At 71.0% G+C, this 40703-nt stretch carries 40 protein-coding genes and 1 riboswitch; of the genes, 23 read left to right on the forward strand and 17 right to left on the reverse strand.

All coding sequences use genetic code 11. From position 1 onward, the window contains the following. Positions 1 to 22 precede the first annotated feature (22 nt). Positions 23 to 1819 carry an AMP-dependent synthetase/ligase gene (locus ACFU8Q_RS09945; protein WP_384450460.1) on the reverse strand — a complete coding sequence of 599 codons (1797 nt, stop codon included), beginning with the start codon at positions 1817 to 1819 and terminating at the stop codon, positions 23 to 25. A gap of 280 nt (positions 1820 to 2099) precedes the next feature. Between ACFU8Q_RS09945 and ACFU8Q_RS09950 the strand changes: the two genes are divergently transcribed. The 6 genes from ACFU8Q_RS09950 (at position 2100) to ACFU8Q_RS09975 (ending at position 7179) form a co-directional block, all read left to right on the forward strand. After that, positions 2100 to 2906, forward strand: a complete 807-nt coding sequence (locus ACFU8Q_RS09950) for a metallophosphoesterase (protein WP_384450463.1) — start codon at positions 2100 to 2102, stop codon at positions 2904 to 2906. Positions 2907 to 3013: 107 nt separating this feature from the next. Further along, positions 3014 to 3463, forward strand: coding sequence for an SRPBCC family protein (locus tag ACFU8Q_RS09955; protein WP_384450466.1), 450 nt, complete (start codon positions 3014 to 3016; stop codon positions 3461 to 3463). A 4-nt stretch (positions 3464 to 3467) separates the two neighbouring features. Then, positions 3468 to 4784, forward strand: coding sequence for an ArsA-related P-loop ATPase (locus tag ACFU8Q_RS09960; RefSeq protein ID WP_384450469.1), 1317 nt, complete (start codon positions 3468 to 3470; stop codon positions 4782 to 4784). Positions 4785 to 4867: 83 nt separating this feature from the next. Then, on the forward strand, positions 4868 to 5326 hold the full coding sequence (locus tag ACFU8Q_RS09965; protein ID WP_384450471.1) for a DUF5304 domain-containing protein: 459 nt from the start codon (positions 4868 to 4870) through the stop codon (positions 5324 to 5326). A 74-nt stretch (positions 5327 to 5400) separates the two neighbouring features. After that, entirely contained in the window at positions 5401 to 6342 is a 942-nt protein-coding gene (locus tag ACFU8Q_RS09970) for an ROK family glucokinase (RefSeq protein WP_384450474.1), read from the forward strand. A gap of 78 nt (positions 6343 to 6420) precedes the next feature. Next, positions 6421 to 7179, forward strand: coding sequence for an endonuclease/exonuclease/phosphatase family protein (locus tag ACFU8Q_RS09975; RefSeq protein ID WP_384450476.1), 759 nt, complete (start codon positions 6421 to 6423; stop codon positions 7177 to 7179). Between the two features lie 51 nt (positions 7180 to 7230). On the opposite strand, the gene ACFU8Q_RS09980 is transcribed toward ACFU8Q_RS09975, so the two are convergent. Together ACFU8Q_RS09980 and ACFU8Q_RS09985 are read right to left on the reverse strand one after the other, a co-directional pair. Next, positions 7231 to 7920: a hypothetical protein gene (locus ACFU8Q_RS09980; RefSeq protein ID WP_384450479.1), complete on the reverse strand. Its 690-nt coding sequence runs from the start codon at positions 7918 to 7920 to the stop codon at positions 7231 to 7233. After that, positions 7913 to 8692: an alpha/beta hydrolase gene (locus ACFU8Q_RS09985; protein WP_384450481.1), complete on the reverse strand. Its 780-nt coding sequence runs from the start codon at positions 8690 to 8692 to the stop codon at positions 7913 to 7915. The genes ACFU8Q_RS09980 and ACFU8Q_RS09985 overlap by 8 nt, the downstream gene beginning before the upstream one ends. A 341-nt stretch (positions 8693 to 9033) precedes the next feature. Here ACFU8Q_RS09985 and ACFU8Q_RS09990 point away from each other — a divergent pair, with 341 nt between their 5' ends. The 5 genes from ACFU8Q_RS09990 (at position 9034) to ACFU8Q_RS10010 (ending at position 14148) form a co-directional block, all read left to right on the forward strand. After that, positions 9034 to 9777: a lysophospholipid acyltransferase family protein gene (locus ACFU8Q_RS09990; protein ID WP_384450484.1), complete on the forward strand. Its 744-nt coding sequence runs from the start codon at positions 9034 to 9036 to the stop codon at positions 9775 to 9777. Between the two features lie 61 nt (positions 9778 to 9838). Further along, entirely contained in the window at positions 9839 to 11047 is a 1209-nt protein-coding gene (gene macS / locus ACFU8Q_RS09995) for a MacS family sensor histidine kinase (RefSeq protein ID WP_384450487.1), read from the forward strand. Positions 11048 to 11128: 81 nt separating this feature from the next. Then, positions 11129 to 11821, forward strand: coding sequence for a response regulator (locus ACFU8Q_RS10000; RefSeq protein ID WP_384450489.1), 693 nt, complete (start codon positions 11129 to 11131; stop codon positions 11819 to 11821). 145 nt (positions 11822 to 11966) lie between these two features. Next, the gene (locus ACFU8Q_RS10005) at positions 11967 to 12995 is read left to right on the forward strand and encodes a 6-phosphofructokinase (protein ID WP_384450492.1); all 1029 of its coding nucleotides are present in this window, start codon (positions 11967 to 11969) and stop codon (positions 12993 to 12995) included. Positions 12996 to 13143: 148 nt separating this feature from the next. Further along, entirely contained in the window at positions 13144 to 14148 is a 1005-nt protein-coding gene (locus ACFU8Q_RS10010) for a 2-hydroxyacid dehydrogenase (protein WP_384450495.1), read from the forward strand. Between the two features lie 34 nt (positions 14149 to 14182). On the opposite strand, the gene ACFU8Q_RS10015 is transcribed toward ACFU8Q_RS10010, so the two are convergent. Next, on the reverse strand, positions 14183 to 16120 hold the full coding sequence (locus ACFU8Q_RS10015) for an anthranilate synthase family protein (protein ID WP_384450497.1): 1938 nt from the start codon (positions 16118 to 16120) through the stop codon (positions 14183 to 14185). A 92-nt stretch (positions 16121 to 16212) separates the two neighbouring features. Continuing rightward, entirely contained in the window at positions 16213 to 16269 is a 57-nt protein-coding gene (locus ACFU8Q_RS10020) for a trp operon leader peptide (RefSeq protein WP_107408160.1), read from the reverse strand. Positions 16270 to 16484: 215 nt separating this feature from the next. Between ACFU8Q_RS10020 and ACFU8Q_RS10025 the strand changes: the two genes are divergently transcribed. Further along, the gene (locus ACFU8Q_RS10025; protein ID WP_384450500.1) at positions 16485 to 17840 is read left to right on the forward strand and encodes a class II 3-deoxy-7-phosphoheptulonate synthase; all 1356 of its coding nucleotides are present in this window, start codon (positions 16485 to 16487) and stop codon (positions 17838 to 17840) included. A gap of 169 nt (positions 17841 to 18009) precedes the next feature. Then, on the forward strand, positions 18010 to 18318 hold the full coding sequence (locus tag ACFU8Q_RS10030) for a bacterioferritin-associated ferredoxin (RefSeq protein WP_384450503.1): 309 nt from the start codon (positions 18010 to 18012) through the stop codon (positions 18316 to 18318). Positions 18319 to 18432: 114 nt separating this feature from the next. Here ACFU8Q_RS10030 and bfr read toward each other — a convergent pair whose 3' ends face one another. Continuing rightward, positions 18433 to 18912, reverse strand: coding sequence for a bacterioferritin (gene bfr / locus ACFU8Q_RS10035; protein WP_329920115.1), 480 nt, complete (start codon positions 18910 to 18912; stop codon positions 18433 to 18435). Positions 18913 to 19066: 154 nt separating this feature from the next. Here bfr and ACFU8Q_RS10040 point away from each other — a divergent pair, with 154 nt between their 5' ends. Beyond that, positions 19067 to 19699 (forward strand): sulfite oxidase-like oxidoreductase, encoded by a 633-nt coding sequence (locus ACFU8Q_RS10040; RefSeq protein WP_384450506.1) that lies wholly within the window; start codon positions 19067 to 19069, stop codon positions 19697 to 19699. Here the strand turns inward: ACFU8Q_RS10040 and ACFU8Q_RS10045 are convergent. The 5 genes from ACFU8Q_RS10045 to thiO form a co-directional block, all read right to left on the reverse strand. Continuing rightward, positions 19666 to 20562, reverse strand: a complete 897-nt coding sequence (locus tag ACFU8Q_RS10045) for a deoxyribonuclease IV (protein WP_384450509.1) — start codon at positions 20560 to 20562, stop codon at positions 19666 to 19668. The two genes, ACFU8Q_RS10040 and ACFU8Q_RS10045, sit on opposite strands and share 34 nt — an antisense overlap. 6 nt (positions 20563 to 20568) lie before the next feature. Beyond that, on the reverse strand, positions 20569 to 22485 hold the full coding sequence (gene pknB / locus ACFU8Q_RS10050; protein ID WP_384450511.1) for a Stk1 family PASTA domain-containing Ser/Thr kinase: 1917 nt from the start codon (positions 22483 to 22485) through the stop codon (positions 20569 to 20571). Between the two features lie 111 nt (positions 22486 to 22596). Beyond that, entirely contained in the window at positions 22597 to 23391 is a 795-nt protein-coding gene (locus ACFU8Q_RS10055) for a thiazole synthase (protein WP_384450514.1), read from the reverse strand. Between the two features lie 2 nt (positions 23392 to 23393). After that, entirely contained in the window at positions 23394 to 23666 is a 273-nt protein-coding gene (gene thiS / locus ACFU8Q_RS10060) for a sulfur carrier protein ThiS (protein WP_384450516.1), read from the reverse strand. Next, positions 23663 to 24847: a glycine oxidase ThiO gene (thiO, locus tag ACFU8Q_RS10065; RefSeq protein ID WP_384450519.1), complete on the reverse strand. Its 1185-nt coding sequence runs from the start codon at positions 24845 to 24847 to the stop codon at positions 23663 to 23665. Before thiO ends, thiS begins: the two co-directional genes overlap by 4 nt. After that, positions 24845 to 24958, reverse strand: a riboswitch (TPP riboswitch). (Overlaps the previous gene by 3 nt.) 51 nt (positions 24959 to 25009) lie before the next feature. On the opposite strand from thiO, the gene ACFU8Q_RS10070 reads away from it, so the two are divergent. From ACFU8Q_RS10070 to ACFU8Q_RS10095, 6 genes are all read left to right on the forward strand, one after another. After that, complete coding sequence (locus ACFU8Q_RS10070) at positions 25010 to 25354, forward strand: hypothetical protein (RefSeq protein WP_384450521.1); 345 nt, start codon at positions 25010 to 25012, stop codon at positions 25352 to 25354. Between the two features lie 28 nt (positions 25355 to 25382). Further along, positions 25383 to 26636, forward strand: a complete 1254-nt coding sequence (locus ACFU8Q_RS10075; RefSeq protein WP_384450524.1) for an NAD(P)/FAD-dependent oxidoreductase — start codon at positions 25383 to 25385, stop codon at positions 26634 to 26636. Between the two features lie 95 nt (positions 26637 to 26731). Next, positions 26732 to 27097 carry an Rv2175c family DNA-binding protein gene (locus ACFU8Q_RS10080; RefSeq protein WP_384450527.1) on the forward strand — a complete coding sequence of 122 codons (366 nt, stop codon included), beginning with the start codon at positions 26732 to 26734 and terminating at the stop codon, positions 27095 to 27097. A gap of 149 nt (positions 27098 to 27246) precedes the next feature. Next, positions 27247 to 27900 carry a thiamine phosphate synthase gene (thiE, locus tag ACFU8Q_RS10085; RefSeq protein ID WP_384450531.1) on the forward strand — a complete coding sequence of 218 codons (654 nt, stop codon included), beginning with the start codon at positions 27247 to 27249 and terminating at the stop codon, positions 27898 to 27900. 154 nt (positions 27901 to 28054) lie between these two features. Beyond that, complete coding sequence (gene metF / locus ACFU8Q_RS10090) at positions 28055 to 28972, forward strand: methylenetetrahydrofolate reductase [NAD(P)H] (RefSeq protein ID WP_384450534.1); 918 nt, start codon at positions 28055 to 28057, stop codon at positions 28970 to 28972. Positions 28973 to 29022: 50 nt separating this feature from the next. Next, entirely contained in the window at positions 29023 to 29997 is a 975-nt protein-coding gene (locus ACFU8Q_RS10095; RefSeq protein WP_384450537.1) for a hypothetical protein, read from the forward strand. Between the two features lie 28 nt (positions 29998 to 30025). On the opposite strand, the gene ACFU8Q_RS10100 is transcribed toward ACFU8Q_RS10095, so the two are convergent. The 5 genes from ACFU8Q_RS10100 to ACFU8Q_RS10120 all read right to left on the reverse strand — a co-directional run bounded on the left by ACFU8Q_RS10100 (position 30026) and on the right by ACFU8Q_RS10120 (position 36199). Further along, positions 30026 to 31543, reverse strand: coding sequence for a phytoene desaturase family protein (locus ACFU8Q_RS10100; RefSeq protein ID WP_384450540.1), 1518 nt, complete (start codon positions 31541 to 31543; stop codon positions 30026 to 30028). A gap of 30 nt (positions 31544 to 31573) precedes the next feature. Continuing rightward, positions 31574 to 32191 carry a DUF4126 domain-containing protein gene (locus ACFU8Q_RS10105; RefSeq protein ID WP_384450543.1) on the reverse strand — a complete coding sequence of 206 codons (618 nt, stop codon included), beginning with the start codon at positions 32189 to 32191 and terminating at the stop codon, positions 31574 to 31576. Between the two features lie 516 nt (positions 32192 to 32707). Next, positions 32708 to 33319, reverse strand: a complete 612-nt coding sequence (locus ACFU8Q_RS10110) for a TetR/AcrR family transcriptional regulator (RefSeq protein ID WP_384450546.1) — start codon at positions 33317 to 33319, stop codon at positions 32708 to 32710. 29 nt (positions 33320 to 33348) lie between these two features. Next, positions 33349 to 35436 (reverse strand): YhgE/Pip family protein, encoded by a 2088-nt coding sequence (locus tag ACFU8Q_RS10115; RefSeq protein ID WP_384450549.1) that lies wholly within the window; start codon positions 35434 to 35436, stop codon positions 33349 to 33351. Further along, positions 35408 to 36199 carry an ATP-binding cassette domain-containing protein gene (locus tag ACFU8Q_RS10120; protein ID WP_384450552.1) on the reverse strand — a complete coding sequence of 264 codons (792 nt, stop codon included), beginning with the start codon at positions 36197 to 36199 and terminating at the stop codon, positions 35408 to 35410. The genes ACFU8Q_RS10115 and ACFU8Q_RS10120 overlap by 29 nt, the downstream gene beginning before the upstream one ends. Positions 36200 to 36369: 170 nt before the next feature. Between ACFU8Q_RS10120 and ACFU8Q_RS10125 the strand changes: the two genes are divergently transcribed. The 3 genes from ACFU8Q_RS10125 (at position 36370) to ACFU8Q_RS10135 (ending at position 38462) form a co-directional block, all read left to right on the forward strand. Continuing rightward, positions 36370 to 36897, forward strand: coding sequence for an SAV_6107 family HEPN domain-containing protein (locus ACFU8Q_RS10125; protein WP_384450555.1), 528 nt, complete (start codon positions 36370 to 36372; stop codon positions 36895 to 36897). A 102-nt stretch (positions 36898 to 36999) separates the two neighbouring features. Further along, a complete protein-coding gene (locus tag ACFU8Q_RS10130; protein WP_384450558.1) occupies positions 37000 to 37758 on the forward strand; it encodes a class I SAM-dependent methyltransferase in 759 nt (252 codons plus the stop codon). Positions 37759 to 38069: 311 nt separating this feature from the next. Beyond that, complete coding sequence (locus tag ACFU8Q_RS10135; protein WP_384450561.1) at positions 38070 to 38462, forward strand: DUF3040 domain-containing protein; 393 nt, start codon at positions 38070 to 38072, stop codon at positions 38460 to 38462. Between the two features lie 466 nt (positions 38463 to 38928). On the opposite strand, the gene ACFU8Q_RS10140 is transcribed toward ACFU8Q_RS10135, so the two are convergent. Continuing rightward, a partial coding sequence (locus ACFU8Q_RS10140; RefSeq protein WP_384450564.1) for a transglutaminaseTgpA domain-containing protein occupies positions 38929 to 40703 on the reverse strand: 1775 nt, incomplete at its 5' end.

The following is a 40703-nucleotide window of genomic DNA, read 5'->3' on the forward strand; positions in this document are numbered from 1 at the left end:
GTCCGGCCCCGGCCGACGTGCGTCAGCCCCGGTAGATCGCCTCGATCTCGTCCGCGAAGTCCTTCGCCACCACATTCCGCTTCAGCTTCAGCGACGGCGTGATGTGGCCCGCCTCCTCGGTGAACTGGGAGGACAGGATGCGGAACTTGCGTACCGACTCGGCCTTGGACACCGCGGCGTTCCCGTCGTCCACCGCCCGCTGTACCTCGGCCACCAGCTCCGGGTCCTCGCGCAGCGACGCGGCCGTCGAGCCGGCCGGCCTGCCGTGCTCCTGCGCCCAGCGGCCCAGGAACTCCTCGTCCACGGTGATCAGCGCGCCCACGAACGGCCGCCCGTCGCCGACCACCATGCACTCGGCTACCAGGGCGTGCCCGCGGATACGGTCCTCGATCACCGCGGGAGCGACGTTCTTGCCGCCCGCCGTGACGATGATCTCCTTCTTACGACCGGTGATCGCGAGATAGCCGTCCTCGTCGAGCGTGCCGATGTCGCCCGTGTGGAACCAGCCGTGGGCCAGCGCCTCGGCCGACGCCGCCTCGTTGTTCCAGTACCCGGTGAACAGGTGCTCGCCGTGCAGCAGCACCTCGCCGTCGTCCGCGATCCGGACGACCGAGCCGGGCAGCGGCTGGCCGACCGTACCGATCTTCTGCCGGTCCCACGGATTGAAGGCCGTCGCCGCGCACGTCTCGGTGAGGCCGTAGCCCTCCAGGACGGTGAAGCCGATACCGCGGTAGAAGTGGCCGAGCCGCTCGCCCAGCGGTGCGCCGCCGGAGATCGCGTACTCGCCGCGGCCGCCGAGCACGGCCCGCAGCTTTCCGTAGACCAGCCGGTCGAAGATCTTGTGCTTGAACTTCAGGCCCATGGACGGACCCTGAGGGGTGCCCAGCGCGCGGCTGTACGCGATCGCCGTGTTCGCGGCCTTGTCGAAGATCCTGCCCTTGCCGTCGGCCTGCGCCTTGGCGCGCGCCGCGTTGTAGACCTTCTCGAAGACCCGCGGCACACCGAGGATCAACGTCGGCCGGAACGAGGCCAGTTCATCGGTGAGGTGCTTGATGTCCGGAACGCAGCCGAGCTTGATCGGCGCCATCACCGAGGCCACCTCGACCAACCGTCCGAAGACATGCGCGGCGGGCAGGAAGAGCAGCACCGAGCACTCACCGGTACGGAAGAGGGGCTTCAGTCGCTCCACCACATTGCCGCACTCCGCGAAGAAGCTGCGGTGCGTGAGCACACAGCCCTTGGGGCGGCCGGTGGTGCCCGAGGTGTAGACGATGGTGGCCGGGTCGTCGGCCTTGGCGGACGCCATCCGCAGGTCGAGGGTCTCGTCCGAGACGTCCTCGCCGATCGCCGTCAGCCGGTGGACCGCCCGGTCCTCGATCTGCCAGATGCCCTTCAGCCCCGGCAGTTCCGCCTGGACCGAGGCCACGGAGTCCTGATGCGCCTCGGACTCCACGATGCACAGCGTGGCGCCGGAGTCCCCGAGGATCCACTGGATCTGCTCGGGTGAACTCGTCTCGTACACCGGGACGGTGACCGCGCCCGCACTCCAGATCGCGAAGTCGAGCAGCACCCACTCGTAGCGGGTACGGGAGAGCAGCGCCACCCGGTCGCCGGCCTCGACGCCCGCGGCGATCAGGCCCTTGGCGACGCCTCTGACCTCGGCCAGGAACTGTGTGGCGTCGACATCGGTCCACACCCCCGCCACCTTGCGGCTCATCACCGCTACATCGGGATGCTGAGCGGCATTGCGGCGGATGAGATCCGTCAGGTTGCCGTCCGAGGGGACCTCGTACAGGGCCGGAAGGCTGAACTCGCGCAAGACTGCTGCTCCTCATCGGGCTCCGGTGCCACGGCTCTGTGCGACGCACCGGCTGCGGTCCAAGAATGGCTGATGCTCAGTGGCGTGAGCACGACTGGACTGCCCGGACGTTACCCACCAGTACTCGGTTCCCGATAGGGGGTTCCGGCCAGATGTCTTATGCGTCACACACAACCGTGATCCTTGGGCGCACAGTAGTCCACCACCATTACGGGCCGGAGGTAATCGCAGGTCCGGCGGCCTCTACCCAGGTGCTCGGAGGGGTTCTAGGGTGATCGTCATGCCAGCCGGACCGAACAGCGAAGGAACCCCGACCTCGCGGCGCACCCGCGTTCATGTGGTCAGTGACGTGCACGGCAACACCGAGGCCCTGGCCCGCGCCGGGGACGGTGCCGACGCCCTGATCTGCCTCGGTGACCTGGTGCTCTTCCTCGACTACGCCGACCACTCGCGCGGTATTTTCCCCGACCTCTTCGGCGTGGAGAACGCCGACCGGATCGTCGCGCTGCGCACCGCCCGCCGCTTCGACGAGGCCCGCGAGTTCGGCCGCGGCCTGTGGGCGGGCAAGGACCGCAACGCCGCGATCGTCTCGGCGGTGCGTAAGCAGTACGCCGAGCTCTTCGCCGCCTTCCCCACCCCGACGTACGCCACCTACGGCAACGTCGACATCCCCGACCTGTGGCCCGAATACGCACGCCCGGGCACCACGGTCCTGGACGGCGAGCGCGTCGAGATCGGCGGCCGGCTGATCGGCTTCGTCGGCGGCGGGCTGAAGACCCCGATGAACACCCCGTACGAGATAAGCGACGAGGAGTACGCCGCCAAGATCGAGGCGATCGGCCCGGTCGACGTCCTCTGCACCCACATCCCGCCCGACGTGCCGGAGTTGACGTACGACACCGTCGCCCGCCGCTTCGAACGCGGCAGCCGGGCCCTGCTCGACGCCATCCGCAGGACCCGTCCCCGGTACGCGCTGTTCGGCCATGTCCACCAACCCCTGGTGCGCCGGATGCGGATCGGTGCCACCGAGTGCGTGAACGTCGGCCACTTCGCGTCCACCGGCACGCCCTGGGCCCTGGAGTGGTGACCGCACCGGCGCCGGACCCTGGACCGGGGCGCCGCGCACACGCGATAGCCTTCTGACGGCAGGCATCTGCCGACGCACCGGTACACCGCACTGGAGGAGCCACGGCGATGGCTGAACACACCAGCTCGAGCATCACGATCGAGGCGGCGCCGGCCGACGTCATGGGAGTGATCGCCGACTTCGCCCGCTACCCGGAGTGGACCGGCGAGGTCAAGGAGGCCGAGGTCCTCTCCGTCGACGACCGGGGCCGCGCCGAGAAGGTCCGTCTCGTCCTCGACGCCGGAGCGATCAAGGACGACCACACCCTCGCGTACACCTGGATCGGCGACTACGAGGTCAGCTGGACCCTCGTCAAGTCCCAGATGCTGCGCGCCATCGACGGCTCCTACGCACTGGCCCCGCTCGGCGACGGCGACCGCACCGAGGTCACCTACCGGCTGACCGTCGACGTCAAGATCCCGATGCTCGGCATGATCAAGCGCAAGGCGGAGAAGGTCATCATCGACCGCGCCCTGGCCGGTCTGAAGAAGCGCGTCGAGTCCGTCCCGAAGGCCTGACCCGGTGCGTACGGTTCTCGTCACCGGCCCCGGCGGCGCGGGCCGTACCACCGTCGCGGCGGCGACCGCGCTGGCGGCGGCCCGCCGGGGCCGCCGCACCCTGCTGCTCTCCGCCGACGCGATACCCGGCTTCCCCACGGGCACGGAACCCGCCGAGGTCACCGACAACCTGTGGTCCGCCCGCATCGACTCCGGCGAGCACTTCCGCGGCGAACTCCTCACCCTCCAGGACCGGGCCTCCGGCGTGCTCGATCTGCTCGGCGGGAACCGGCTGGACTCCGAGGAACTCACCGAACTCCCCGGCAGCGCCCAGCTCGCCCTCCTGCACACCCTGCGCCGCGCCGCCGAGGGCGACTGGTCGCACGAGGGCCACGAACTCCTCGTCGTCGACCTGCCGCCGCTGCGCGAAGCGCTCGCCGCACTCGCCCTGCCCGAACAGCTGCGCCGCTATCTGCGCCGGCTGCTGCCCCAGGAACGCCAGGCCGCCCGTGCCCTGCGCCCGATGCTCGCCCAGCTCGCCGGCGTACCCATGCCCGCCCAGTGGCTGTACGAGGCCGCCGCCCGCAAGGATGCCGAGCTGGCCGCCGTCCAGGCACTGATCGAGGACCGCAACACCACGCTCCGGCTGGTCGCCGAGCCCGGCCCCGCCGCCGAGGACGCCCTGCGCACCGCCCGCACCGGACTCGCCCTGCACGGACTGCGCGTCGACACGCTGGTGGTGAACCGGGTGCTGCCCAGGCACTCCGGCGACCCCTGGTTCGCGGCCCTCGCCGCGCAGCAGGAGAAGACCATCGACCACTGGTACGAGGAATGGGTGCCCGCGGCGGCCCTGTGCGAAGTGCCCCACCTCGGCCGCGACCCGCGCGGCCCGGACGACCTCACCCTCCTCGACACCGGGGCGAGCAGCACCGTCTTCGAAGAGGCGGGCACCGGTGGCGGCCTCTTCGAGGGCGACGGACTCGCCGCGGAACTGGACGACCGCAGGCCCGGCCGTGCCGACGACCCCTGGTGGATCGAGGACCCGGACGCCCCGGACGGCCTGGACACGCTGCTGCCCGGCCCCCGGATCGTGACCGTCCCGCGGACCGGCGACGGCGACCCGGTGCTCGTCTGGTGCCTGCCTCTGCCCGGCGCCGTCAAGACGGACCTCCAGCTGGTGCGCCGCGGCAACGAACTGCTCCTCACCGTGGGCCCGTTCCACCGGATCGTCCCCCTGGAGTCCGGACTGCGCCGCTGCACCGTATCCGGCGCCGCCCTCACCGACGGGGTGCTCCGCGTCAGGTTCACGCCGGACCCCGGGCTGTGGCCCCGGACGAGCTGAACGGCGCGTCGCGGTTCCGGTAACGTCGGTAGTACGTACCCCCGGATGCGCACCGCAGGCACACCACGTCGCAGGAGTCCGCCATGAGCGAAGCCACCGATCGTCCCGCCGACGACGACGCGTGGGCGAAGGCCTGCGCCGAGGACCTCGAAGCGGAGAAGGCCCGCCGTCGCGCCCAGCACGGCCCGCCGCCCGGCGCCGCCGCCGACGAGCTGCGCAAGCTGGTCGACGCCGTGGCCGACAAGATCTCCTCCCTCCAGACGCCGCTCCTCGGCGCGGCGGCCCAGGGCACCGTGCGGCAGATCATCAAGCAGGCGAAGTCCGCCGTCGAGCCCGTCATCGAACGCAATCCGGACGTCTTCGACCACATCGCCGCAGCAGGCAGTGAACTGCTCGCCGCCTACCGCTCCGCGGTCGAGGGCCAGGAACGCCGCTGGACCCGGGGAGCCGGGGACCCCGCAGGCACCGAAAAGAAGGCCGACAAGCCCACCGACCCCCGCGACGAGGGCCCCGCCGCAGGCGAGCACATCGACCTGGACTGACCGGCACGGAGGGGCCGGGCCCCCGGCTCGGGTACCGTTGGCCACAGCGGGGCTCGACCGAAACTGAGGGATTCATGGGACTCACCATCGGCGTCGATATCGGCGGCACGAAGATCGCAGCTGGAGTGGTCGACGAAGAGGGCCGGATCCTCTCGACGTTCAAGGTGCCGACCCCGCCGACGGCCGACGGCATTGTGGACGCGATCGCGTCGGCGGTGTCCGGCGCGAGCGAGGGCCACCAGATCGAGGCCGTCGGCATCGGCGCTGCCGGATACGTCGACGACAAGCGCGCCACCGTGCTGTTCGCGCCCAACATCAACTGGCGGCACGAGCCGCTGAAGGACAAGGTCGAACAGCGCGTCGGCCTTCCGGTCGTCGTCGAGAACGACGCCAACGCCGCCGCCTGGGGCGAGTACCGCTTCGGCGCCGGGCAGGGGCACGACGACGTCATCTGCATCACGCTCGGCACCGGTCTCGGCGGCGGCATCATCATCGGCAACAAGCTGCGCCGCGGCCGCTTCGGTGTGGCCGCCGAGTTCGGCCACATCCGGGTCGTCCCGGACGGGCTGCTCTGCGGCTGCGGCAGCCAGGGCTGCTGGGAGCAGTACGCCTCCGGACGCGCACTCGTCCGGTACGCGAAGCAGCGCGCCAACGCCACTCCGGAGAACGCCACGATCCTGCTGTCCCTCGGCGACGGCACGGTGGACGGCATCGAGGGCAAGCACATCAGCGCGGCCGCCCGGCAGGGCGACCCGGTGGCGATCGACTCGTTCCGCGAGCTGGCCCGCTGGGCCGGCGCCGGACTCGCCGACCTCGCCTCGCTGTTCGACCCGTCCGCGTTCATCGTCGGCGGTGGCGTGTCGGACGAGGGCGAGCTCGTCCTCGGCCCGATCCGCAAGTCGTTCCGGCGCTGGCTGATCGGCGGCGAGTGGCGCCCGCACGCCCAGGTGCTCGCGGCCCAACTGGGCGGCAAGGCAGGGCTGGTGGGCGCGGCGGACCTGGCCCGCCAGGGCTGAGCCGCCGGAACCGGACAGAACCGGACGCCCGTCGCGCCCCTGTGGGGCGTGGCGGGCGTCCGTCGTATCGTGAGACGCATGGTCCTGACGCCACTGCCCGACTCCCGTACCGAGCCGGATGGTTCGGCCGTCATCAGAGTGCTCGGCTACAACATCCGCTCGATGCGCGACGACTGTGCGGCGCTGGCCCGCGTCATCAGCGCCTGTGCCCCCGACCTCGTCCTCATCCAGGAAGCCCCGCGCTTCTTCCGCTGGCGCAAGCGCGCCGCCTGGCTCGCGGCCCGCACCGACCTCGTCGTCCTCGGCGGCGGCGCCACGGCGGCCGGTCCGCTGCTGCTCTGCTCGCTGCGGGCCACGGTGGAGCGCACGGAGGACGTCCTGCTGCCGCTCACCCCCGGCCTGCACCGCCGGGGTTTCGCCACGTCGGTGGTACGGATCGCGGGCACCCGGATCGGTCTGCTGAGCTTCCACCTGAGCCTGCAGAGCGACGAACGCCTGGCCCAGGCCGAGATGTTGCTGGACCGGCTGGACGCGATGGGCGTCGAGCACGCCATCGTGGCGGGCGACCTCAACGACGTACCGACCGGGGCCGCTTTCCGGCGGCTGGCCGGGCGCCTCCAGGACTGCTGGGCCGTCCGGCCGTGTGGCGACGAGCACACCTTCACGCCGGACGAACCGCGGCGGCGTATCGACGCGGTCTTCGCGACAAGCGGGATCGAGGTGCTCGGCTGCGGTGTCCCGGCAGGGCTGCCCGGTGTCACCGACGCGGACCTGCGAGCGGCCACGGACCACCTGCCGGTGCTGGCAGCGCTACGGGTGCCCGCGACCAGGCCCTGAACCGCGCGGCAGCGGCTCAGGGCCTCGGGGCCACCCCCGCCCGGACCGGTCTCAGACCACCGCGCCCCGGCCCGGGTCGTCGCCGTCCTCGTCGTCGTCCTGCATCCGCGCCACCAGCGTGACGAAGCCGCCCAAGAAGCCGCCGACGCAGATCGTCGTGAGCCACCAGGTCATGTCCCACCGCAGCAGCACCGCGATCAGCATCAGCACCGGGCCGCCGACGACCGCGAGCCAGGCGAACTTCGCCGTGACATCGGCCTCCGGCAGCGGGGGCGGCTCCGGGGGGACGAAATGCCCCTCGTCGCTGTCGTCGAGGTCGTCGTCCTTCGGCTCCGCGACCTCGTAGTCGCGCGGGCCGGCGACGCCGGGCGCGAACACGATCGAGCTGCCGAGCGGCTTCTCCGGCGGCTTCGGGGACTTCTTCCCGACCCCCTTGTCCGGGTCCAGGACGCCCGACTGATCGTCCTCCAGCAACGCGAGATCCTCGATCGACCTGAACGGCCTGGCGCCCGGCGGGTCCGCCGGCTCCTCGCCGTACCCCGCGACGATCGCCTCCCACGCGGCTTTCTCGTCGATCGACCGGTCGGGTCCGTCGCCGTCGCCGCCCGGCGGCGCTGTCCGGGCAGCAGCAGCATCCTGCGGGCCCGTGCCCGTACCGTCCTCGGGAACGGCCGTTCCCTCCGTGGGAGGGGGCTCGCGCCCCTCCTCACTGCCCGCGCGCTCCGCGTCGTGCTCAGCCACCTGACGTGCTCCCCTTCTTTCCGACGCTCGGAGCGAGGCGGCCGATGAACCGGTAGCTCTCGTCGAAGATCCGCTCCGCATCGTGGTCCAACGTCGCCACGTGGTAGCTCTGTTCCAGCAGGATCTCCTCGACGTCGGTCGAGGACACCCGGCTGAGGATCCGGGCCGAGTCCGCGGGCGGCACCACATGGTCCTGCGGGCTGTGCAGCAGGACGATCGGCTGGGTGACCTGCGGCAGTTCGGCATCGACCAGGCGGAAGAAATTCCGCAGCGAATGCGCCGCGTGCAGCGGCACCCGGTCGTACCCCACCTCGGCGGAGCCCGGCAGGGCGATATCGCTTGCCAGCCCCTTTGTCGTCCGCACCAGATGGCGGGCCACCGGCAGCGCGTACGCCGACAGGCCGTGCACCTTGTTCGCCGGATTGACGAGCACCAGACCACTGATCGCGTCCCCGTGCTTCGCCGCCAGCCGCAGCGTCAGCGCGCCTCCCATGGAGAGACCGAAGACGAAGACCTGACGGCACCGCTCCAGCAGGGCGCGCAGCTCGCGGTCCACCTCCGCGTACCAGTCCTGCCAGCCCGTGAGCTGCATGTCCTCCCAGCGGGTGCCGTGCCCGGGCAGCAGCGGCAGTGACACGGTGAGCCCGCGCTCCGCCAGATGGTCGGCCCAGGGGCGCAGCGACTGCGGGGAACCGGTAAATCCGTGACAGAGAAGGACGCCGACCTCTCCGCCCTCGTGGCGGAACGGCTCGGCTCCAGGCAGGACCGGCACCGGGGTCTCCTGTTCGTGAGGCTCGCAGGGGAGCGAAAGGGGGAGCGCGGAAGGATTACTTCACCGTACGCGACCGGACTGACACCGACCAGGGTCGTCACTGACACCGACCAGGGTCGTCAACGACACCGGCCGGTGCGGTCACCGATACGGGCCGCGGTGGTCGGCACCGGCAGCCGCCATGGGCGCGGCCGTGTCCGCCCCTTCCGTTCCACGCCGGGCAGGAACGCGGCCAGCCGCCATGGGCGCGGCCGTGTCCCCCCTTCCGTTCCACGCCGGGCAGGAACACGGACGACCACACGGGTTAAGGTCGTTCCGACAGGACACAGGAGGCACCCGAGTTGATCTACGGCGCAATGAAGTTCTCCATCGGCGGGGGTCTGAAGCTCGCCTTCCGGCCGTGGGTGGAGGGCCTGGAGAACATTCCCGCGCAGGGACCGGCGATCCTCGCGAGCAACCATCTGTCGTTCTCCGACTCCTTCTTCCTGCCGGCCGTCCTGGACCGCAAGGTCACCTTCATCGCCAAGTCCGAGTACTTCACCGCACCCGGGGTGAAGGGCAGGCTGACCGCGGCCTTCTTCAAGGGCGTCGGCCAACTCCCGGTGGACCGCTCGGGCGCCCGCGGCGCCGGTGAGGCGGCCATCAAGGCGGGCATCGAGGTCGTCGAGAGCGGCGGACTCTTCGGCATCTACCCGGAGGGCACCCGCTCGCCCGACGGCCGTCTCTACCGCGGCAAGCCCGGCGGGCTCGCCCGGGTGGCGCTGGCCACCGGAGCGCCCGTCATCCCCGTCGCGATGATCGACACGGAGAAGATCCAGCCGCCCGGTCAGCTGATGCCCAAGCTGATGCGTCCCGGGATCAGGATCGGCAAACCGCTCGACTTCAGCCGTTACCACGGCATGGAGGGGGACCGCTTCATCCTGCGCTCGGTCACCGACGAGGTGATGTACGAGATCATGAAGCTCTCCGGCCAGGAGTATGTCGACATCTACGCGACCGCCGCCAAGCGGCAGATCGCGGACGAGGCGAAGCGCCGCGCCGAGGAGGAGAAGCGCGCGGCCAGAGGGCCCGGAACGCAGGAGTGACGCAGGAGTGACGGAACGGTTCGGCGCGTAACCGCGTCGTTTCCGTCCGGGGGGTGGGGACATGGCCAAGCGCGAGCGGGTCGTACGGATGTCGGTCGAGCAGCCGCTGTGGCGTGCGCTGACGGCGTACCGCATTCTGACGATGCTTTACGCGGTGCTGCTCGCCGTCTTCGGCCGGGACAGGTACGACCGGCCGTGGGTGGCCGTGGCCTTCCTGGTTTTGATGTCGGCCTGGACGCTCGCCACGCTCCCGAAGGTCGCGGGCGCCGTCGCCTGCACCAAGCGTTTCCTCGGCACCGACCTGGCCGTCGCCCTCGTCGGCATCCTCCTCACCCCGCTCGCCGACTTCGAGGCCCAGCAGGTCGACGGTCCGACGCTGCCGTCGATCTGGACCGCGGGTTCCGTGCTGGCCTTCGCGATCAAGGGCGGCTGGCGCTGGGCGGCCTTCGCCTCCACCTTCGTCGCCGTCGCCAACATCATCGAGCGCGGCGAGCCCAGCCGGGACACCTTTCACAACGTCCTGCTGGTCTGGGTGGCCTCCATCGCCATCGGTTACGTCGTCGAGGTGGCCAGGGCCAGTGAGCGCACCCTCGCCCGCGCGCTGGAGATCGAGGCCGCCACCCGCGAACGGGAACGGCTGGCCCGCGACATCCACGACAGCGTGCTCCAGGTCCTCGCGATGGTGCAGCGCCGGGGTACCGCGCTGGGCGGCGAGGCCGCCGAACTGGGCCGGATGGCCGGGGAGCAGGAAGTCGCCCTGCGCACCCTGGTCTCCAGCGGGCTCGTGCCCACCACCCGGGTCTCCGAGGACGCCGCGGAGGGCGCCGTGGTCCGCAGCGTCGAGGTGGACGACGAGGAGGACGGGTCGTCCGGACAGGCCGGCTGCGATCTGCGCTCCCTGCTCGCCCCGCACGCCGGCTCCCGGATCAGCTTCGCGGAGCCCGGTGCTCCGGTGCTGCTCGCTCCCGCGGCCGCGAAAGAACTGGCGGCCGCTGTCAGTGCCGCCCTGGACAATGTGAGGGTGCATGCGGGGGAGAACGCCCAGGCCTGGATCCTCGTCGAGGACTGGCCGGACGAGGTGATCGTGACGGTCCGGGACGACGGACCGGGCATCCCGGAAGGGCGGCTCGCCCAGGCGGAGGGGGAGGGGCGGATGGGGGTCGCCCTGTCGATCCGGGGGCGGCTGCGTGACCTGGGTGGCACAGCGGAGTTGATTTCGGTGCCCGGCCAGGGCACCGAGGTCGAGTTGAAGGTCCCGAAGGTGGCGTAGTCCCGTAAGTCCCGTAGGTTTCAAACGCTTCAAACGCTTTACAGGATTCGTAGGTTCGCGGGGGAAGGCAGGATCAGGCAGATGAGCACGGAGAGCAACCAGGGCGCCGAGGAGCGGGCCATCAGGGTGATGGTGGTCGACGACCACCCGATGTGGCGCGACGCGGTGGCGCGCGATCTTTCCGAGTCCGGTTTCGAGGTCGTGGCGACGGCGGGTGACGGACCGCAGGCCGTGCGCCGGGCCAAGGCCGCCACCCCCGACGTCCTCGTACTCGACCTCAATCTGCCCGGCATGCCCGGTGTACAGGTCTGCAAGGAGCTTGTCGGCTCCCACCCGGGGCTGCGGGTGCTGGTGCTCTCCGCGAGCGGCGAGCACGCCGACGTACTGGAGGCGGTCAAGTCAGGCGCCACCGGCTATCTGCTCAAGTCGGCCAGTACGCAGGAGCTGACCGAGGCCGTGCGGTCCACCGCCGTCGGCGATCCCGTCTTCACCCCGGGCCTGGCCGGACTGGTCCTCGGCGAATACCGCCGGCTCGCCTCGGACCCCACCCCCGTCGCGTCCGACGAACCCAAGGCCCCGCAGCTCACCGAGCGCGAGACCGAGGTGCTGCGGCTGGTCGCCAAGGGGCTCTCGTACAAGCAGATCGCCGAGCGCCTGGTCATCTCGCACCGCACCGTCCAGAACCACGTCCAGAACACCCTGGGCAAGCTCCAGTTGCACAACAGGGTGGAGCTCGTGCGGTACGCCATCGAGCGCGGCCTCGACGACGCCTGAACGCGCCGGAGCGTGCAGCCCCGCATTTTTGTGAGACCAACCGCCCCGTAACGCAATGGATTTGACCTTCCGCCCCATCCCTGAGTGACCTGGATCACGATTAACGTGGTGGTCGGGGGGCTCACTTCGGCGAAGGGATGCTTCCATGCGGGTCGGAGTACTGACCGGTGGCGGCGACTGCCCCGGGCTCAATGCGGTCATCCGCGCCATCGTCCGCAAGGGCGTGCAGGAGTACGGCTACGACTTCATCGGATTCCGGGACGGCTGGCGCGGCCCGCTGGAGGGCGAGACGGTGCCGCTCTCCATTCCGGCGGTGCGCGGCATCCTGCCGCGCGGCGGCACCATCCTCGGCTCCTCGCGCACCAATCCGCTCGGCGTGGAGCGCGGCGTCCGCCGGATCAGGGACAACCTCGCCAAGTGCGAGGTCGATTCGCTCATCACGATCGGCGGCGAGGACACCCTGGGCGTGGCGGCGACCCTGTCCGACGAACACGGCATCAAGTGCGTCGGCGTACCCAAGACCATCGACAACGACCTCTGTGCCACGGACTACACCTTCGGCTTCGATACGGCCGTCTCCATCGCGACCGAGGCGATCGACCGCCTGCACACCACGGCCGAATCCCATATGCGGGTCCTCGTCGTCGAGGTGATGGGCCGTCATGCGGGGTGGATCGCGCTCCACTCGGGGCTGGCCGGCGGTGCGAACGTCATCCTCATCCCGGAACAGCGCTTCGACATCGAGCAGGTCTGCTCCTGGGTGACCTCCCGTTTCAGCGCCAGCTACGCACCGATCGTGGTGGTCGCCGAAGGGGCCATGCCCACGAGGGGCGAGCTGATCCTCAAGGACGGCTCGCACGACTCCTTCGGCCATGTCCGGCTCTCCGGCGTCGGCGAATGGCTGGCCAAGCAGATCGAGAGCCGCACCGGCAAGGAAGCCAGAACGACCGTCCTCGGCCATGTCCAGCGCGGCGGCACCCCCAGCGCCTTCGACCGCTGGCTGGCCACCCGCTTCGGCCTGCACGCCATCGACGCCGTGCGGGACGGTGACTTCGGCATGATGGTCGCCCTGCGGGGCACTAACATCGTGCGGGTGCCGATCGCGGAGGCGACCGCCCGCCTCAAGACGGTCGATCCGGCCCTCTACGCGGAGGCCAGTGTCTTCTTCGGCTGAGCGGCGCGCCTTCTTCGGCCGAGCGGCGCACCGGGGGCGCGGGCCGTATATTCGCGAACATCCGGTACGTAACGCCGCTTTTCGCGCGCATCAAGAAACGCGTATCAACGCGCATCAAGAAACGCGTATCAAGAAGGCTGGAGACGTCGTGGAAATCCTGGCATTCGGTGTGCAGTCCGACGAGAAGCCGCTCATCGAGAAGGCCTTCGCCCCGGAGCACGAGGTCCGTTGCCTGGACGTCTTCCTCACCAAGGACACCGCCCCCATCGCCGCGGGATACGAGGTCATCTCCACCAGCGTCAACGCCGACCTGGGCAGCGGCGTCCTGCAGACCCTCGCGGCAGGCGGCACGCAGATGATCGCCCAGCGCTCCACCGGCTTCAACAACATCGACCTCGACGTCGCGGAACGGCTCGCCCTGCGCGTCGCCCGGGTCGCCGCCTACTCCCCGTACTCGGTCGCGGAATTCGCCTGGACCCTCGCGCTGGCGGTCAACCGCCGCATCATCCGGGCCGCGAGCCGCACCCGCGACTTCGACTTCCGGCTCGACGGCCTCCTCGGCCGGGACATGCACGGCCGCACGGCCGGTGTGATCGGTACGGGCAAGATCGGCGAGGCCTTCACCCGTATCGCCCACGGCTTCGGCATGAAGCTGCTCGGCTGGGACGTCGCCGAGAATCCCGCCTGCGTCGGCCTGGGCATGGAGTACGTCGACAAGGAGCGGCTCCTCGCCGAGTCCGACCTGGTCAGCCTGCACGTCCCGCTCCTGCCCGCGACCCACCACATCATCGGCGCGGACGCCCTGGCGAGGATGAAGGACGACGCGATCCTGATCAACTCCAGCCGCGGCGGACTCATCGACGCGACGGCACTGGTCGCCGAGCTCCGCGCGGGCCGTCTCCTGGGTGTCGGGCTCGATGTGTACGAGGCGGAGGCCGGGCTGTTCTTCCTCGACAAGTCCCTGGAGGGCATCGACGACGACACCCTCGCCCGGCTCGTCACCTTCCCGAACGTCATCGTGACCTCGCACCAGGCGTACTACACCCAGGACGCCGTGGCCCAGATCGTCGACGCCACCGTCCGGAACGTCGCCGACTACCTGGCCGGCCGCCGCAGCGACAACGTCCTCGTCCCCGCGCTCCCGGGGGGCTGAGACCCCGGAGCTCCTCCGGGGTCCCGCCGCCCCTTCAGCCGGCGACCGGCAGCCCCGCCAGCAGCTCGGTCACGATCGTCGCGCCGCGCAGGGTCAGTACCGACTCCGGGTGGAACTGCACCGAGGCGAAGCCCGGCCCGCGCAGCGCGTGCAGCTCCCCGGTCGCCGCGTCCAGGCTCGCCTCGACACCGTGCGCCGCCAGCTCGGTGACCGCACCGTCGTCGCAGCGCGCGGTGAAGCTGTTGTAGAAGCCGACCGTCTCGGGGCGCCCGAACAGCTCGATCCGGGTCTGCGCGCCCTGATGCGGCACGGCCTTGCGGACGATCTCCAGACCCAGCTCCGCCGCGATCAGCTCATGACCGAGACAGACCCCCAGCAGCCCGTGCCGGTGATCACGGACCAGCTCGGCGGCGAACTCGCGCAGCAGCCGCATCTTCGGATCGGCCGTGTCGCCCGGATCCCCGGGCCCGGGGCCCAGCACGACCGGGCCCGCGTGCGCCCGTACGCGCTCGCGCAGCCCCGGCTCGTCGTAGCGGTGCACCGACACCTCCAGACCCGATGAGCGCAGCAGATGCGCCAGCATCGCGGTGAAGGTGTCCTCCCCGTCGACCACCAGCGCATGGCCGGAGAGCTCGTGCGTACGCTCCTGCATCCGCAGCCAGAACGGCGCCAGACCGTCCCGCCGGGCGTCCAGCGCCCCCTGCACCCGCGGGTCGCCGGCCAGCTGCGGGCGCACCGCCGCGTCGCGCGGCCGGCCCGGCCGCACCCCCAGCGCGGCCAGCACCCCGGCCGCCTTCGCGTGGGTCTCGGCGACCTCGCTGTCCGGATCGGAGTGGCGTACCAGCGTCGCCCCGACCGGCACCCGCAACCGCCCGTCGGCCGCGATGTCGGCGGTACGGATCAGGATCGGCGAGTCCAGGGACTGCGCCCCGCCCGGCTCCTGCCGCAGCAGCGCCAGCGCGCCCGCGTAGTAGCCGCGCCCGCCGGGCTCGTACCGCTTGATGACCCGGCAGGCGTTCTGCACGGGGGAACCGGTGACCGTCGCCGCGAACATGGTCTCCCTCAGCACCTCCCGCACATCCAGCGAGGAGCGCCCGCGCAGCTCGTACTCCGTGTGCGCGAGATGGGCCATCTCCTTGAGTCGCGGTCCGACCACCACCCCGCCCATGTCACCGACGGTGCACATCATCTTGAGCTCCTCGTCGACCACCATGGAGAGCTCGTCCCGCTCCTTGCGGTCGGCGAGGAAGGCCAGCAGCCCCTCGACGTCCGGGCCCTCGACGGGGTAGCGGTACGTGCCACTGATCGGGTTCATCACGACCGTTCCGCCGGACATCCGCACATGTACCTCGGGACTCGCGCCGACGAGCGTCCTCCCACCCGTCGCCCGCCGCCGCCCCGAGAAGGAGGACCCTTCGGACCCGCCGTCCGCCGTGTGGACCACGAACGTCCAGTACGCGCCCCGCTCACCGGCCAGCAACCGCCGGAAGAGGGCGAGCGCGTCCGCCCGCCCGAAACCGGGGATCTCGCCCCGGAAGGTCCGCCGGACGACGAAGTTCGCGCCCTCGCCCCGCCCGATCTCGTCCTCGACGACCCGCCGCACGATCCCGGCGTACTCCTCGTCCGGAACGTCGAACCCGCCGCCCTCGACCCGCACGTCATGGACCGGCAAGCTGTCCAGCACCTCGGCGAGCGGCAGCTCGTAGGTCTCCTCGGCGACCAGCACGGACAGCGGCGTCCCGTCGTCGCGCACATCGAAACCGCGCTCGGCGATCTGCCGGAACGGCACCAGGGCCAGCGAGGGCAGCTCGCCGACCGGGAGATCGGCGAGCCGGTCCACTTCCCGTACCCGGCCGATCAGCACCTCGACGGTGTCCTGATCGCGGCCGGGAGTGCGCCTGCGCAGCAGCGCGAACGGCGGGCTGTCGTCACGGAGCAGCCGCTCGATGACGAGGTCGGTGGGGTGCGGCATGGGTGTTCCTTCCGGATGGAGGAACGGGCTCCCGAAACGCAGAGAAGGCCGCCCCTCGGGCGGCCTTCGCGTGGTCTGTCGCGCGCGATCGATCAGTGGGCCGCCGGATGAGCGGTCCACCACCAGTTCTGGTTTGTCTGCGCGAACATGCCGTGGATCGTATCGCATGGCAGGGTGACCGACGGGGCGCGAGACCGTCGGCAGGGCGTCTTCCCCGCCGCTGCGGCGCCGGGACCTTTCTTGCCGGCGCGGCAACTCCGTTCCCCGTCACCGCGGGGTCGTCCGCTGCGACAAGGCCGATGGGTCCGTCTCACCAGGCGGTCGAGTACCGGCAGGGGAGCGCCGACCCCGTATTCTTGCTGACGTGATCGTGAACGCTGAATCCCAGAGTGTCGCCGACAAGGCGACCTGGCGAGACCTTCCCGCGGCGCAGCAGCCCGAGTACCCCGATGCCGAGGCTCTGCGCGATGTACTCGCGGACCTCGCGTCGTATCCGCCGCTCGTCTTCGCGGGCGAGTGCGACCAGCTGCGTGCCCGCATGGGAGCCGTCGCCAAGGGCGAGGCGTTCCTGCTGCAGGGCGGTGACTGCGCCGAGGCGTTCGACGCCGTGTCCGCCGAGCACATCCGGGCCAAGCTGAAGACGCTGCTCCAGATGAGCGCCGTCCTGACCTACGCGGCCTCCGTGCCCGTCGTCAAGGTGGGCCGGATCGCCGGCCAGTACTCCAAGCCGCGCTCCAAGCCGACCGAGACCCGCGACGGCGTCACCCTGCCGACCTACCGCGGCGACTCCGTCAACGGCTTCGCCTTCACCGAGGAATCCCGCGTCCCTGACCCGGAGCGGCTGAAGCAGATGTACCATGCATCCGCTTCCACGCTGAACCTGGTCCGCGCCTTCACCACCGGCGGTTACGCCGACCTGCGCCAGGTGCACGCCTGGAACCAGGACTTCGTGAAGTCGTCGCCGTCCGGCCAGCGCTACGAGGCGCTCGCCCGCGAGATCGACAACGCGCTGAACTTCATGAAGGCGTGCGGTACGGACCCGGCCGAGTTCAAGGCGGTCGAGTTCTACTCCTCGCACGAGGGCCTGCTGCTGGACTACGAGTCGGCGCTGACCCGCACCGACTCGCGCACCGGCCAGTTGTACGACACCTCCGGCCACATGGTCTGGATCGGTGAGCGCACCCGCCAGATGGACGGCGCGCACATCGAGTTCGCCTCGAAGATCCGCAACCCGATCGGCATCAAGCTCGGTCCGACGACCACCGTCGACGAGGCGCTCGGCTACGTCGAACGCCTCGACCCCGAGCGCGAGCCCGGCCGGCTGACCTTCATCGTCCGCATGGGCGCCGACAAGGTCCGCGACAAGCTGCCCGATCTGGTCGAGAAGGTCACCGCCTCCGGCGCCACCGTGGCGTGGGTGACCGACCCGATGCACGGCAACACCTTCGAGGCCGCCTCCGGTCACAAGACCCGTCGCTTCGACGACGTCCTGGACGAGGTCAAGGGCTTCTTCGAGGTCCACAAGGGCCTCGGTACGCACCCGGGCGGCATCCACGTCGAACTCACCGGTGACGATGTCACCGAGTGCGTCGGCGGCGGGCACGAGATCTTCGTCGACGATCTGCACCAGCGCTACGAGACGGCCTGCGACCCGCGGCTCAACCGCAGCCAGTCCCTCGACCTGGCGTTCCTGGTCGCCGAGATGTACCGGGACCAGTAGGCATCACCGCAGGTGGTACGCGTATGACTGTGGGGCACGGATCGATGTGATCCGTGCCCCACAGGGCGTTCGGAGGCTTTCAACGGCTCACGGCGCCGGGTAAGGTTAGGTTAGCCTCACCGATCAACGGGGTGGCAGTAACGACCGATCCCGCCGGGAGGTGAACCGCGTGTACGTCTGCTCGTGCTTCGGCATCACGGAGAAGCAGGTGAAGGAACATGCGGACGCCGGGGCGTGCACACCCCGGCAGATAGCCTCCGCCTGCAAGGCGGGGACGGACTGCGGCGGCTGCGTCCGCGCCATCCAGGCCGTGCTCGGCCGGGGCGCCTGTCCGCGCCGCGAACTGCTCGACCGGAAGCGGACGCCCGGCGCCACGGGTGACGCCGGGACGAGCGCCGCTCCCGAGGTCGATCCGGGTATCGCTCCCGGCGCCGTCCCGGGCGTGACCCCGGGCATCCGGCTCTCCGAAGCGGCCTGATCCGGCCCAGGGCGACCTGGTCCGATCCGATCCGATCCGGCCTGGTCCGATCTGATCCGGGCCGGCCTGATTCAGTCCGGGCCGACCTGATCCGTCTGGTCCGAACGAGAGGCCCTAGCTGTCCGGCTGCTCGATCTGCTGGGCGATGTAGAGCGCCTCGCCGAGCTTCTCGACCAGTTCCAGCTGGGTGTCGAGGTAGTCGATGTGGTGCTCCTCGTCCTCCAGGATCGACTCGAAGATGTTTGCGGACGTGATGTCACCCTTGCCGCGCATCAGCTCGATCCCGCGCTTGAGGCGGTCGATCGCCTCCACCTCGACCTGACGGTCCGCCTGGAACATCTCGGTGACGGTCTGGCCCACCCGCACATGGAACAGTCGCTGGTAGTTGGGCAGTCCATCGAGGAAGAGAATGCGGTCCGTGAGGATCTCCGCGTGCTTCATCTCGTCGAACGACTCGGAGCGGGTGTACTTCGCGAGCTTCGTCCAGCCGAAGTTGTCCTGCATCTTTGCATGCAGGAAGTACTGGTTGATGGCAGTCAATTCGGCGGTCAGCTGCTCGTTCAGGAACTCAAGGACCTCGGGGTCGCCCTGCATCGCAGAGGCTCCTTCCAACCGGTGAACTGGTCAAGTTGGCCGCATCCTCGCACCGCACCCGGTGATCGTCCAGTAAGTACATGCTTAGTACGAGTTGCCTGAATTGCCCACACGCTGGTCGGAACCACCCCTGCCTGTCTGTCACCATGGAGTCATGGGTCAGCCGGAAAGCCGGGAAAACCGCGCGTCAGAGCAGTCCGAGCTTCCGCCGGGACAGCGACTCCAGCGTGGTTGGCCGGTTACCCACTACGGGCCCGTGCCCAAGTTCAAGCCCGACCGCTGGGAGTTCCGGGTCTTCGGTGCCACGGCGGACGGCGAGAAGCACTGCTGGAACCACGAGGAATTCTCGGTGCTGCCGTTCACCTCGGTGGTCGCCGACCTGCACTGCGTCACCAAATTCAGCATGCTCGGCGCCGAATGGGGCGGCGTGCTCGCCCGTACGATCCTGGAACTCGCACCGCCCGCGCCGAACGTCACCCATGTGATGGTCTGGGCCGAGTACGGGTTCAGCTCGAATCTGCGGCTCTCCGACTTCTCCTCGGACCGAACACTTTTCGCCACTCACAAGGGTGGTGAGCTGCTCACCGCCGAGCACGGCTTCCCGCTGCGGCTCATCGTGCCGCACCTCTACGCCTGGAAGGGGCCCAAGTGGGTCCGCGGCGTCGAGTACATGACGGCCGACCGCCGCGGCTTCTGGGAGGAGCGCGGCTATCACAACATCGGCGATCCGTGGCGCGAGCAGCGCTACTCGTATCAGGAGGAGCCGGGGGACGGCCCCGAGCTCTGACCCGGCAGCGAGGACCTGCGCAGCCCTTTCAGCCGCGCCACGTCCGCCGCGTGGCCGTCCTTGCCGCCCGGCGTCTCGATGATCAGGGGCACGCCGAGGGTGGCCGGGTGGGCGAACAGCTCCCGGAAGGGTTCCTCTCCGATGTGCCCGGCGCCGATGTTCTCGTGGCGGTCCTTGTGGGCGCCCACCACGTCCTTGGAGTCATTGGCATGGATCAGTTTCAGCCGCCCCTCGCCGACCGTGTCCACCAGGAGGTCCAGGGTCCGGCGCATGCCCGCGGGGCCGGTCAGATCGTGGCCCGCCGCGTAGATGTGGCAGGTGTCCAGGCAGATGCCGAGCTTGGGGTGGGCGTCGAGTGCCTCGAAGTACGGTCCGAAGTCCCAGGTCCGTGAGCAGAGCGAGGAGCCCTGTCCGGCGGTCGACTCCAGCAGCAGATACGGGTCGTCGTCGTGCGTCAGCTCGTCCAGGAGCGGCCGCATGTGCGTGCGTACCTGGGCGAGGGCCTGCTCGCGCGGGCGTCCGCCGGTCGCCGATCCGGTGTGCACCACGACGCCCAGGGCGCCGATCTCGCGGGCCCGGCGCAGTGAGTGGCGCAGCGAGTCCACGGACTTCTCGACGGTGGCTTCGGTGTGCGAGCCGAAGTTGATCAGGTACGGGGCGTGGACGTACGCCGGTATGGACTCGGCGGCGCACTCGGTGCGGAACTGTTCGTCCTGGGCCGGGCTGCCGACGGGCGTCGCCCAGCCGCGCGGGTTGGCGACGAAGACCTGGACGGCCTCCGCCGCCATCTCGCGGGCGTACGGGAGGCCGACCTTGGCGAGGCCTCCGGCCACCGGAACGTGGCCGCCGACCGGGTTGCGCATATGGATCTAGAGCCCCTTGGTCTTGATGGTGATGGTGCTGCCCTCGGGGGCCTGTTTTCCGCCGTCGACGGACTGGCTCGCGATGGTGTCGCTGAAGGAGAGGAACGGGCGGTCGACCTTGACCTCGAAGCCCGCGTCCTCCAGCACGCTCCTGGCCTCGTCGACGTCCTTGCCGGTGACGTCCGGGACGTCGATCATTCGCGGTCCCTTGGAGACCGTGAGCGTGATGGTGTCGCCCTCGGCGGCCTGGCTGTCCCGGGCCGGTGACTGATGGGCGATGTCGCCCGCGACCTCGGGGGAGTTGACCCGGTCGGGCAGCACCTCGGCCTTCAGGCCCTGCTCGTCCAGCGCGGCGGTGGCGTCCGCGACGGACAGCCCGGTGACATCGGGGACGTCGACCGGGGCGCCCTTGCTGACGATCAGGGCGACCGCGGAGTCCGGGTGGCGTCCGGTGCCGGCCGCGGGTTCGGTACGGATCACCTCGCCCCGCCCCGTCTGCTCGCTGAACTCCTTGGTGACCATGCCGGGCACCAGGCCGGCCTTCTTCAGCTCGCGCCGGGCGTCGGCGAGCGCACGGCCCTGGACGTCGGGCACCTTCACGATCTCGGGGCCGCGCGAGACGACCAGCGTCACCGCGTCGTTCCCCCGGATGCGGGCACCGGATGCGGGATCGCTGCTGATGACCTTGCCGCGGTCCACGGTGTCGCTGTAGGACCGCTTGACGCCCTTCAGGTCCAGACCTGCGTCCGAGAGCCGCTGCTGGGCGGTCTTCTCGGTCTGGCCGAGCAGTGAGGGCACCCGGGTGAACTGCCCGGAGTTGATGTACCAGACACCGGTGCCGATCCCGAGCACCAGCAGCACGGCGACGACCGCGCCCATGACGGAGCGCCTCGTACCGAAGCGCCAGGGACCGCGCGGCGCGGGCCCCGGCGGCATCGGCGCGGGCATCTCCAGCCGGCTGGTGTGATGGGCGACGCCCTGATCGGCCGGGACCAGCCGCGGGATCACGCTCGTAAGGTCCTCGGCGGCGTCGTGCGCCTCGGCGCGGGCCTGCGGCGGTATGGCGTCCAGCTGGGCGTCGGTGAGGCCGGAGCGGGCCTCACGGGCCTCGGCGAGTAGCGCCACCGCGTCGAACGGGCGGACCTCGGGGTTGCGGGCGGTGGCGCTCGCCACCAGGTCGTCGAGCGCGACCGGGAGGCCCGGGACGACGGCCGAGGGGGCCGGGACGTCCTCGTTGAGGTGCTGGTAGATGACCTGCGCGGGGGTGTCTCCGGCGCGCGGCTTGGCACCGGTCAGCATTTCGTACAGGACGACACCGCAGGCGTACACATCGGTACGGGTGTCCGCCGTGCCGTGCTCGATCTGCTCGGGGGCGAGATAGGAGACGGTGCCCAGCACCGACCCGGTGGTGTTGGTGACGGCGCCCACCGCCCGTACGAGACCGAAGTCGGCGACCTTGACCCGGCCGTCGTCCCCTATGAGGACGTTCTCCGGCTTCATGTCGCGGTGTACGAAGCCCGCCCGGTGTGCGGCGCCGAGGGCGGCGAGGACCGGCTCCAGGATGTCCAGCGCGGCTCTCGGTTGCAGGGCGCCGCGGTCGCGCAGCACGTCACGCAGGGTGCAGCCCGCGACGTACTCCATCGCGAGGTAGACGTACTGGCCCTGGGCGCCCTGGTCGAAGACCGCGACCACATTGGGGTGCGCGAGCCGGGCCACGGACTTGGCCTCGCGGATGAAGCGCTCGACGAACGAGGCGTCGGTGGCGAGCGCCGGGTGCATCACCTTGAGGGCGAGCACCCGGTCGAGCCGGGTGTCCACGGCCCGGTAGACCGTGGCCATGCCGCCCACGGCGATGCGGGCATCGACGCGGTAGCGGCCGTCGAGCAGCTGCCCGACGAGAGGGTCCTGGAGGGTCGTATCCACGCATGCGAGTCTACGAGCCGCCACGGACACCTCCCACAGATCGGAGCGGCCCCGGGGCCGTACTGCAGCCGAGCCGTGACAGGAACATGCGGTCCACGGCGTCCCGGTGGGTCAGAAGGCCGGGTGCTCCGGGTCCAGCACCGCACGCCCCTCCACCGGCGACGAGGCCTCGGCGAAGTGGCGGCGCGGGATCCGGCCCGCGCGGTACGCCAGCCGCCCGCCCTCCACCGCGTGCCGCATCGCCGTGGCCATCAGCTCCGGCTCCTGGGCCCGGGTCACCGCGGACGCCAGCATCACCGCCGCGCACCCCAGCTCCATCGCGAGCGCCGCGTCCGAGGCGGTCCCGGCGCCCGCGTCGAGAATCACCGGCACCCGGGCCTGCTCGACGATCAGCTGGAAGTTGTGCGGATTGCGGATGCCGAGGCCGGAGCCGATGGGGGAGCCGAGGGGCATGACCGCCGCGCACCCCACGTCCTGGAGCCTGCGGGCCAGCACCGGGTCGTCATTGGTGTACGGCAGCACGGTGAAGCCGTCGTCCACCAGGGTCTCCGCGGCGTCCAGCAGCTCGATCGGATCGGGCAGCAGGGTCCGCTCGTCGGCCACCACCTCCAGCTTGATCCAGTCGGTGCCGAGCGCCTCGCGGGCCAGCCGGGCGGTCAGCACGGCCTCGCCCGCGGTGAAACAGCCCGCCGTGTTCGGCAGGACGCGGATGGAGAGCCGCTGGAGGACGGAGAGCACCGAGCCCTGCACGGTCGGGTCGAGGCGGCGCATCGCGACGGTGGTCAGCTCGGTGCCGGAGGCGGTCAGGGAACGCTCCAGCACGTCGAGGCTGGGTGCCCCGCCCGTTCCCATGATCAGCCGGGAGCCGAAGGCGGTGTCGCCGAGGGAGAAGAGGTCGTCGGCCATCGTCAGCCTCCCTGGACCGCGGTCAGGACCTCGATGCGGTCGCCGTCGCCGAGCACGGTGGCGGACCACCGGCCGCGCGGGACGACGGTCTCGTTGACGGCGGCGGCGACGCCGGAGTGCGCCGTGGTCAGGGTGGCGGCAAGGGCGTCCAGGGTGGTGCCCGGGGCGAGGAGACGGACCTCGCCGTTCACGGACACGGAGACGTGTGCGGGATCGGTGGGCGATGCGGGCCGGGGGCGGGGCGCGGGCTCGGAGAGGGGCGCGGGCTCGGTCATGCGGGCTGTTCCTGACGTGCGGGGGCGGCGGCGGGCGGGAAGCGGTTCGGGGTGAAGGGGCGGGCCGGCTCGGGCAGCTCGCCGTCGGCCAGCAGCGCCGCCATGACGTCGCCGGTGACGGGGGTGAGGAGCACCCCGTTGCGGTGGTGGCCGGTGGCGAGGTGGAGGCCGGGCAGGGCGGTGGGGCCGAGCAGCGGGGCGTTGTCGGGGGAGGCGGGGCGCAGGCCGGCGCGGGTCTCGGTGAGCGGCAGCTCGGTGATGCCGGGCACCAGTTCGTGGGCGTCCCGCAGCAGCTCGTAGACGCCGCCCGCGGTGACGGTGGTGTCCCAGCCCATCTCCTCGCTGGTGGCGCCGACGACCAGTTCGCCGTTCTCCCGCGGTACGAGATAGACATGGCTGCCCCGGACCACGGCCCGGACCGTCCGGGTGAGGAAAGGGGCGTACGGGGCGGGCACGGTCAGCCGCAGCACCTGCCCCTTCACCGGCCGGATCGGCGGCACGACCTCGTCCGGCAGCCCCGGCAGCCGCCCACTGAGGCTGCCCGCGGCGAGCACGACCTGGTCGGCGCCGAGCTCCGTGCCCCCGGCGAGCACGGCTCCGGCGGCCCGGTCTCGCACGACCGTCAGGCGCTCCACCCGGTCGCGGTGGAAGACCACCCCGGCCCGCTCGCAGGCGGTCAGCAGCGCGGCGGCCAGCCGGCGCGGATCGATCTGGTGGTCACCGTCGACCCGCAGACCGCCGCGGACGCCGGGCGCGAGCATCGGCTCCAGACGGCGGCATTCGCGGCCCGTGAGCCACTCCGACTCCAGGCCCGAACGCCGCTGCAGAGCGTGCAGATCCCGCAGATGGGTGCGGTCGTCGGAGTCCAGCGCGACGGCCAGGGTGCCGCAGGCGCGGAAGCCGGTCTCCCGCCCGCTCGCCGCTTCCAGTTCGGCCGCGAAGGCCGGATAGCGCGCGGCCGAGGCGACATTGAGCGCCAGCAGCATCTGTTCGCCGTAGTGGAGTTCGGTGACGGCGGCCAGCATGCCGGCCGCCACCCGGGCGGCCCCGCCACCCGGTTCGGGGTCGGCGACCGCGATGCGCAGTCCGCGTTGCGCGGCCCGCCAGGCGGTCACCAGGCCGATGATCCCGCCCCCGATGACGAGGACGTCGGATCCGTTTCCGTTCCGAGAAGAACGCATGGGCGTCCAGCCCCTCCCTTCGCCGGCATGACCCGGATCAGGTTCGTACGGTCGGAGGCCGCCCCAGCCTCCCTCTCAGCCCGGTGCGTCCGGGCTCCCGCGAGTGTTTTACGTTGGCCACCCTAAACCCCGCCTTCCAGCCCCTGTAAGGGAGCAGCCACCGTGGCCCGTTCGCTCGACGGACTCGTCCTCTCACCGGTCGCCGACCAGGCCCCGGGCCAGGTCGGTACCCGTACCCGCTTCACGTACCACGAGGCGGACGGCCGGATCTGGGCCGAGTACGCCGGCGGCGACGTGGTCCGCGGCCATCTCGTCGGCACCCGCGTCGACGACACCCTCGATTTCAGGTACGTCCAGCTGAAGCACGACGGAACGACGTCTTCCGGCCACTGTGTCTCCACCGTCGTCGACCTCGCGGACGGCCGGGTTCGACTGGACGAGCGATGGGAGTGGGAGTCGCAGGAGGGCAGTGGGACCAGCACGGTGGAACAGATCCCTCTTTCTTGACGGTTCGTCAGATGCGTAAGGTGTACGGGTGAGCGAGCAGCAGCAGTCAGAGCAGCCGGGTCGGCGCGCGGGACGCCGCGTCGTCATCGTCGGCGCGGGCATGGCCGGTGTGCAGACGGCGGTGGCCCTGCGGGAACAGGGCTTCACCGGCCCCGTCGCCCTGATCGGCGCCGAACCGCACCAGCCCTACGACCGGCCCCCGCTGTCCAAGGCGGTGCTGCTCGGCGAAGCCGAGGACTCCGCCTTCGACGTCGACTTCGATGCGTTGGACATCGATCTGCAACTGGGCCGCGAGGTCACGGGTGTGCGCCCCGGCGCGCATGAGCTGGACACCCCGTCGGGACCCGTGCCCTACGACGTGCTGGTGATCGCGACCGGCGCCGAACCGGTCGTCCTGCCCGGAGTCGAGGGCGTTCCCGGCGTCCATCTGCTGCGCACCCTCGACGACGCGGCGCGGCTGCGCCCCGTCCTCGACGAGCAGCACGGCGTCGTGGTCGTCGGCGCGGGCTGGATCGGCGCCGAGTTCGCCACCGCGGCCCGCGCCGCGGGCTGCGCCGTCACCGTCGTCGAGGCCGCCGACCGGCCACTCGCGGGCGCGATGCCCGCCGAGGTCGCCGCCCCGATGAGCGCCTGGTACGCGGAGAGCGGTGCAGAACTCCTCACCGGAGCCCGGGTCGCCCGCGTCGAACCGGGCCGGGTGATCCTCACGGACGGCCGCGCGATCCCGGCCGGAGCGGTCGTCGTCGGAATCGGCGCACGGCCCGCCACCGGCTGGCTGGCCGGCTCCGGCATCGCGCTCGGCCCCGACGGATCGGTGACCGCCGACGGGGCGCTGCGCACCTCGCAGCCGGATGTGTACGCGGTCGGTGACTGCGCCTCGTTCCCCTCCGCCCGGTACGGCGAACGCCTTCTCGTCCACCACTGGGACAACGCCCTCCAGGGCCCGCGGACCGCCGCCGCCAACATCATCGCCGCCGCTGCCGACGGTGAACCCGCGCCGCTGACGTATGACCCCGTGCCGTACTTCTGGTCCGAGCAGTTCGGCCGGTTCGTGCAGTACGCGGGCCACCACGGGAGCGCCGACACCCTGCTGTGGCGGGGCGATCCCGCCGGCCCCGCCTGGTCGGTGTGCTGGCTGCGCCACGGCGTCCTGGTCGCGGTCCTCGCCGTCGGCCGACCGCGCGATCTGGCGCAGGGGCGCAAGCTCATCGAAGCGGGCGCGCGGCTCGATCCGGTGCGCGCCGCCGACCCCTCCGTGCCGCTCAAGTCGGCGACCCTCTGACGGCCGACGGGGAGCCCCTCCGACGGCGTACCCCGGAGCCCCGTACGGTCGGGCCCGGCTACCGACTGTCGGTCCGGGATGGCACGCTTGTCCCTGTGACCGAGATTGACGCAAAGATCGATGCTCTCGTCCCCGCCTGGCTCCACCTCCCCGACATCGCCGAAATGCTCGGTGTCGAGGTGACGCGCGTACGGCAGTTGGTCAAGGAGGGCCAGCTCATCGCAGTACGACGTGGTGAGAACCGGGCGCTCCAGGTACCTGCCGCCTTCATCGACGGCGACAAGGTGGTCAAGGGCCTCTCCGGCACCCTGACGCTCCTGAGGGACGACGGCTACACCGACGAAGAGATGCTGGAATGGCTCTTCACCTCCGACCCGACCCTGCCGGGCACCCCTGCCCAGGCACTGAGCGAGAATCGCGGCACGGAGGTGAAGCGTCGCGCCCAGGCGCTCGCCGTCTGACCGCCGACGGTATGTGAGGGGCGGACCGCGCATGACCGCGCGGTCCGCGCCCCGCGTACGACCGCACGGTCCGCGCCCCGCGCCGGAAACCGGCAACCGCTCCACCGCGCACTTCAGCTCCACCACGCTCTCCAGGGGGGAACCGCACCATGTCCACGCCTCGCGCGCAGCTGTCCGATGCCCGGCTCTACCTGTGCACGGACGCCCGTAAGCGCCAGGGCGACCTCCCCGCGTTCCTCGACGCCGTGCTCTCCAGTGGGGTGGACATCGTCCAACTGCGCGACAAGGGCATGGAGGCGGCCGAGGAGCTCGAACACCTGGCTGTCTTCGCCGACGCCTGCAAGCGCCACGGCAAGTTCCTCGCGGTGAACGACCGGGCCGATGTCGCCCACGCCATCGGCTCCGACGTGCTGCACCTCGGCCAGGGCGACCTGCCGGTCCCCGCCGCCCGCGCCATCATCGGCGAGGACGTGGTGATCGGCCGCTCCACCCACGCCGAGTCCGAGGTCGACGCGGCCGTCGTCGAACCCGGTGTGGACTACTTCTGCACCGGCCCGTGCTGGCCCACCCCGACCAAGCCCGGCCGGCACGCCCCGGGCCTGGACCTCGTGCGGTACGCCGCCTCGCTCGGCACCCGACGCCCGTGGTTCGCCATCGGCGGGATCGACGCGGGCAATCTCGACGAGGTGCTGGACGCCGGAGCGCGCCGGGTGGTCGTCGTACGGGCGATCACCGAGGCCACCGACCCGGCCGCCGCCACCGCCGGACTGGCCGAGCGAATCCGGGCGTGCGCCGGGACGTGATCCGACCGGGTGCCAAAGCAGGGTGTCCAAGGCCGGGTGTCCGAAGCCGGGTGTCCGAAGCCGGGTGTCCGAAGGGTGGACAAACAACCGGTCAATTCGGACAATTATGGCTGGTCTGGTCCTGTGGTCGTCGCGCTCTGGTTAACCTGCCGGTATGGCCCTTGGCACACCATCTACCAGGACAGATCACGCACACACGGTGCGTGAGTTCCTCGCGACCGGCAAGACTTCGTATTCGTTCGAGTTCTGGGCGCCCAAGACCGAGAAGGGCGAGCGGAACGTCTGGAGTGCGCTGCGCCGCGTCGAGGCGGTGAGGCCGAGCTTCGTCTCCGTGACGTACGGGGCGGGTGGCTCCACCCGGGCAGGTACGGTCAGGGTCGCCGAGCAGATCGCCGCCGATTCCACCCTCACCCCGGTCGCGCACCTCACGGCGGTCAACCACTCCGTCGCCGAGCTGCGCAACATGATCGGGCAGTACGCCGACGCCGGAATCCGGAACATCCTCGCCGTGCGCGGAGACCCGCCCGGCGACCCGATGGGCGAGTGGGTCAAGCACCCGCAGGGTGTGCGGTACGCCGCCGATCTCGTCCGGCTCATCAAGGAATCCGGAGATTTCTGTGTCGGCGTCGCGGCATTTCCCGAGATGCACCCGCGCTCGACCGACTGGGACACCGACATCCGGCATTTCGTGGACAAGTGCCGCGCCGGTGCCGACTATGCGATCACGCAGATGTTCTTCAATCCGGAGGACTATTTGCGGATGCGTGACCGGGTGGTCGCTGCGGGTTGCGAAACCCCGATCATCCCCGAGGTCATGCCGCTGACCAGCGTCAAGCAGTTGGAACGGTTTGCGCAGCTCAGCAACGCGTCTTTCCCTTCCTCCCTGAAAGAACGCATCCTCGCCGCCAAGGACGATCCCGCCGCTGTACGCTCCATTGGCATCGACTTCGCAACGCAGTTCTGCGCGAGGCTGCGATCCGAGGGTGTGCCCGGACTGCACTTCATCACGCTCAACAACTCGACGGCGACGCTCGAAATCTACGAAAATCTCGGACTGCACAAGCAGTCGTGACCGGCCGTACCCGCCACGACCCGGGGCGGTGGCCGTAGGAGGGGGCGGGCATGGGCTGGACGGTCCTCTACATCGCGTTCGGAATCGTCGCGCTGTGGCTGCTCGGTGAGGTGCTCCTGCAGTACAAGGCACGCCTTCGCTGGCGGCTGCTCGCCTTCGCGGGCTTCGGCTGTGTGGTCGTCGGGGTGCTGATGCCGTCCGTGTTCGTCATCGCCGTCGGCGCCATCGCGTTCGCGACCGGTCAGACGTACGTCACGCTGTCCTTCCGGCGTGGTTTCTCCACCGGCTGGGCGATAGGGGGCAGCCCCGGCGAGAGCCGTCGCCGCCGGGGCGGCGGCCGGGACGGCCGCGAGCCCACGCTCGAAGTGTCGGACCTGGAGCTGGAGCACGACGAGCGCGTCCCGCCGCACGCGGACACCGCGGCGGCATCGTCCGCGGCGCTGGGGACTCCGGAGCAGCGGACCGCGGTCTACGAGCCGGAGCCGCTGCCCGATGACACCGGGCAGTACGGCATCTACAGCGATCACCAGCGGTCGCAGCAGGACCATAGCCAGGGCAGGCAGGCCGAACAGCAGCCGCAGTACGCCGCGTACGACCCTTACGCCGGTCACTCCACGTACGCCGCGCCGGGCCAGGATCAGTATGCGGGCCAGGACTCCTTCGGCGGCCAGGACTCCTTCGCCGGTCAGGGGCAGTACGACTACGGCAGCGGTCAGCAGCAGTACGCCGCGTACTCCGACCCGTACATCGGGACCGGCACCACCGGCGGTTCCACGCAGTACGCCGCGTACGACAGCTACGGCAACGGCTATGACAGCCACGGCGGCCAGCAGCAGTTCGCCGCCGACCCGTACGCCGCCCAGCAGCACGCCCCCGAGACCCCGCCCGGCGGTGTCTGGGTGCCGCAGCAACGCGAGGGCGAGCAGTACCCGCCCACACCTCCGGAGCAGCCCGCGCAGCCTTCCCCGTACCCGAACGGCTACGCCAACGGCAACGGCTACGACGAACAGCAGTACCGCTACTGACGACGGGCCCGGCAGCAGGCTTCAGGGATCACTGCGAGCCCCGGAACCCGTCCCCCTCCACGATCAGCCCGGCGACCAGCGCCCCCGACATCCCCGCATGGGCGAGCCCGCCGCCCGGGTGCGACCAGCCGCCCGCGGCGTAGAGCCCCGGCAGCCGGGTGCGATTGCCCGGATGCAGATACGCGCCCTGCGCCCCGGCCAGCGCGGGCGCCGGCACCGAACCGCCCTCGGCGCCGGTGTCGTCCGCAGTTTCGGCCGGGGTCCGCACCTCGGCGTGGAGCAGCCGCTCCCGCAGGCCGGGCACGGCCGCGCCGGCCGCTTCGATCAGCGCGTCGGCATACCGCTCGCGCAACGCCTGGTCCGTCCAGTCGACCGCACCGTGCGGGGCGACCGTCGCCATCAGCGTCACCGCCTCGTGCGCGTCGTCGGGGCGGGTCGACGGGTCGTCCGGGCGCAGCACCGTCACCGTGGGACGGTCGGCGAGCCGGCCGCCGAACACCGCCTCGCGCTCCGCCGCGCCGTCCGCCGGGTGGACCAGGGTCCGGTGCACGGCGTCCCCCGGCCGGGCGCCGCGCAGCGACAGCAGGACCAGGAACCGGCCCGGCACCACCCCTTGGCCCGGCCGCGGCTGAACGGTCACATCGCCGTCCCGCCAGAGCTCCTGACCGGGCACCAGGCCCGGATGCGGGCGAGCGCCCAGCACCACGTGGGCGGCCTCGGCGACCGTCCCGTCCACGAGCTCGACGCCTGCGGCCCGGCCGCCCTTCTCGACGATCCGGGCCACCTCGCCGCCGAAGACGAACTCCACCTTCCGGGCCAGGCACCGCTCGTACACCGCCTGCGCCAGGGCCCGGATCCCGCCGGAGACATACCAGCTGCCGAAGGTCTCCTCCATGTACGGCAGCAGGGCGGCCGCCGCCGGCGCGCGCAGCGGGTCGAGCCCGTACGACAGGGCGAAGGCGTCGAGAAGGGCGGCCAGCCGGGGGTCCGACAGCTCCCACGCGCCGATCTTTGCCACCGTGTCCGCCCGACGGGCCGGGCGCAGCAGCCGGCGCTGCTGGAGGGCGGGATACGGATCACGGCCGAGCACCTGCCAGTCGGAGCGCAACGGCTCCTCCAGCAGCGGACGCCGGGACCGGTCCCAGGCATCGCGCGCCCGGTCGAGGAACCCGCCCCAGGCCGCGCCCGCACCGCCCCCGAGCGCGGTGTCCAGGGCGGCGACCACCCCGGCCCGTGACGCATTCGGCAGCGAGAGCGCCGTGCCGTCCGCGAAGATGTGGCGGCTCGCCGGATCGACCTGAGTCATCGTGACGCACCGTTCCAGCGGCTCCTTGCCCGTCTTCACGAACAAGTCGCGGTAGACCGCGGGCAGATGCAGCAGTGTGGGACCGGTGTCGAAGGTGAAGCCTTCATGGGCGTACCGGCCGACCGAGCCGCCGAAGGTGTCCGACCGCTCGTACACCGTCACCCGGTGGCCTGCCACGGCGAGCCGGGCGGCCGCCGCCATCGCGCCCATCCCGGCGCCGATCACCGCAATTCGTGCCATGCCAGTGACCTTAACGGCCGCCTCTGACACTCAGTCCAGCGGCCAGTGCGGACCGGCTCCTGCCAGGCGTTTCTCCGCGCGACGCTGTGCCCTGCGGCGCAGGAACCGGCGGATCCGGGACGCCAGGAAGACCAGTACCACCATGCCGAGCAGCAGCAGGGTCCCGGCGATGACCGCGGCCACCAGCGGATGGAAGATCGCGAAGGTGACGATTCCCGCGACGCCCAGGTCCTCGGCCGTGCTCACCGCGATGTTGCTGAACGGCTCAGGGGAGGTATTGACCGCCATCCTGGTGCCCGCCTTCACCAGATGACTCATCAGAGCGGTGGAACCGCCGACGGCCCCGGCTGCGAGCTCCGGCAGCGAACCGCTCCCGCCGGCCAGCAGCGCCGCCACGACGGCCCCGGCGACCGGCCTGATGACGGTGTGCGCCGAGTCCCAGACCGAGTCCACGTACGGGATCTTGTCCGCCACCACCTCGCACAGGAAGAGCACACCGGCCACGACGAGGACATCGGTGCGCTGCAGCGACGCGGGCACCTCGTCGCTGAGACCGGTCGCGCCGAAGACACCGAGTAACAGGACCACCGCATAGGCGTTGATCCCGCTCGCCCAGCCGCTTGTGAACACCAGAGGGAGTACGGACACGGACGCGATCGTAACCAGATGGCGCAAGGCCCGGGGTGGGGATCGGTGCGCAGCCCTGAGTATCCGTACCTAGGCGACGAGATGAGTAGATGCGCGGATGGGTTCCGACCTGCGCGGACGGGAGAGTGGAGCCCACGGGGAGAGGCGCGGCACCGGCACCGCCGACACGGGGCGGCGGAGCGGGTGCGGCAACTCCTTCCGGAACGGGGGAGTACGACGGAGAGCCCGAGGACCACGGGGGAAACGGGGGTCACGGGGGGACACGGGGGAAGGCTCTCCGACAGCACAGGAGACGCCGGTACGGCGCAGGCTCGGGGGGATCGAGCCTCACCGGACCGGCGTCTTCGCGTGTCCGTACGCCGGGCCGGTCCGGCTCAGGGGGAGGGGCAGCCCGGCAGCGTGGCCTGGCCTTGCCGCCGGTTCGGCCAACGCCGCCCGCCGGGTCGCCCCACGCCGCCGGGTCGTCCGACGCTGCCGGGTCGTCCGACGCCGCCAGGTCGTTCCCACGCCGCCGGGTCAGCGTCCGCTGACTCGGCCGTGCAGCAGGAACGAGAGCGCCGAGTGCACATCGTCGATCGACCGCTCCGGCTGGAACGCCTGCCAGTCCAGCGCGGCCACGAGCACCATGCCGACCAGGGCCGCGGCCGTCAGCTGGACGTCGATCTCCTCGCTGAGCTCACCGTTCTTCACCCCCTCGCGCAACACCCCCTCGACCACGGCGACGGCCTCCTGACGCACCACCAGGAGGGTCGACTGCCAGGCCCGGTTGGTGCGCCACATCTCCGCCACGTACAGCTGGGTGAAGGCCGGGTAACGGTCGATGAAGATCAGACCGGCCCTGATCATCGCGTCCAGGGCCTCGACCCGGCTGCCGCCGCGCTCCTCGGTGTCCTCGGCCGCGGAACGCAGCGACGCCGTGAGCAGCCCGACGCCGTGGCGCAGCAACTCCTCGAAGAGCTCGGTCTTGCTCTTGAAGTTGTAGTAGACCGTGCCCTTCGCGACCCCGGCGCGCTCGGCGATCTCGTCCACCGTGGTCGCCGAGAAGCCCTTCTCGGCGATGAGAGTCACCGCCGCCTCGTAGAGCTTCTGCCGGGTGGCCTGGCGGCGCGTGGTGCTACTGCTTTCCATACTCCTGATTCTCACAGGTCCGGGCGTGCTCACAGGCTCAGCTCCGGATGCAGCCGCTCCAGGGTCCACACCTGCTTGCGGCGCGCGGCGACCGCGGTCAGGGCGAGCGCCCCCGCCGTGAAGGCCAGCAGTACCGCGCTGCCCTGCCAGACCGGGCCGAGGCTGCCGCCCGTGATCAGCCGGCGCAGGCCCTCGACGACGTAACTCATCGGCAGGTAGGGGTGGATCGCGTTGAAGAATCCGGGGCTGGTCTGCACGGGATACGTGCCCCCGGCCGAGGTCAGCTGGAGCATCAGCACCGCCAGCACGAGGATGCGTCCCGCGGCCCCGAACCGGGCGTTGAGCCACTGCACGATCGCTGCGAAGCAGCAGGTCACCAGCGCGAGGAAGCCGATCGTCCCGGCCGCGCGGGTCATCTGCAGCCCGAGCCCCCAGTGCAGTACGGACATCAGCGCGGCCACTTGGAGCAGCCCGATCGCGGCGACCGGCAGCCAGCCCGCGAAGGCGATCCGCCAGGCGGAGGCCCCGGCCGCGAGGGCGCGCCGGTTGAGCGGCTGGATCAGCATGTACGCCACCATCGCGCCCACCCAGAGGGAGAGCGGGATGAAGTAAGGGGCGAAGCCGGTGCCGTAGTTGGGGGCCGCGTGCAGTGACTCGGAGGCCAGCCGCACCGGGTCGGCCATGACCTCCGTACGCGCGTCGCGGTCCTTCTTGTCGTAGTCGGGGATCTTGCCGACGCCGTCGTTGAGTCCCTCGGCGAGGGTCGCCGAGCCGTCGCCTAGCCGGATCAGCCCACCGTCCAGGTCGGTCGCGCCCTTCTTGAGATTGCTCACGCCCGTGTCCAGGTTCGCGGAGCCCGTCCTGGCCGTGGCCAGGCCGGTGTGCAGTTCGTTCGCTCCCTTGGCGACCTTGTGGGCGCCGGTGTTCAGCGCGTTGACCTTCTCCACGGCGGACTTCAGGTCCTCGTCCAGGTGCGGCGCGTTCTTGGCCAGGTCATCGGCCTGCTGCTGCAGTGTGGTCAGCCGGCCGCGCAGCTTCTTCAGATCACCGTTCTGGTTGGTGACCAGCCCGTTCACATCGTCGGCGACCTTCGCGACATCGGCCGCCGCGGTCTTCGCGCGCTTCAGCGGCGGGCAGACGGTGGGGTCGGCGAGCGGCTGCTCCGTGCAACGGGTGCGGTAGACCTCGGTCAGTTCGTCGGAGGCCGTGTGGGCGGCGGTGGCCGCGGTGGGCGCCGTCTTCACCAGCAGGTCGAGGTTGTCCCGCACGGTCTGCGAGGAGTCAGCGACCAGCCGGGCGGTGTCGCCGATGGACTTTCCGTTGTCCTTCAGGAACGGGCGGACGTCGGCCGCCACCCCGTTGACCTTGTCGGCGAGCAGCTGGGTGCCGTCGGCGACCTGCCGGGAGCCGGTTTCGAGGTCGCCCGCGCCCTTGTTCAGCTTGACGATTCCACTGGCCAGACTGCTGCTGCCGTCCTTGGCGTCCTTCAGCCCGTCCGCGAGATCCTGCGACCCCTTCTTCGCCTTTCCGATGCCGCCCTTGAGGTCGTCGGCACCCTTGGCCGCCTTCGCGGTGGCGTCATGGAGGTCGGAGAAGCTGATGAAGATCCGGTCGAGGAAGCCGCGTGAGGCGTTGGTCGACGCGGCGGTGCGCACCTCGGAGAACACCGAACGGGAGATCTGCCCGACGATGTAGTTGTTGGCGTCGTTGGTCCGCACCTGGAGCGCGCCGGTCTCGGGGGAGTCGCCCGAACTGGACGCGATCCGCTTGCTGAAGTCCGACGGCATGGTGAGCGAGAGGTAGTACGTACCGTCCTCGACGCCCTTGTGCGCCTCGGCGGAACTCACCTCGTGCCATTCGAAGGTCTTGGAGTCGAGCAGCTTGCCGGTGATCTCGTCGCCCGCCGTGATGCGTTTTCCGTCGGCGGTGGCGCCCTTGTCGTTGTTGACCAGTGCCACCGGGATCTTGTCGAGGCGGCCGTACGGGTCCCAGAAGGAGCACAGGTACAGGGCGCCGTAGAGCAGCGGCAGCAGCAGGAGCGCGATGAGTGCGGCGACCGGCAGCTTCCCCCTGCCGAAACGCTTCAGCTCAAGCGCGGCCAGTTTCGGCGAACGCATCGGCCGGTCCCTCCTCGGTCGTGGTCTCCTCGGCCGCGGCATCGCGCGTGTCCGCCGGTGCGGCCGTGGGGGTGTCGGTACGTACGGTGATGGCGCCCTCGGGCGCCTGACTGCACACGGCAAGCACGGTCGGGCCGCTGTCGGCGACGGACCGCAGCAGCTCCCAGGCCTCGGCGCGTTCGGCGTCGGAAAGCTTGAGATCGGCGTCGTCCACCGCGAGCAGTCGCGGCCGGTCGAGCAGCGCGAGGGCGATGGCCAGCCGCAGCGCCTCCAGTCGTTCCAGATCCCGTACGGAGGTCCGCTCGGCCTTGGGCAGGGTGGTGAGGTCCAGTCCGGCGGCATCCAGCGCCGCGTCGATCCGTCCCCGCGCGGCGGCGACGCGCTCGGCGCGCGGACGCAGCAGAGCGCGCAGCGAACCGTTGAAGCGGCGCTGCAGCAGGGCCCGCTCGCGCAGGTGCTCCGCGACGGTGAGGGCCGGGTCGAGTTCGCTGACCCCGGTCACCGGGCCCAGTGCGCTGATGCGGCGTACGGCGGCCATTTTGCGTGGCAGACGCAGTCCGCCGATCTCCGCCAGGCCCTCGGTGGGGCGCATCCGGCCGGTGAGCGCGAGCAGCAGGCAGGTCCGGCCGGAGCCGGAGGGGCCCTCGATCGCCACCAGTGAGCCGGGCCCGGCCTCGATGCATACGCCCCGGAAGGCCCAGCCGCGCGGTCCCCTGAGCCCGAGTTCCTCGGCGGTGACGGCTGCCCCGTGCGGGCTGTCCACAGACTCTCCCCTAAGTTTTTGAACTGACTGGTCAGTTCAAAAACTTAGCCCGAACTCGCCATCGAGGCAAAGGCGCAGGTCAGGGGTGAGATGGGGTCGATTGTCAGTGGTGCCCGCCACGATGGATACATACCGCCACGGAGTCGTTACACGAGACAGGAGGTTTCGTCATGGCCCACTCGTCCGCAGCAGCCGCATCCCGGCGCCGCGCAGACGGCCCTGCCCCCTCACTGACCGGCCCGGCAAGCGATGTCCATCCCGTCCTGCGCCGCACCACGGCGCCGCCCGCCGCCCTCGATCTGCTCGCCCAGGCACGCGCCGGCCTCGACGAGGCCGCCGTTCTCGATGTGCCGAACGAGCGGTATGCCACCGCCCACCTTGCCGCGCTGCGCACCGCCGCCGCCGTGCTCGCCGCGCGGGCCCGCCCCGAGACCTCCAGGCGGCGCCGGGAGCGGATCCGCAGCGCCTGGGAAGTCCTCCCGGAAATAGCCCCCGAGTTGACCGAATGGAGCGCGCTGTTCGCCTCCGGCGCCCGCCGCAGGGCCCGCGCGGAAGCCGGGATGCCGGGCGCGGCCAGCCGACGGGACGCCGACGACCTGCTGCGTGACGCGGAGATGTTCCTGCGGCTGGTCGAGCGGCTGCTGGTGCTTCAGCCGGTGCTCCCACAGGCCCGGAGGGAACGGCCCGACGCGGGATGACGGAGACGGTGGCGCGAGGCAATAGGGTGGACAGCACGTGTACCACCTGCACTGTTCACGCTCCGCCGTCAGTGGCGGCACCGTGCCGAGGAGTCATCTGCCGTGTCGGACCAGCTGCGCCCCCGCGCCTCCCTCCGTACCGCTGTGGTCTGGGAGGTCCTGAAGGACGCCCTCGACCACCGGGTCAAGGCGACCGGCCGGGACGCCCTGGATGTCCTGGACACGGGTGGCGGCACCGGCAACTTCGCAGTGCCGGTGGCCCGTCTCGGCCACCGGGTCACCGTCGTCGACCCCAGCCCGAACGCGCTCTTCGCCCTGGAGCGCCGCGCCGCCGAGGCCGGGGTCGCCGACCGGGTCCGCGGGGTCCAGGGCGACATCCACGGCCTGTTCGAGGTGGTGGAGCGCGGTGGTTACGACGCGGTGCTGTGCCACGGAGTCCTGGAGTACGTGGACGACCCCGCCGAGGGGGTGCGCAACGCGGTCGAGGCGCTCCGTCCGGCCGGTGCGCTCAGTCTGCTCGCTGCCGGGCTCGGTGGTGCCGTCCTGGCCCGGGCGCTCGCCGGTCACTTCACCGAGGCCCGGCAGGCGCTCGGCGACCCGGCGGGCCGCTGGGGCGAGGGGGACCCGGTGCCCCGGCGCTACACCGCGGAGCAACTCACCGAGCTGGTCTCCGCGGCGGACGTCGAGGTCGGCGCGGTCCACGGCGTGCGGGTCTTCGCCGACCTCGTACCGGGCGTCCTGGTGGACACCGAGCCCGGCGCCATGGAGGCCCTGCTCAAACTGGAGGCGGCCGCGGCCGAACTGCCCGCCTTCCACTCGGTCGCGACGCAGCTCCACGTACTGGGCACGAAGCGCGCCTGAGACGTTCTGGGCACGAAGCGCGGCCGGGTGCCGGAGGTAGCGCGGCTGTAGCGCGGCTGATCAGGGACGCAGCCGCAGATGGAGTACGGCCCAGGACCCCCGATCGGGGGCTTCGCCCCGTATGATCGTGGGACACCATCCGGCATGACGGATCGGAGGTTGGGGAATCAACGCCTCAGCAGCTGAGCCGTTGTGGCGGCCCGGACTGGCTGATTGGCAAAGTAGGGCGGGTTTCACGGGGGCGAATCCCTGCCTATCCTGGAAGGGCCGCATACCGGCCGCCCCCCGCGGCCGACGACGAGGAGGACTCCGTGCCGCTCTCGGAGCACGAGCAGCGAATGCTCGAGCAAATGGAGCGAGCGCTGTACGCCGAAGATCCCAAGTTCGCGACAGCGCTCGAGGGAAGCGGGCTGCGTACGTACACCCGGCGACGGGTCTACCAGGCGGTCGCAGGCTTCCTGGTGGGTATCGCGCTCCTCATGGCCGGAATGGTCGCCCAGCAGATCTGGATCAGCGTGGTGGGGTTCCTCGTCATGCTCGGCTGTGCGGTCCTTGCGGTCACTGGTTGGCGCAAGGCGCCCAAACCGGGCGAACGGCAGGCAGCCGGAAGCGGCGGCGACAGCCGTCGGCCCAGGCAACGCCGGACCGTGATGAACCGGATCGAGCAGCGGTGGCAGCGCCGCCGTGACGAGCAGGGCCAGTAGGCCCCCGGACAGTCTTTGGGTGAGGGGCGGTCGCGATTCCGCGGCCGCCCCTCACACGTGCCCGGGCCGGGCCGTCGCCGCCGACTTTGTCCTCGGTCGCCAGGCAGGCTGGAGAATCAGGCTCGCGGCCATTCAGGCCAAGGCGTCGCGCTGCCCCAGGAACTGCCAGGTTCGGTCGCGCCAGTGCCAGTGCCGGAGCCCGGGCCCGGTGCCGGCGCGAAGCAGCAGGGGAGACCGGGGGAAGGCCACAGGCCCGCCCGCTGCCGGGGCGGGCGGGCGAGAGGGCGAGAAGGGTGCCGGGCGGTCCCCGGGCCGCCTACCTGCCGGGCGGACCTGAGCCGCCCACCTGCCGGCTCGTTCGGTGATCGATGCCAAAGGCGGGCCTCCGGCCCGCGCCCCTCCCGTCACCCCTGCCGACGGGAAGGCAGCACCATGCTTGTGCGCCTCCCGCTCACGTCCCTCCCGCTCACCCCTGCTGGCGGGACGGTCGCCGCAGCCACCCCGTCCACCGGTCCCGGGCCCACCGCGCCGCCCACCTGCCGGTGAACGCAGCCCAGCGGTCCGACGCCGCCCAGATCACCCGAACGGCCGAGCGCGGAGCCACGATCGCGCGGGCCCTGGCGAACCGGCCGGACGCCGCCCGCAGACCCGCCCGTACCGCCTCGACGTCCTCGGCGAGCCCGGTACTCGACCGGGGCTCCGGGGTATAGAGCACCTGCTCCACCGCCCCCGCCACCCGGTGCACCGCGGCGGCTCCGTCGGGTTCGAGCTGTCCCAGCCGCACCACCCTGGCCGCCGTCTTGCGCGGGGTCCGGGAATCGTCCGGCTCGATGCCGTGATCCCACGCCGTGTCGGTGATCTCCTGCCAGGCCGCCAGCGTTCTCGCCGTCGTATCCGCCGGCGTGCGTCCCGCGGAGAAACTCAGCCTGTGCTTGCGGGCCCGAAGCCGCCAGAGCATCGGCAGCAACGGCAGCACCAGGATCACCAACGCGCCCAGGACCACGCCGAGGATGGTGCCCGTGGGCGTCCCGGAATCCGTCGGGGCCACCACTCCCGGCGCCGCCGAGCTGCCGCACTCACCCTGTTTGCGCATCTGGGCCGGGCAGCTCTCCGCGACGGACGGTGCGACCGGCGGAGCGGCCGAGGCACCCATCTCCGGCCGGGCCGGGTCGGACGTGCCGCTCGACGGGGCGTCCGGCTGGGTGTAGGACGGGGCGGTGCCCCGCGTCGGGGTCGGCTCGAAACGGGTCCACCCGACACCCTCGAAATACAGCTCGGGCCAGGCATGCGCATCGCGCAGTCCCACCGACACCGAACCGTTCGACTGCGCGGTGCCGGGAGTGAAGCCCACCGCGACCCGGGCCGGGATGCCCAGCGTGCGCGCCATCGCGGCCATCGTGAACGAGAAGTGGACGCAAAAGCCCCGCTTCTCCTTCAGGAACCGGCCGATCGCCGCGCTCCCGGAACCCGAGTTCACGGAGGTGTCGTAGGTGAAGCCACCCTCCGAGGCGAAGAAGTTCTGCAGCTTCACCGCCCGCTCGTAATCGTTGCTCGCGCCCTTCGTCACCCGGTCCGCGGTCTGCCTGACCACCCTCGGCAGGGAGTCGGGAACACGGGTGTACTCGCGCTGCAGAGCGACCGGCGCGGGGCCCGCCGCGGCCAGCTGATCGGCGGTCGGCTGGACCACCAGACTGGAGACCTGGTACTGCGCACCGCGGGTCGTCTCCCCGCCGTCACCGACGAGGGTCCGTCCCATCGGCTCGTACCGCCAGCGTCCGCCGATCCTGACCTCGGTCGCGGGGTAGGGGAGTGGCAGATAGGTCTGCTGGTAGGAGCTCGACGCGGAGACGTTCGTGCTGATCTCCGTGGCCGTGACGTCCGGCCCGAGACCTTCCGGGGCCGGGAGTCGCTTCGGCACATCCTTCAGGCGGCGCGTGGAGGGCCGCCACTCGTTCCCGGTGAACTGGTCCAGGGCCAGGATCCGCAGGTAGAAGCCCTGTGGGTCGGTGGAATTGGTGCGGTAGGACATCACCTCCCGGTTCTCCGGCTGGTTCAGGTTGTTCTGCAGCGAGATCAGAGGGTTCACCGCGGAGATGGTGCCTCCGCCACCGCTCCCCTTGCCGTTCCCGCCCCCCGTACCGGCCAGCAGGCCGCTGTCGAGAGCAGGCAGCGCAGCCGGCACGAACAACGAGATCCCCAGCGCCAGCGCGCCGATGCGGCGGCCGGTGCGGACCGGTGCCG

It is taken from the genome of Streptomyces sp. NPDC057543 (assembly GCF_042801895.1).
Taxonomy (GTDB): Bacteria; Actinomycetota; Actinomycetes; order Streptomycetales; family Streptomycetaceae; genus Streptomyces.

Bases quoted from the DNA above. Each gene is read 5' to 3' on its own strand.
- ACFU8Q_RS10005 (WP_384450492.1), top strand. From the start codon at position 11,967: ATGCGGGTCGGAGTACTGACCGGTGGCGGCGACTGCCCCGGGCTCAAT.
- metF (WP_384450534.1), top strand. From the start codon at position 28,055: ATGGCCCTTGGCACACCATCTACCAGGACAGATCACGCACACACGGTG.
- ACFU8Q_RS09975 (WP_384450476.1), top strand. From the start codon at position 6,421: ATGGTCCTGACGCCACTGCCCGACTCCCGTACCGAGCCGGATGGTTCG.
- thiE (WP_384450531.1), top strand. From the start codon at position 27,247: ATGTCCACGCCTCGCGCGCAGCTGTCCGATGCCCGGCTCTACCTGTGC.
- ACFU8Q_RS10110 (WP_384450546.1), bottom strand. From the start codon at position 33,319: ATGGAAAGCAGTAGCACCACGCGCCGCCAGGCCACCCGGCAGAAGCTC.
- ACFU8Q_RS10045 (WP_384450509.1), bottom strand. From the start codon at position 20,562: ATGCGCAACCCGGTCGGCGGCCACGTTCCGGTGGCCGGAGGCCTCGCC.
- ACFU8Q_RS10000 (WP_384450489.1), top strand. From the start codon at position 11,129: ATGAGCACGGAGAGCAACCAGGGCGCCGAGGAGCGGGCCATCAGGGTG.
- macS (WP_384450487.1), top strand. From the start codon at position 9,839: ATGGCCAAGCGCGAGCGGGTCGTACGGATGTCGGTCGAGCAGCCGCTG.
- ACFU8Q_RS09965 (WP_384450471.1), top strand. From the start codon at position 4,868: ATGAGCGAAGCCACCGATCGTCCCGCCGACGACGACGCGTGGGCGAAG.
- thiS (WP_384450516.1), bottom strand. From the start codon at position 23,666: ATGACCGAGCCCGCGCCCCTCTCCGAGCCCGCGCCCCGCCCCCGGCCC.
- ACFU8Q_RS10055 (WP_384450514.1), bottom strand. From the start codon at position 23,391: ATGGCCGACGACCTCTTCTCCCTCGGCGACACCGCCTTCGGCTCCCGG.
- ACFU8Q_RS09970 (WP_384450474.1), top strand. From the start codon at position 5,401: ATGGGACTCACCATCGGCGTCGATATCGGCGGCACGAAGATCGCAGCT.
- ACFU8Q_RS10040 (WP_384450506.1), top strand. From the start codon at position 19,067: ATGGGTCAGCCGGAAAGCCGGGAAAACCGCGCGTCAGAGCAGTCCGAG.
- ACFU8Q_RS09950 (WP_384450463.1), top strand. From the start codon at position 2,100: ATGCCAGCCGGACCGAACAGCGAAGGAACCCCGACCTCGCGGCGCACC.
- ACFU8Q_RS10100 (WP_384450540.1), bottom strand. From the start codon at position 31,543: ATGGCACGAATTGCGGTGATCGGCGCCGGGATGGGCGCGATGGCGGCG.
- ACFU8Q_RS10095 (WP_384450537.1), top strand. From the start codon at position 29,023: ATGGGCTGGACGGTCCTCTACATCGCGTTCGGAATCGTCGCGCTGTGG.
- thiO (WP_384450519.1), bottom strand. From the start codon at position 24,847: ATGCGTTCTTCTCGGAACGGAAACGGATCCGACGTCCTCGTCATCGGG.
- bfr (WP_329920115.1), bottom strand. From the start codon at position 18,912: ATGCAGGGCGACCCCGAGGTCCTTGAGTTCCTGAACGAGCAGCTGACC.
- ACFU8Q_RS10115 (WP_384450549.1), bottom strand. From the start codon at position 35,436: ATGCGTTCGCCGAAACTGGCCGCGCTTGAGCTGAAGCGTTTCGGCAGG.
- ACFU8Q_RS09955 (WP_384450466.1), top strand. From the start codon at position 3,014: ATGGCTGAACACACCAGCTCGAGCATCACGATCGAGGCGGCGCCGGCC.
- ACFU8Q_RS10015 (WP_384450497.1), bottom strand. From the start codon at position 16,120: ATGCCGCACCCCACCGACCTCGTCATCGAGCGGCTGCTCCGTGACGAC.
- ACFU8Q_RS10125 (WP_384450555.1), top strand. From the start codon at position 36,370: ATGGCCCACTCGTCCGCAGCAGCCGCATCCCGGCGCCGCGCAGACGGC.